This window comes from Aliivibrio sp. EL58 (genome assembly GCF_900312675.1).
GTDB lineage: Bacteria > Pseudomonadota > Gammaproteobacteria > Enterobacterales > Vibrionaceae > Aliivibrio.
In genome coordinates this window covers 230,119-287,789 of the sequence record NZ_OMPC01000012.1, presented here as the reverse complement: position 1 = coordinate 287,789, position 57,671 = coordinate 230,119, and the positions used below count along the sequence as shown (strand labels likewise).

53 protein-coding genes and 2 tRNA genes (2 of these 55 only partly in view) are annotated in these 57,671 nt (G+C 39.6%); 8 read left to right on the top strand and 47 right to left on the bottom strand.

The window, feature by feature from the left end; translation table 11 throughout:
* From nusA to rlmE, 9 genes are all read right to left on the bottom strand, one after another.
* Positions 1–411 carry the beginning of a transcription termination factor NusA gene (nusA, locus tag ED622_RS19435; protein WP_122036672.1) on the bottom strand. It extends 1,077 nt beyond the left edge of the window, so the window shows 411 of its 1,488 coding nt (coding positions 1–411); its start codon is at positions 409–411; its stop codon lies beyond the left edge, outside the window.
* Between the two features lie 18 nt (positions 412–429).
* A complete protein-coding gene (gene rimP, locus ED622_RS19430) occupies positions 430–885 on the bottom strand; it encodes a ribosome maturation factor RimP (RefSeq protein WP_012549404.1) in 456 nt (151 codons plus the stop codon).
* A gap of 166 nt (positions 886–1,051) precedes the next feature.
* A tRNA-Met gene (locus ED622_RS19425) sits at positions 1,052–1,128 on the bottom strand.
* Between the two features lie 69 nt (positions 1,129–1,197).
* Positions 1,198–1,282, bottom strand: a tRNA-Leu gene (locus tag ED622_RS19420).
* 9 nt (positions 1,283–1,291) lie between these two features.
* Positions 1,292–1,624, bottom strand: coding sequence for a preprotein translocase subunit SecG (secG, locus tag ED622_RS19415; RefSeq protein WP_122036671.1), 333 nt, complete (start codon positions 1,622–1,624; stop codon positions 1,292–1,294).
* 151 nt (positions 1,625–1,775) lie between these two features.
* A complete protein-coding gene (glmM, locus tag ED622_RS19410) occupies positions 1,776–3,113 on the bottom strand; it encodes a phosphoglucosamine mutase (RefSeq protein WP_122036670.1) in 1,338 nt (445 codons plus the stop codon).
* 58 nt (positions 3,114–3,171) lie between these two features.
* Positions 3,172–4,005: a dihydropteroate synthase gene (gene folP, locus ED622_RS19405; protein WP_122036669.1), complete on the bottom strand. Its 834-nt coding sequence runs from the start codon at positions 4,003–4,005 to the stop codon at positions 3,172–3,174.
* Positions 4,006–4,071: 66 nt separating this feature from the next.
* Positions 4,072–6,039, bottom strand: a complete 1,968-nt coding sequence (ftsH, locus tag ED622_RS19400) for an ATP-dependent zinc metalloprotease FtsH (protein WP_122036668.1) — start codon at positions 6,037–6,039, stop codon at positions 4,072–4,074.
* A gap of 85 nt (positions 6,040–6,124) precedes the next feature.
* Positions 6,125–6,754, bottom strand: a complete 630-nt coding sequence (gene rlmE / locus ED622_RS19395) for a 23S rRNA (uridine(2552)-2'-O)-methyltransferase RlmE (protein ID WP_122036667.1) — start codon at positions 6,752–6,754, stop codon at positions 6,125–6,127.
* A 118-nt stretch (positions 6,755–6,872) separates the two neighbouring features.
* Between rlmE and yhbY the strand changes: the two genes are divergently transcribed.
* Entirely contained in the window at positions 6,873–7,169 is a 297-nt protein-coding gene (yhbY, locus tag ED622_RS19390; RefSeq protein ID WP_122036666.1) for a ribosome assembly RNA-binding protein YhbY, read from the top strand.
* A 97-nt stretch (positions 7,170–7,266) separates the two neighbouring features.
* On the opposite strand, the gene greA is transcribed toward yhbY, so the two are convergent.
* Positions 7,267–7,740: a transcription elongation factor GreA gene (gene greA / locus ED622_RS19385; RefSeq protein ID WP_122036758.1), complete on the bottom strand. Its 474-nt coding sequence runs from the start codon at positions 7,738–7,740 to the stop codon at positions 7,267–7,269.
* A gap of 592 nt (positions 7,741–8,332) precedes the next feature.
* On the opposite strand from greA, the gene ED622_RS19380 reads away from it, so the two are divergent.
* On the top strand, positions 8,333–9,313 hold the full coding sequence (locus ED622_RS19380) for a porin (protein ID WP_174213467.1): 981 nt from the start codon (positions 8,333–8,335) through the stop codon (positions 9,311–9,313).
* Positions 9,314–9,457: 144 nt separating this feature from the next.
* The gene (gene dacB, locus ED622_RS19375) at positions 9,458–10,870 is read left to right on the top strand and encodes a serine-type D-Ala-D-Ala carboxypeptidase (protein ID WP_122036664.1); all 1,413 of its coding nucleotides are present in this window, start codon (positions 9,458–9,460) and stop codon (positions 10,868–10,870) included.
* A gap of 125 nt (positions 10,871–10,995) precedes the next feature.
* Here dacB and carB read toward each other — a convergent pair whose 3' ends face one another.
* The 9 genes from carB to murJ form a co-directional block, all read right to left on the bottom strand.
* Positions 10,996–14,226 (bottom strand): carbamoyl-phosphate synthase large subunit, encoded by a 3,231-nt coding sequence (gene carB, locus ED622_RS19370; protein WP_122036663.1) that lies wholly within the window; start codon positions 14,224–14,226, stop codon positions 10,996–10,998.
* 17 nt (positions 14,227–14,243) lie between these two features.
* Entirely contained in the window at positions 14,244–15,383 is a 1,140-nt protein-coding gene (gene carA, locus ED622_RS19365) for a glutamine-hydrolyzing carbamoyl-phosphate synthase small subunit (RefSeq protein WP_105054026.1), read from the bottom strand.
* Between the two features lie 554 nt (positions 15,384–15,937).
* The gene (gene dapB, locus ED622_RS19360) at positions 15,938–16,747 is read right to left on the bottom strand and encodes a 4-hydroxy-tetrahydrodipicolinate reductase (protein WP_122036662.1); all 810 of its coding nucleotides are present in this window, start codon (positions 16,745–16,747) and stop codon (positions 15,938–15,940) included.
* Positions 16,748–16,816: 69 nt separating this feature from the next.
* Positions 16,817–17,761 (bottom strand): 4-hydroxy-3-methylbut-2-enyl diphosphate reductase, encoded by a 945-nt coding sequence (gene ispH, locus ED622_RS19355; RefSeq protein ID WP_045102849.1) that lies wholly within the window; start codon positions 17,759–17,761, stop codon positions 16,817–16,819.
* A 24-nt stretch (positions 17,762–17,785) separates the two neighbouring features.
* On the bottom strand, positions 17,786–18,217 hold the full coding sequence (gene fkpB, locus ED622_RS19350) for an FKBP-type peptidyl-prolyl cis-trans isomerase (protein ID WP_122036661.1): 432 nt from the start codon (positions 18,215–18,217) through the stop codon (positions 17,786–17,788).
* 248 nt (positions 18,218–18,465) lie between these two features.
* Positions 18,466–18,981: a signal peptidase II gene (lspA, locus tag ED622_RS19345; protein ID WP_045102851.1), complete on the bottom strand. Its 516-nt coding sequence runs from the start codon at positions 18,979–18,981 to the stop codon at positions 18,466–18,468.
* Entirely contained in the window at positions 18,981–21,845 is a 2,865-nt protein-coding gene (gene ileS, locus ED622_RS19340) for an isoleucine--tRNA ligase (RefSeq protein WP_122036660.1), read from the bottom strand. The genes lspA and ileS overlap by 1 nt, the downstream gene beginning before the upstream one ends.
* Before the next feature lie 36 nt (positions 21,846–21,881).
* Complete coding sequence (ribF, locus tag ED622_RS19335; RefSeq protein WP_122036659.1) at positions 21,882–22,814, bottom strand: bifunctional riboflavin kinase/FAD synthetase; 933 nt, start codon at positions 22,812–22,814, stop codon at positions 21,882–21,884.
* Positions 22,815–22,903: 89 nt separating this feature from the next.
* Positions 22,904–24,463 (bottom strand): murein biosynthesis integral membrane protein MurJ, encoded by a 1,560-nt coding sequence (gene murJ, locus ED622_RS19330; RefSeq protein WP_122036658.1) that lies wholly within the window; start codon positions 24,461–24,463, stop codon positions 22,904–22,906.
* Positions 24,464–24,684: 221 nt separating this feature from the next.
* Here murJ and rpsT point away from each other — a divergent pair, with 221 nt between their 5' ends.
* Positions 24,685–24,945, top strand: a complete 261-nt coding sequence (gene rpsT / locus ED622_RS19325) for a 30S ribosomal protein S20 (protein ID WP_122036657.1) — start codon at positions 24,685–24,687, stop codon at positions 24,943–24,945.
* 153 nt (positions 24,946–25,098) lie between these two features.
* Here rpsT and ED622_RS19320 read toward each other — a convergent pair whose 3' ends face one another.
* Together ED622_RS19320 and nhaR are read right to left on the bottom strand one after the other, a co-directional pair.
* Positions 25,099–25,398: a helix-turn-helix transcriptional regulator gene (locus ED622_RS19320; protein ID WP_122036656.1), complete on the bottom strand. Its 300-nt coding sequence runs from the start codon at positions 25,396–25,398 to the stop codon at positions 25,099–25,101.
* A 50-nt stretch (positions 25,399–25,448) separates the two neighbouring features.
* Entirely contained in the window at positions 25,449–26,348 is a 900-nt protein-coding gene (gene nhaR / locus ED622_RS19315; RefSeq protein ID WP_122036655.1) for a transcriptional activator NhaR, read from the bottom strand.
* A gap of 411 nt (positions 26,349–26,759) precedes the next feature.
* On the opposite strand from nhaR, the gene ED622_RS19310 reads away from it, so the two are divergent.
* Positions 26,760–27,905, top strand: a complete 1,146-nt coding sequence (locus tag ED622_RS19310; RefSeq protein ID WP_122036654.1) for a Na/Pi symporter — start codon at positions 26,760–26,762, stop codon at positions 27,903–27,905.
* A gap of 65 nt (positions 27,906–27,970) precedes the next feature.
* Here the strand turns inward: ED622_RS19310 and ED622_RS19305 are convergent, their stop codons facing one another.
* The 14 genes from ED622_RS19305 to ED622_RS19240 are packed head-to-tail and all read right to left on the bottom strand — an operon-like array spanning position 27,971 to position 40,548.
* On the bottom strand, positions 27,971–29,128 hold the full coding sequence (locus tag ED622_RS19305; protein ID WP_122036653.1) for a lipopolysaccharide assembly protein LapB: 1,158 nt from the start codon (positions 29,126–29,128) through the stop codon (positions 27,971–27,973).
* Positions 29,129–29,138: 10 nt separating this feature from the next.
* Positions 29,139–30,089, bottom strand: a complete 951-nt coding sequence (locus ED622_RS19300) for a type II secretion system F family protein (RefSeq protein ID WP_122036652.1) — start codon at positions 30,087–30,089, stop codon at positions 29,139–29,141.
* A gap of 1 nt (position 30,090) precedes the next feature.
* Complete coding sequence (locus tag ED622_RS19295; protein WP_122036651.1) at positions 30,091–31,059, bottom strand: type II secretion system F family protein; 969 nt, start codon at positions 31,057–31,059, stop codon at positions 30,091–30,093.
* An 11-nt stretch (positions 31,060–31,070) separates the two neighbouring features.
* The gene (locus ED622_RS19290; RefSeq protein ID WP_122036650.1) at positions 31,071–32,537 is read right to left on the bottom strand and encodes a CpaF family protein; all 1,467 of its coding nucleotides are present in this window, start codon (positions 32,535–32,537) and stop codon (positions 31,071–31,073) included.
* A gap of 19 nt (positions 32,538–32,556) precedes the next feature.
* Positions 32,557–33,771 carry an AAA family ATPase gene (locus ED622_RS19285; RefSeq protein ID WP_122036649.1) on the bottom strand — a complete coding sequence of 405 codons (1,215 nt, stop codon included), beginning with the start codon at positions 33,769–33,771 and terminating at the stop codon, positions 32,557–32,559.
* Between the two features lie 8 nt (positions 33,772–33,779).
* The gene (locus ED622_RS19280) at positions 33,780–34,310 is read right to left on the bottom strand and encodes a TadE family protein (RefSeq protein ID WP_122036648.1); all 531 of its coding nucleotides are present in this window, start codon (positions 34,308–34,310) and stop codon (positions 33,780–33,782) included.
* Positions 34,307–34,741: a TadE/TadG family type IV pilus assembly protein gene (locus tag ED622_RS19275; protein ID WP_122036647.1), complete on the bottom strand. Its 435-nt coding sequence runs from the start codon at positions 34,739–34,741 to the stop codon at positions 34,307–34,309. Before ED622_RS19275 ends, ED622_RS19280 begins: the two co-directional genes overlap by 4 nt.
* Position 34,742: 1 nt before the next feature.
* On the bottom strand, positions 34,743–35,951 hold the full coding sequence (locus ED622_RS19270) for a TadE/TadG family type IV pilus assembly protein (RefSeq protein WP_122036646.1): 1,209 nt from the start codon (positions 35,949–35,951) through the stop codon (positions 34,743–34,745).
* Positions 35,952–35,989: 38 nt separating this feature from the next.
* Entirely contained in the window at positions 35,990–36,184 is a 195-nt protein-coding gene (locus ED622_RS19265; RefSeq protein WP_122036645.1) for a hypothetical protein, read from the bottom strand.
* Between the two features lie 12 nt (positions 36,185–36,196).
* Positions 36,197–37,678, bottom strand: coding sequence for a type II and III secretion system protein family protein (locus ED622_RS19260; protein WP_371413449.1), 1,482 nt, complete (start codon positions 37,676–37,678; stop codon positions 36,197–36,199).
* Between the two features lie 5 nt (positions 37,679–37,683).
* Positions 37,684–38,436, bottom strand: a complete 753-nt coding sequence (gene cpaB / locus ED622_RS19255) for a Flp pilus assembly protein CpaB (RefSeq protein WP_122036644.1) — start codon at positions 38,434–38,436, stop codon at positions 37,684–37,686.
* Positions 38,437–38,440: 4 nt separating this feature from the next.
* A complete protein-coding gene (locus ED622_RS19250) occupies positions 38,441–39,778 on the bottom strand; it encodes an AAA family ATPase (protein ID WP_122036643.1) in 1,338 nt (445 codons plus the stop codon).
* Between the two features lie 19 nt (positions 39,779–39,797).
* On the bottom strand, positions 39,798–40,313 hold the full coding sequence (locus tag ED622_RS19245; protein ID WP_122036642.1) for a prepilin peptidase: 516 nt from the start codon (positions 40,311–40,313) through the stop codon (positions 39,798–39,800).
* Positions 40,314–40,365: 52 nt separating this feature from the next.
* The gene (locus tag ED622_RS19240) at positions 40,366–40,548 is read right to left on the bottom strand and encodes a Flp family type IVb pilin (protein ID WP_122036641.1); all 183 of its coding nucleotides are present in this window, start codon (positions 40,546–40,548) and stop codon (positions 40,366–40,368) included.
* 187 nt (positions 40,549–40,735) lie between these two features.
* Here ED622_RS19240 and ED622_RS19235 point away from each other — a divergent pair, with 187 nt between their 5' ends.
* Positions 40,736–41,479: an AraC family transcriptional regulator gene (locus tag ED622_RS19235; RefSeq protein WP_122036640.1), complete on the top strand. Its 744-nt coding sequence runs from the start codon at positions 40,736–40,738 to the stop codon at positions 41,477–41,479.
* Positions 41,480–41,523: 44 nt separating this feature from the next.
* Here the strand turns inward: ED622_RS19235 and ED622_RS19230 are convergent, their stop codons facing one another.
* From ED622_RS19230 to rppH, 5 genes are all read right to left on the bottom strand, one after another.
* A complete protein-coding gene (locus ED622_RS19230) occupies positions 41,524–42,375 on the bottom strand; it encodes a thymidylate synthase (RefSeq protein WP_122036756.1) in 852 nt (283 codons plus the stop codon).
* A gap of 85 nt (positions 42,376–42,460) precedes the next feature.
* On the bottom strand, positions 42,461–43,312 hold the full coding sequence (gene lgt / locus ED622_RS19225) for a prolipoprotein diacylglyceryl transferase (protein ID WP_122036639.1): 852 nt from the start codon (positions 43,310–43,312) through the stop codon (positions 42,461–42,463).
* Between the two features lie 10 nt (positions 43,313–43,322).
* Positions 43,323–44,126, bottom strand: coding sequence for a sulfite exporter TauE/SafE family protein (locus ED622_RS19220; RefSeq protein WP_122036638.1), 804 nt, complete (start codon positions 44,124–44,126; stop codon positions 43,323–43,325).
* Positions 44,127–46,388 carry a phosphoenolpyruvate--protein phosphotransferase gene (ptsP, locus tag ED622_RS19215; protein ID WP_122036637.1) on the bottom strand — a complete coding sequence of 754 codons (2,262 nt, stop codon included), beginning with the start codon at positions 46,386–46,388 and terminating at the stop codon, positions 44,127–44,129.
* Between the two features lie 36 nt (positions 46,389–46,424).
* On the bottom strand, positions 46,425–46,937 hold the full coding sequence (rppH, locus tag ED622_RS19210) for an RNA pyrophosphohydrolase (protein WP_122036636.1): 513 nt from the start codon (positions 46,935–46,937) through the stop codon (positions 46,425–46,427).
* A gap of 598 nt (positions 46,938–47,535) precedes the next feature.
* Between rppH and mutH the strand changes: the two genes are divergently transcribed.
* A complete protein-coding gene (mutH, locus tag ED622_RS19205) occupies positions 47,536–48,204 on the top strand; it encodes a DNA mismatch repair endonuclease MutH (protein WP_122036635.1) in 669 nt (222 codons plus the stop codon).
* Positions 48,205–48,303: 99 nt separating this feature from the next.
* Here the strand turns inward: mutH and ED622_RS19200 are convergent, their stop codons facing one another.
* From ED622_RS19200 to xerD, 6 genes are all read right to left on the bottom strand, one after another.
* On the bottom strand, positions 48,304–49,641 hold the full coding sequence (locus ED622_RS19200; protein WP_122036634.1) for a sigma-54 dependent transcriptional regulator: 1,338 nt from the start codon (positions 49,639–49,641) through the stop codon (positions 48,304–48,306).
* A gap of 393 nt (positions 49,642–50,034) precedes the next feature.
* Positions 50,035–51,540, bottom strand: a complete 1,506-nt coding sequence (gene lysS / locus ED622_RS19195; protein ID WP_122036633.1) for a lysine--tRNA ligase — start codon at positions 51,538–51,540, stop codon at positions 50,035–50,037.
* Between the two features lie 13 nt (positions 51,541–51,553).
* A protein-coding gene (gene prfB / locus ED622_RS19190) for a peptide chain release factor 2 (protein WP_122036632.1) occupies positions 51,554–52,652 on the bottom strand; the annotation gives its coding sequence in 2 pieces (ribosomal slippage) (positions 51,554–52,576 and positions 52,578–52,652; 1,098 coding nt in all).
* 270 nt (positions 52,653–52,922) lie between these two features.
* Complete coding sequence (gene recJ, locus ED622_RS19185; protein WP_122036631.1) at positions 52,923–54,662, bottom strand: single-stranded-DNA-specific exonuclease RecJ; 1,740 nt, start codon at positions 54,660–54,662, stop codon at positions 52,923–52,925.
* 99 nt (positions 54,663–54,761) lie between these two features.
* Entirely contained in the window at positions 54,762–55,538 is a 777-nt protein-coding gene (dsbC, locus tag ED622_RS19180; RefSeq protein WP_122036630.1) for a bifunctional protein-disulfide isomerase/oxidoreductase DsbC, read from the bottom strand.
* A 76-nt stretch (positions 55,539–55,614) separates the two neighbouring features.
* The gene (xerD, locus tag ED622_RS19175) at positions 55,615–56,511 is read right to left on the bottom strand and encodes a site-specific tyrosine recombinase XerD (RefSeq protein ID WP_060992475.1); all 897 of its coding nucleotides are present in this window, start codon (positions 56,509–56,511) and stop codon (positions 55,615–55,617) included.
* A gap of 142 nt (positions 56,512–56,653) precedes the next feature.
* Between xerD and fldB the strand changes: the two genes are divergently transcribed.
* On the top strand, positions 56,654–57,172 hold the full coding sequence (gene fldB / locus ED622_RS19170; protein WP_122036629.1) for a flavodoxin FldB: 519 nt from the start codon (positions 56,654–56,656) through the stop codon (positions 57,170–57,172).
* Between the two features lie 108 nt (positions 57,173–57,280).
* Here fldB and brnQ read toward each other — a convergent pair whose 3' ends face one another.
* Positions 57,281–57,671, bottom strand: the final stretch of a protein-coding gene (brnQ, locus tag ED622_RS19165; RefSeq protein ID WP_122036628.1) for a branched-chain amino acid transport system II carrier protein. The gene runs 923 nt beyond the window's last position; 391 of the gene's 1,314 nt are visible here — the last part of the coding sequence; its start codon lies off the right edge, out of view; the stop codon is at positions 57,281–57,283.

The following is a 57,671-nucleotide window of genomic DNA, read 5'->3' as shown; positions in this document are numbered from 1 at the left end:
TAGCTCACCTTCGTTATCAATGAATTGTTCAACAATCATTGCACGTTCAGCTTCACGTACTTTCTGTACGATAACTTGCTTCGCTGTTTGTGTAGTAATACGGTCAAACGTTACTGATTCGATATCATCTTCAACAAAACCACCGATTTCGATCGTTTCATCTTCAAATTGTGCCGCTTCAATAGAAATTTCTAATGTTGGGTTCTCAACTTGAGCAACCGCTTCCCAACGACGGAAAGTTTCAACAGCACCTGTTTTGCGATCAATCGCTACACGTACTTCAATTTCTAATTCAGATTTTTTCTTTGTTGCTGTTGCTAGCGCGATTTCTAATGCTTCAAAAATTCGCTCACGAGGAACAGCTTTTTCATTTGATACTGCTTCTACAACAGCTAAGATTTCTTTGTTCATTTTAGCCTCTATTCAGCCTTAAAATTTAGGAACTAAGTTCGCCTTTGAAATGTTGCTTAACGCAAATTCTTCATTGTTACCATCAACTGTAACCGTAACAATTTCACCGTTAATGTCTAGGATATCCCCTTTCCATTTACGACGGTTATTCATCGGCATTTTTAATACAAGGCTGACTTCGTGACCAACAAATTGTTGATAATGTGCGGCTTTAAACAGTGGACGTTCAAGACCTGGAGACGAAACCTCTAGGTTATATGCTACTGTAATTGGATCTTCTACATCCATTACTGCACTGATTTGACGACTGGCTTCTGCACAGTCCTCCACAAAGATGCCATTTTCATGGTCGATAAATACACGTAACGTTGAGTGTTCACCCGCACGAATAAATTCTAAACCGACCAATTCATAACCTAAAGCACCAACAGGAGCCTCAAGCATTTCTGTTAGTTGTCTTTCTAATCCTGTCATTGATATCCCCTGAAAACAAAAAAAGGGCACTAAAGGCCCAATTTTTTAAAAAACAGTCTGTTTCAGATAGCAAAAAACCCCGATAATTGCGGGGTTTAGTACTGCTGGACCCTGAATGCCACTTGCGTAGCTTATCTAATAAGAGCAATTACTTTTATTAGATAATTGGTTGCGGGAGCCGGATTTGAACCGACGACCTTCGGGTTATGAGCCCGACGAGCTACCAAGCTGCTCCATCCCGCGTCCGAAAAGAACAAAGAAAGTATAGTTTCTTTATCCTTTTATTACAAGAATCAAATTCTTGTCTGAATATGGTGCCGAGAGAGGGACTTGAACCCTCATGCCCTAGAGCACTAGCACCTCATGCTAGCGTGTCTACCAATTTCACCATCTCGGCTAAAGTCGTTTAAAGAGGTACGTCGCTGTTTTCAGTAGCAGGAACGTCACTCACATTATCAGTTACTTGTTCTGTAGCTTGTTGATCTAATTTAAGATCAAAACCTTCAGATTTATGCGTAGACATATTGCCTAATGCTAAACTGATAATAAAGAATACTGTTGCACAAAGTGCGGTCATTCGGGTTAAAAAGTTTCCAGAGCCACCAGAGCCAAATACTGTATTTGATGCTCCAGCCCCAAATGAAGCTCCCATATCTGCGCCTTTACCGTGTTGTACCAATACTAGGCCAATTACACCGACTGCGGCAATCAGATAAATCACAAGTAGAATCGTATGCATTCCGTCACCTATGTATCTAATTAATGTACCGGTAGCCCATTGGCAACACCAGCGCCCTCTCAATTAAGAGGCCGGAGGATATTAACTAAACTAGGCTACTATGACAAGTTAAAATTAACAAAAAACGTTCAATTTCATTTAATTGCTTAAATTAACAGCTTTCTTTTACTGCATTCGCGATTTGAAGCGCATATTGCTGAACAAGCTCAGCATTTTCGCCCTCTACCATAACGCGAATTAATGGTTCAGTTCCTGATTTACGTAATAAAACTCGACCATTATCACCCAATTTTGATTCTACATCAGCTTGAGCTGCTTTAACTGCATCTGAATCAAGAGGATTATTATCGCCAGTAAAGCGAACGTTCTCCAACACTTGAGGGAACATAGTCATACCATTACATAATTCTTGTAATGACATTTTACTACCGACAATAGAAGCGATCACTTGAAGTGCCGCAACAATGGCATCCCCCGTGGTTACTTTATCCAATAGAATAACATGGCCTGAATTTTCCGCCCCTATTAACCAGTTGTTCTCTAATAGTTTTTCCATCACATAACGGTCACCGACATCAGAGCGAACAAATGGGATACCTAAATGACGCAATGCCACTTCCATCCCCATATTTGTCATCAGTGTGCCAACAACACCGCCTTTTAGCTCACCACGGCGTAATGCGTCACGAGCGATAATATAAGCAATTTGGTCGCCATCAACTTTTGCACCAAACTCATCAACCATGATAATACGGTCGCCATCGCCATCAAAAGCAACACCGAAATCGGCTTTTTCTTCCAACACTTTAGCTTGTAGAGCACGTACATCTGTAGCGCCTACTTCATGGTTAATGTTGGTACCGTTTGGCTCACAACCAATAGTAATGATCTCAGCGCCTAACTCTTTAAATACATTAGGAGCAATATGATACGTTGCGCCATGAGCACAATCGACAACCATTTTAACCCCCGCTAAGCTAAGCTCTTTAGGGAAGGTACTTTTACAAAATTCAATATAACGCCCAGCAGCATCATTTAAGCGAGATGCTTTACCTAATAACGCAGATTCTACACACGTCATTGGTTTATCTAGTTCAGCTTCAATCGCCATTTCGATATCATCAGGAAGTTTAGTTCCTTCTGATGAGAAAAATTTAATACCGTTGTCGTAATATGGGTTATGAGATGCAGAAATAACGATACCGGCTTCAGCACGAAACGTCTGAGTAAGGTAAGCCACAGCTGGCGTTGGCATTGGACCCGTAAATTTCGCTTGTAACCCAGCTGCAGCTAAACCAGCCTCTAAGGCTGATTCCAACATATAGCCTGAAATACGCGTATCTTTACCAATAATGACTTTTTTTGTGCCTTGCTTAGCTAAAACTTGTCCAGCCGCCCAACCCAGTTTCATAATAAAATCAGGGGTGATAGGTGCTTGACCTACAAGTCCACGAACACCATCGGTTCCAAAATATTTACGCTCAGCCATGCTGTACTCCATGTTTTAATTCTAATAATTTATTTAAATATAATACCAGAGATATTAGTTAAGATACTTGTTCTAATGTTGCTTGGCACACTTTAACGATATCCATTGTCTGCTCAAAATCATGCACACGAATAATCTGAGCACCTTTCATTGCAGCAATGCTTGCACATGCCAAGCTTCCAGATACTGCCTGCGTAGGCTCGATACCCAGTAGTTTAAAAATCATTGATTTACGCGACATTCCCGCCAAGATAGGAAGACCTAATTGATGGAAACGTTCTAAATTTGCAAGCAATTGGTAATTATGCGCTAAGGTTTTACCAAATCCAAACCCAGGATCAAGAATTAACTTATCTTTTGCGATACCAACCGATTGGCAAGCAACAATTCGCTCTTCTAAAAAGGTAGATACATCAGTAAATAGGTCGTTATAAATAGGATTAGATTGCATTGTGCGTGGCTGGCCTTGCATATGCATTAGACAAACAGGTACGTTTGCTTTCGCTGCAACTTCTAATGCGTTTGGCTCTTGCAATGCGCGTACATCATTAATTAAATCAGCGCCGGCTTTAACCCCTTCCTCCATCACAACGGCTTTACTTGTATCGATCGATATCCACGTATCAAATCGTTGGTGTATTGCTTCAATAATTGGAAGAACTCTATCTAACTCTTGTTGAAGATCTACCTCAGGCGCACCTGGCCTTGTTGACTCACCACCAATATCAATAAAGCTGACACCTGCATTTACCATTTTTTCCGCTTGTTTTAACGCAGCATCTAAATGAGTAAATTTACCACCATCAGAAAAAGAATCCGGCGTAACATTAAGGATCCCCATTACATGAGAGCGATCCAGTATTAACGTCTTATCTTTACTTATCAATTTCATGATCAGTCCTTTTTAAATACAAAAACCCCGAGCATAACTCGGGGTTTATTTTTAACTTAATTCATCTTATTTTTCTGATGAATCTGAATCACTCTTAGTATCTTCAGTTGGTTGCGTTGTTTTTTCTTCCTCAACCTTCTCTTCTACTTTTGATTCTTCTTCCGCTTTTTGCGCAGGTTTTTCTTCTTTCGCTTGAGGTTGATTGTCATCACCCCAACCTTGTGGTTCACGAATTTCTGCTTTACGGTCCATCAAGTCATCAATCTGACCTGCATCAATCGTTTCAAATGTCATCAGTGCATCTTTCATTGCATGCATGATATCCATATTATCTTCAAGGATCTGTCTAGCGCGAGCATAGTTACGATCAATGATGGTACGGATTTCAGCATCAATAAGCTTCAATGTTTCTGGTGATACATGTTTTGACTGGTGAGAACCGCCGTGACCTGAGAATGGGTCACCTTGGTCTTCTGCGTATAATAATGGTCCTAGCGCATCCGAGAAACCCCACTGGGTTACCATTTTACGTGCAATATCAGTTGCTCGTTCAATGTCATTTGATGCACCAGTTGATACTTTATCAACACCGTAGATAAGCTCTTCAGCCAATCGACCACCGTATAGACTTGAAATCATAGATTCTAAGTGCTGACGGTTCATACTTACTCGGTCTTGCTCAGGTAAGTACATCGTTACACCTAGCGCACGGCCACGTGGAATGATTGATACTTTATACACTGGATCGTGTTCAGGAACTAAACGACCAACAATAGCATGACCCGCTTCATGATACGCAGTCGAGGCTTTCGTCTCTTCTGTCATTACCATTGATTTACGCTCTGCACCCATCATGATTTTGTCTTTCGCAAGCTCAAACTCAACCATTGATACAACACGCTTATTAGTTCGAGCAGCGAATAACGCAGCCTCGTTCACTAAGTTTGCTAAGTCAGCACCAGAGAAACCCGGTGTACCACGAGCAATAAGCGATGGTTCAACACCACCCGCTAATGGCACTTTACGCATATGAACTTGAAGAATTTGTTCACGACCACGAATATCCGGTAAACCTACAACAACTTGACGGTCAAAACGGCCTGGACGTAATAACGCCGCATCCAGAACATCAGGACGGTTAGTTGCAGCAACGACGATAATACCTTCGTTACCTTCAAAACCATCCATCTCAACCAACATTTGGTTTAGTGTTTGTTCACGTTCATCATTACCACCACCAACACCAGCGCCACGTTGACGACCTACAGCATCGATTTCATCGATAAAGATAATACAAGGAGATGATTTCTTCGCTTGTTCAAACATGTCACGCACACGAGATGCACCAACACCAACGAACATTTCAACGAAGTCAGAACCTGAAATTGAGAAGAACGGTACTTTAGCTTCACCAGCAATCGCTTTTGCAATCAGTGTTTTACCCGTACCAGGAGGTCCGACTAAAAGAACACCTGTTGGGATTTTACCACCCAACTTTTGGAAACGACTTGGTTCACGTAAGTAATCAACCAACTCTTTAACGTCTTCTTTTGCTTCATCACAACCAGCAACATCATCAAACGTTGTTTTGATCTGCTCTTCAGTCATCATCTTGGCTTTGCTTTTACCAAAGGACATTGCCCCTTTGCCACCGCCGCCTTGCATTTGACGCATAAAGAAGATCCAAACACCAATAAGAAGAATCATTGGGAACCACGAAATAAAGATAGACTCAAGTAAGCTCTGCTCTTCAGGTGGTGTTCCTTTAACGATTACGTTTTGGTTAATAAGGTCATCAAGCAATTTAGGATCTTGGAATACAGGCATGTATGTCACATAACGAGTACCGTCACGCTTCATTACCTTTATTTCACGATTATTAAAGGTTGCTTCTTGTACCTGACTATTACCCACTTCTTTTACAAAGGTGGTGTAGTCAATCGAACGACCAGAGCTATCACTCGGTCCAAAGCTTTGGAATACTGACATTAAAACGACAGCAATAACTAGCCATAATATTAGATTTTTTGCCATGTCACTCAAGGTGTTAACCCCGCGTTAACTAAATAGATGAAAGATAGAGTACTACAGTTTATAAGCTGTAGCTACTACGTACGAATTATCCTTTGTAACCAGTGGCTACAATATACACTTCACGAGAACGTGCACGTGATGAATCTGGTTTTCTAATCTTAACAACTTTGAACATAGTACGCACTTCTTGTAAGTATGCATCAAAGCTTTCACCTTGGAATACTTTCACTGTGAAGCTGCCGTTAGGCGCCAATACTTGACGGCACATATCCAGCGCAAGCTCAACAAGATACATAGCTCTTGGTTGGTCTACTGCTGGGTTACCCGCCATATTTGGAGCCATATCAGACATTACCACATCAACCATATTCGGTTTAATGCGCTCAAGCAATGCGTCTAATACAGCTTCTTCCCTAAAGTCCCCCTGCAAAAAGCTCACACCTGCGATTGAGTCCATAGCTAAAATATCACAAGCAATTACTTGTCCAGAATCACCGACTTGTTCAACCGCGTATTGTGACCACCCACCAGGAGCAGCACCAAGGTCAACCACCGTCATTCCTGGCTTTAATAACTTGTCTTTATTTTGAATTTCTTCAATCTTAAAAATAGCACGAGAGCGATAGCCTCTTTTCTGCGCTTCAAGAACGTATTTATCATCAAAATGTTCTTTTAACCAGCGGCCAGAGCTTGCTGAAAGTTTATTCTTACTCATGCATTACCTAAAAATACTTAATTTAAATTAGAAGACTGAAACAAAAAATAGTCTTCAGGGATAGATGGCGTTAGAATAGGCTGTTTTCAACCCTTAATATAGAAAAAATCGGGTATATATGAACCTAAGCACAAAACAGAAGCAACACCTTAAAGGCCTTGCTCACAATTTAAAACCCGTTGTAATGATGGGCTCAAATGGTCTTACTGAAGCTGTAGTAGCTGAAATTGAGATTGCTCTTAACCACCACGAGCTAATCAAAGTTAAAATCGCTTCTGAAGATCGTGAAACTAAACTATTGATTGTTGACGCAATCATTCGTGAAACAGAAGCTGAAAAAGTACAAGTTATCGGTAAGACTCTTGTTCTATTCCGTGCTAGTGAAGCTCGTAAAATCGAGATCCCTAGAAAATAATTTCTACACTAATTCTGTAAGAAATTAAAAAGGCCGTCTTAGTTTTCTTCTTTTAAAGATAACTACGCGGCCTTTATATTTTCTATCGTAGTAACACTTAAATGTACTCTACTTTTTCTATTTCAAGCTCTTTAGTGCCACCAGGAGTCTGAATGTTCACTTCATCTCCTTCCATTTTACCAATTAAACCACGAGCAATCGGAGAATTTACTGAAATACGACCTTCTTTAATACTTGCTTCATCATCTGCAACGATCTGATATTTTACTTCTTCATCAGTGTTCACATCGATCAGCATTACTGTCGCACCAAAAATAACCTTACCTGTGTTGGTCATTTTTGTTACATCAATAACTTGCGCCATTGATAGCTTATATTCGATATCACGGATCTGTGCTTCACAAATACCTTGCTCTTCACGAGCTGCATGATACTCCGCGTTTTCTTTCAAATCACCAAGCTCACGAGCTTCACCAATTGCTTTTGAAATCAAAGGGCGACGCTTTAATAATACGTCTAGTTCATCACGCAGTAGCTTCTCGCCACGTACCGTCATTGGTACCTTATTCATATTTTCTACCTCTAAAGCTGAAATTACAAATTCAGCAAATAAAAATCCCACCCAGGCTGACTTACTGCAACAATTTGCGAATGAGAACATAATCCTAAGTGTATCTGTTTAAATTTAATTTGCTCTAGTGTAAACAAAGAAATGGCTTTTATCACCTATTCTATTGCTTGTTTCTGATATTTGTTTGCTAGAAGGACCGCAGCAGAAGTAAGAAGTTCGTATCAAAAATAAAAACACCTCTTAAAACAAGATATTATTAAATATAAATTGAGAGATTCATCACATTATTTTTATAGCTAAAACTAAAAAAAACATAAAATAAGCTTTGGCTCAAATTCTATACAAACTTATCACTAAATTTATAAACATCTGATTTTTAATGATAAGGATCACAAAAAAATAATTAAAAACAGCGTTCAATTGCAGTTTTTAGATTGTTTTACTAACCTTTTAGCCGCAATACCCCTGAAAATATAGCTATTGAAACAGTGAAGCAGGATGATAACTATTCTTAAACATAAGAAGTTATTCATCATGTACTTCATTTAGAATGGACATAATCTCCTCCACCCTTATAGGAATTAGAATAATGATGAACAAAAAAGTACTAGCTCTAGCAGTAGCAGCAATTACTTCAGCTGGCGCAGTAAACGCAGCAGAAATCTACAAAGGCGCAGACCAAACTCTAGAAATGGGCGGCCGTGCTGAAGCTCGTCTATTCGCTCAAGATGGTGACGTTTCTGATAACACTCGTGTACGTCTAAACTTTAAAGGTACTACTCAAATCTCTGACGGCCTATACGGTGTTGGTTTCTACGAAGGTGAATTCACTAACAACGAACAAGGTGGTGTTGACACTGCTGATGGTTCAAACCTTGATAACCGTTACACATACGCAGGTATCGGCGGTAACTTCGGTGAAGTAACTTACGGTAAAAACGACGGTGCGCTAGGCGTTATCACTGACTTTACCGATATCATGGCTTACCACGGTAACTCAGCAGCAACTAAAATTGCAGTAGCTGACCGTACAGATAACAACCTTGGCTACAAAGGCACATTTGGTGACTTCTCTGCTAAAGTAAACTACCGTTTTGACGATGCAGCAGCAAATACTGAATCTAACGATGGTTACGCACTATCTGGTATCTACGCATTTGGTGATTCAGGCTTCAAACTAGGTGGCGGTTACGCAGACCAAGCTGACAGCAACGAAGCAATGCTAGCTGGTTCTATGACTATGGGTGACCTATACTTCGCTGGTACTTTCACAACAGGTGAAGTATCTAACGAAGACTACACTGGTTACGAAGTTGCAGCTGCATATACTATGGGTAAAACAGTATTTACTTCAACGTATAACAACGCTGACCATGACGGTTCTGCAGCAACTTACGCTAAAAACAACCTAAGCGCTGATAACTTAGCATTTGATGCAACTTACTTCTTCAATGCTAACTTCCGTACTTACGCATCATACAACTTCAACCTACTTGATACTGATGGCAAAAAAGGCATCACTAAATCAATGACTGAAGATTCTCTAGCTCTAGGTATGCGTTACGACTTCTAATTAGTCTTAACTCTTACTTAAATAAAGCGCTCACCTTGGTGGGCGTTTTTTATTTGTGACATTCCATTAATTTTTTCCTATTCATTACACATCATTCGCTGCAAGCGCTAAGATACTCTCAATTATCTTTATATTGAGTGCCTCATGACTTTTTCTCGTTTTACCCTACTGGGCCTTGCCCTATTCTCATGCTCTAGTTTTGCTAGCATTCAACACTCGCTTAATACTCTCCCTGCTGGAAGTCGAGCTGCCATTGTGGTTGAAGAGATATCTTCACAGGATATTGAATACCAACAAAAGCAAGATGAACTGCTCCCCCCTGCGAGTACCTTAAAAATTGCCACCGCATTAGCAGCTCGACTCGCGCTTGGTAAAGAGTTCACCTTTACAACCTCTCTATATAAAGATAAAGCCGATAACGATGTCGTGCTGACTTTCACTGGTGATCCATCTCTATCACGTAAGCAGCTCTCTTCTCTATTTGATGAAAGTGATATCAAAGCTATTCAAGGCGATTTATGGATCGACGGCACGATTTTCACAGGTTATGAGCGAGCTGTTGGTTGGCCATGGGATATTCTAGGCGTGTGTTATAGCGCCCCATCGAGTGCATTAAGTATTGATGAGAACTGTGTGCAAGCTTCGATCACAACTCATGATGATGGAAGTACCAGAGTCTTTGTTCCTATTCATCAACCGATCTCTTTTTCTAGCTACGCTAAAAGTGTGAGCAGAGAAGAACAAGAGTCGACCTTCTGCGATCTAGAACTAACCACTCAAGGTAACCATTATGAGCTAAATGGCTGCTTGGTTAATCGTAATAAACCGCTTCCTCTAAAGTTTGCAGTGCAAGACACACAAGATTTCACCGAGCAAACGGTGCTTAAGATTTTAAATGAACACAATATTAAACTTAATGGCGAGGTGCGTTTTGGAAAACCAGATACGCCACTTATTACTAATAATAAATTAGCAATGCACAGCTCAAAGCCATTAATGGAATTGTTGGATCACATGCTTAAAAAATCAGATAACCACTACGCTGATAACTTAACCAAGATGCTAGGTCATTTGAATTACCAACAAGCAGGTAGCTTCACCAATGGCACCGCAGCAATTAAAGATATCTTATTAAAACAAGCGAATATTGATTTGAGCAATGCAGTACTGGTTGATGGCTCTGGTTTATCTCGTAATAACCGAATGACCGCAAATCAAATGAAATCAATCCTGCAGTATCTCTATAAATACGATAATGAATTAGGTTTGATCGAACTATTACCGACATCAGGTATTGATGGCACACTAAAATATCGTAACAGCATGCGTAAAGAGCCAGTTAAAGGCGGAATGAAATCTAAAAGTGGTTCGTTGTTTGGTAGCTATAATATGGCAGGATTTGTCGGCCTAGAAAACAAGGAGCCTCTACTGTTTGTTCAATTTGTTGCAGATTACCACCTTGTTGCAGCAAAGAAAGGATCGACACCGGTTGAACGCCCTATTGATACCTTTGAGAAAAGCTTTTACCAAGAGTTAATTGAACTCTCAAAAGATTAGGGTTTTATGTCTCTAATTGACTGCATTAGATTAACTAGAAAAGATAAATGAAAAAATCCCGAAGAACTCTCATTCTTCGGGATTTTTATTACTTAACTAATATTGTTACTTAGCCAGTTTCGCAATTAAGCGTATTTAGCTGCTACTTTAGCGTGTAGCTCTTGAACAGAGTTAACCGTGTTACGGTCATCTGCTTCATGCGCTAAACAACTAGCAAACGCTGCATTTAGCGTTGTTGTGTAGTTCACTTTTTCAGCCAATGCACCACGACGTAATACTTTAGAATCTTCAATCGCTTGACGACCTGCTGCAGTATTTACGATGTAGGTGTATTCACCATTCTTGATACGGTCAAGAATGTGAGGGCGACCTTCGTGTACCTTGTTTACTAGACGAGGGTTAATACCCGCTTCGCCAAGAATAACCGCTGTACCATGAGTAGCATCCAGTTGGTAACCCAATTTAACAAGGTGTTTTGCTAAATCTACAACACGTTTCTTATCGCCTTCACGAACAGAAAGTAATGCACGACCGCCTTCTGGGTACTCTTTGCTACAACCTAATTCTGCTTTTGCAAATGCTTCAGCAAACGTTGCACCAACACCCATAACTTCACCTGTTGAGCGCATTTCAGGGCCTAACAGTGGGTCAACACCAGGGAACTTGTTGAATGGTAATACTACTTCTTTAACAGAGAAGTAAGGTGGGATAATCTCTTTTGTAAAGCCTTGAGACTCAAGAGACTGACCCGCCATTACACGTGCAGCAATCTTAGCGACTGGCGCACCTGTCGCTTTAGATACGAATGGAACCGTACGTGCAGCACGAGGGTTAACTTCAATTAAGTAAACTTTGTTATCTTTAACGGCAAACTGTGTATTCATTAAGCCACGAACACCTAGCTCGAATGCTAGCTTACGTACTTGATCACGCATCACATCTTGGATTTCTTCGCTTAATGTATAAGCAGGAAGAGAACACGCTGAGTCACCTGAGTGAACACCCGCTTGTTCAATGTGTTCCATGATACCAGCGATAACCACTTGCTCACCGTCACAGATTGCATCTACATCAACTTCGATTGCATCATCTAGGAAGCTATCAAGAAGTACTGGAGATTCATTTGAAACGCTTACTGCTTCGTTGAAGTAGCGACGTAAATCTTGCTCATCGTATACGATTTCCATCGCACGACCACCAAGAACATAAGAAGGACGAACAACTAATGGGAAGCCTATTTCGCGAGATTTCTCAATAGCTTGTTCCATTGTCGTTACGGTTGCGTTTTCTGGTTGTAGAAGGCCTAGACGGTCTACAGCAACTTGGAAGCGCTCACGGTCTTCTGCACGGTCGATAGCGTCTGGGCTTGTACCAATAATTGGAACGCCAGCAGCTTCAAGAGCACGAGCCAGTTTAAGTGGTGTTTGACCACCGTACTGAACAATAACGCCCTTTGGTTTTTCAATACGAGCAATAGCTAGTACATCTTCCAGAGTTACTGGTTCAAAGTATAGACGGTCAGACGTATCGTAATCAGTAGAAACAGTCTCAGGATTACAGTTAACCATGATAGTTTCGTAGCCATCTTCACGAAGTGCTAACGATGCGTGTACACAACAGTAATCAAACTCAATACCTTGGCCGATACGGTTTGGACCGCCGCCTAAGATCATGATCTTATCTTTATCTGTTGGGTTTGCTTCACACTCTTCATCGTAAGATGAGTACATGTAAGCTGTATCTGAAGAGAACTCAGCCGCACAGGTATCTACACGCTTGTAAACAGGGTGAATATCATGTTGGTCACGAAGACGACGGATCTCGCTTTCTGCAACACCTAATAATTTAGATAAACGCGCATCAGCAAAACCTTTACGCTTAAGTTTACGAAGGCTATCCGCTGTTAAGCTAGCGAAACCTCCCGCTTTAACTGCTTCTTCTTCTTTTACTAAATCTTCAATTTGAACTAAGAACCAACGGTCAACGTTTGTTAAGTTAAATACGCCATCTACTGACATGCCAGCACGGAATGCATCGGCGATATACCAGATACGTTCTGCACCTGCGTCTTTTAATTCGTGACGGATCTTAGTTAATGCATCAGGAGCATCAAGATCAACCATTTCATCAAAACCATCCGCGCCAACTTCTAGGCCACGAAGTGCTTTTTGTAGTGATTCTTGTTGGTTACGGCCGATAGCCATAACTTCACCAACTGATTTCATCTGTGTTGTTAGACGATCATTTGCCCCTGCGAATTTTTCGAAGTTAAAACGAGGGATCTTAGTAACAACGTAATCAATTGTTGGTTCGAATGATGCTGGTGTTGCGCCACCTGTAATATCATTCATTAACTCATCAAGTGTATAACCAATCGCAAGTTTCGCTGCAATTTTAGCAATAGGGAAACCCGTAGCTTTAGATGCAAGCGCAGATGAACGTGATACACGTGGGTTCATCTCGATGATAACCATACGGCCATCTTTCGGGTTAATACCAAACTGTACGTTTGAGCCACCCGTTTCAACACCAATCTCACGCAGTACTGCTAGAGAAGCATTACGCATTAATTGGTATTCTTTATCTGTTAGCGTTTGAGCTGGAGCTACAGTGATTGAGTCACCTGTATGGATGCCCATTGCATCGAAGTTTTCAATCGCACATACGATGATACAGTTGTCGTTCTTATCACGAACCACTTCCATCTCATACTCTTTCCAACCGATTAATGATTCATCGATTAGAAGCTCGTTGGTTGGAGATAAGTCCAAACCACGGCGACAAATTTCTTCAAACTCTTCCTTGTTATAAGCGATACCACCGCCCGTTCCACCCATCGTAAATGATGGACGAATAATACAAGGGAAGCCTACCATCTCTAGAACTCTGTAAGCTTCTTCCATTGTTTTTGCAGTATCAGCCGTTGGACACTCAAGACCAATTGACTTCATTGCTTTATCGAAACGTGAACGGTCTTCTGCTTTATCAATTGCATCAGCCGTTGCACCAATCATCTCAACACCGAATTCAGCAAGCACACCGTGCTTTTCTAAATCAAGCGCACAGTTCAATGCTGTTTGGCCACCCATTGTAGGTAGAACTGCATCTGGACGCTCTTTTTCGATGATGTTACGAACCACTTCCCAATGGATAGGTTCAATGTACGTTGCATCAGCCATGTCTGGGTCAGTCATGATTGTTGCTGGGTTAGAGTTCACAAGAATAACGCGGTAGCCTTCTTCACGAAGTGCTTTACACGCTTGTGCACCAGAGTAGTCAAATTCACATGCTTGGCCGATTACGATTGGGCCTGCACCTAGAATTAGAACGCTTTTAATATCAGTACGTTTTGGCATCTTATTACTACTCCGAATTAAGCTTTATGCTGCTGAATCAATTCAATGAAATGGTCAAATAATGGCGCTGCATCATGTGGACCTGGGCTTGCTTCAGGGTGACCTTGGAAGCTAAATGCTGGCTTATCTGTACGATGAATGCCTTGCAGAGTGCCATCAAACAATGATTTGTGTGTTGCACGTAAATTTTCTGGAAGTGTTTCTTCATCTGCCGCAAAACCGTGGTTCTGTGCAGTGATCATAACTACATCACGATCCAAATCTTTAACAGGGTGGTTTGCACCGTGGTGACCAAACTTCATTTTTACTGTTTGAGCTCCTGATGCTAGAGCAAGAATTTGGTGACCAAGACAGATACCAAAGATTGGTAGACCTTTTTCTAAGAACACTTTCGTTGCTTCAATTGCATAAGTACACGGCGCTGGATCACCAGGGCCATTTGATAGGAATACGCCATCTGGATTCATTGCTAACACTTCTTCAGCTGAAGTTTGTGCAGGAACGACTGTTAGGCGACAACCGCGGTCTACTAACATACGCAGGATGTTACGTTTAGCACCGAAATCGTAAGCTACAACGTGAAATGGTAATTCACTGTCTGCTTTTTCTTCTGGCAGACCGCCAGTCAGTGTCCAAGAACCTTGCTTCCATTGGTAAGCTTCAGAAGTTGTTACTTCTTTCGCTAAATCCATTCCCTTAAGACCTGGGAACTCTTTTGCTTGAGCAAGTGCGAATGCTTCATCTAAGTTGTTACCCGCTACGATACAACCGTTTTGAGCACCTTTTTCACGCAAAATTCTAGTCAGCTTACGCGTATCGATATCAGCAATGCCGACAATGTTTTGAGATTTAAGATATTCAGAAAGAGTTTGTTCACTGCGGAAGTTTGAAGCTAGAAGAGGAAGATCGCGAATCACAAGGCCTTGAGCGTGGATAGAAGAAGATTCTTCATCTTCGGAATTGATTCCGGTATTGCCAATGTGAGGATAAGTAAGAGTAACGATTTGTTGAGAATAGGAAGGATCAGTAAGAATTTCTTGGTACCCCGTCATCGAGGTATTAAAAACGACTTCACCAACGGCCGAGCCATCTGCTCCAATCGATTGACCGCGGAACACTGTCCCATCTTCTAGGACTAACAGCGCTGATTTACTCAAGACAACCTCCAAACATAATAAACATTCAGTTTTTACAAATATTAATGCAAAACTGTTTTTTTAGACCCAAAATTCTAACTTCAAGTACGAATTTTGACAAATTGGCGAAATTCTAGAGATCTATGAGATTTCTGTCAACAAAAAACATATCTTAAAATGATTTTTTTAGGCAACTCACTACAAAAAAGTCATTTCAATAGCAAAACAATCACTTTAACCATCTAATGTGATGATCATTTACCCTTAAAATGATTTTCTGCATATTCAATCTTTTTTCACCATAAGAAATTACTGTTCAAAATATAGCAAACGTTAAAACACCAAGTTAACAGTAAAAAATAGAGGCTTTATACAAAAAACCAGCTATAGCAAACAAAATAAGATACAAACTTAATAAATATGTGTCGTTCTATAAAAGAAAAGTAACGACATCAAATAGCCAAACCGTTTAATACGGTTCGCCATTCGTGCATAAAGCATGATTAACAGGTCATTGCAGTATTTATAGTTAAAAAAAAGCCCGAATCAATAACGATTCGGGCTTAATATAAATATTATAGTTGATCCAACTCTAATACATCATGCATGGTATAAAAACCAGGAGACTTCTGATGAAGCCAGTGGGAAGCTCTCACTGCACCATTAGCAAACGTCATTCTATCCGTTGCTTTATGCGTAATTTCGACACGTTCACCAATATCTGCAAACATAGCAGTATGCTCTCCGACAATATCACCCGCACGAATGGTAGCAAAACCAATTTCATCTTTAGTTCGTTCACCGGTAATGCCCTCACGACTATACACGGCAACATCATCAAGCTTATTACCCATTGCACCTGCTATAGCCTCTCCCATACCAATAGCTGTACCTGAAGGCGCGTCTACTTTATAGCGGTGATGCGCTTCTACAATCTCAATATCACAATAATCACCCATCACTTTTGCTGCCTTTTCTAACAGCTTGAAGACAAGGTTAACACCAACACTGTAGTTAGGAGCCATAACAATAGGAATATCTTTTGAAGCTTGATCGATAAGCGCTTTACCTGGTTCACTAAAGCCTGTTGTACCAATGACAATCGCTTTTTTATGCTCTTGGCACAATTCGATATTTTTAAGCGTCGAAATAGGAAGAGTAAAATCAATAATCACATCAAAGTCATCAACGACTTTTGCTAAATCATCAACAATGGTAAGGCCCGATTTTCCTAATCCAGCCATCTCACCAACATCAACACCGATTAAGCTTGATTCTGGATGCTCGCTTGCGGCTGCAAGTACAGCAAACTGAGAGCCATTTACTGCTTTAATTAGATTACGGCCCATTCTTCCTGCTGCGCCAGCAATTGCTACTCTTACCATTTTTCTTGCTCCTTTAAATGCTTATCCTTGCACTCTATCTTAATTTTTCTAGTTCGACTATATGAAGTTCTAAGACACCGTTTTTATTTGTAATTCTTTTGGTACTTCAAAGAACATATTTTCTTCACGTCCAGCTAATTCATCAACCGTCGTACCACCAAGTGCTTTTACTTTCTCTATAATCTGATTAACAAGCTCTTCAGGAGCAGATGCACCCGCGGTGACGCCAATTTTAGCTTTCTCTGTTAACCATTCTTCTTTTAAATCTTCAGGGCAATCTATCAAATAACTGGTTGTGCCTAATTTTTCTGATAATTCACGAAGCCTATTTGAGTTCGATGAATTTTTAGAGCCTACGACTATCATAATATCGACTTGGTTAGCCATATCTCGCACTGCATCTTGACGATTTTGTGTTGCATAACAAATGTCATCTTTGCGTGGGCCTTGAATTTCAGGGAATACACGGCGAAGTTCATCAATGACGTCTGCTGTTTCATCAACAGACAGTGTTGTTTGACTTACGTAATGTAGGTTGCTTTCATCACGAACACTCAGCTTTTCAACATCCGCTGGTGTTTCAACTAAATACATTCCACCCGCTTCGCTAGTATATTGCCCCATCGTACCTTCAACCTCAGGATGACCTGCATGACCAATCAATACGACTTCTATATTCTTCTTACTAGCACGAGCAACTTCCATATGAACTTTTGTTACTAATGGGCAAGTTGCATCAAACACGGTTAATGCACGATCTTTTGCTTCTTTACGTACCGCTTGAGAAACACCGTGAGCTGAAAAAATAACGATATTATCGTCAGGTACTTCATCTAACTCTTTAATAAAAATAGCACCACGCTGTTTTAAACCCTCAACAACAAAGCGGTTATGTACCACTTCATTACGAACATAAATAGGGGCTTCATACAATTCAAGAGCTCGCTCAACAATACTAATGGCACGATCGACGCCAGCACAAAATCCACGAGGGTTAGCTAATACTATTTTCATTTTTTATCTCTATTTAGTGTTGGTTTAACCAACCGCTACAATTTCTACGTCAAAGATAACATCTTGACCCGCTAATGGGTGATTAAAATCAACCGTAACTGAATCGCCAGCAATCTCGGTAATAATCCCTGGAATATCTACGCCATCAGGGCCACTGAATGCCATAATGGTACCCTCCTCAGCGGCTGCATCTCCGACAAAACGACTTTTGTCCATATGATGAATATTATCAGGGTTAGGCAAACCAAAAGCATCTTCTGCGCCAAGCTCAATACTTTTTGATTGCTCGGCTTCTAAACCTAATAAACACTTCTCAAAGTTATCACTAATGCTGCCATCACCCATGGTGAATTTTGCCGCTTTTCCTCCAGTATGCGTACTGTCTGCAACTGAACCATCTTTTAGTTTGATTGTGAAATGTAGAGTGACTTCGCTATTGCTTTCAATTTTTGACATTTTCTTTCCCTAGATATCTTATACCAATGTAACTAATTAGATGATCTATTTATTACGCAGGAAAATCACTTAAGAGTCAGGCAAAAATTCTTATAAGTAGTTATTCTACGATAATAATTTTTAACGCAACTATTGAGTGATTTAACCAGTAATAATGATCAGGTAATTAATGGAATTGGTATTAATTTAATACTTAAAAAAAACGCCACCTCGAGTTCACGGGCAGCGTTAATTTACTTTCTTTTTATTTACTGTGCTTTTTTACTAGTACGAAAACCATCTAGAATGATAAGTCCCGCACCAATACAAATTGCAGCATCTGCTAAATTGAAAGCTGGCCAGTGATAATTACCCCAATAGAAATCAAGGTAATCCACGACAAAGCCATGAACCAAGCGATCAAACACATTACCAATCGCACCGCCAATGATCAGTGCATAAGCCATGTTATTCAGTTTGTCAGTTTGCGGTGCTTTACGCATCCAATAACCCAATAAACTACACACAGCAACAGCAATGCCAGTAAAGAACCAACGCTGCCAACCGGCTTGATCACTTAAAAAGCTAAATGCAGCACCATAGTTATGAACATAAAGAAAATTAAAGAATGGCAATACCTCAATGCGGTTTGCCCAACCATAACCCATCTCTTTCATCACAAATAATTTGATGCTGATGTCTGCCATAAAGATGATCCCCGCCAGCCATAGCCAGCGAAGTCCTGATTCTTTAAGCAGCGGTAATGTCTTATTATCGCTAGTCATTATGCAAATTTACGCTCTTCGCCTTCGCCGCTAACGTTAGATACACAACGACCACATACTTCTTCGTGACCTTCGATAGTACCTACATCAGCAACATGGTGCCAACAACGCTCACACTTCGCAGCTTCAGAAGCGGCAACATCTACAAACAGACCTTCAAGTTCTGTTGCTTTTGCTGATTCTGTTTTTTCGCTTAGTGGTTTCACTGTCGCACTTGATGTTAGAAGAACAAAACGTAACTCATCTTCAAGTTTGTTAATTTTAGCCGCTAGTGCATCGTCTGCGTATAACGTAACTTCAGCTTGAAGTGAACCACCGATAACTTTCTCACTACGAGCAGTTTCTAGCAGTTTGTTTACTGACGCACGAACTGATTGGATTTCAGTCCAGAATTCATTATTAAATTCTTCGCCTTCAGCAAGATCAAACAGGCCTTGGTACCACTCACCTGTGAATACGAATTTCTCGCGCTCACCAGGCATTTCATTCCAGATCTCATCTGCTGTGAATGACATGATTGGTGCCATCCAACGAACAAGAGCTTCTACAATGTAGTAAAGCGCAGTTTGACAGCTACGTTGAGCGTGACCACTTTGCTTCGCTGTGTATTGGCGATCTTTAATTACGTCTAAGTAGAAAGAACCCATTTCGATTGAACAGAAGTGCATCAAACGCTGAGTTACTTCATGAAGGTTGTATTCCTCAAAAGACTTAATGATCTCTTCTTGTGCAGCAAATGCACGACCAACAGCCCAGCGATCCAGAGCAACCATTTCTTCAGCAGGAACGATGTCTGTTTCTGGGTTAAAGCCATTTAGGTTAGCTAAGAAGAAACGTGCTGTGTTACGAATACGACGGTATGCGTCAGCTGAACGTTTTAGGATTTCATCAGAAACCGCAACTTCGTTAGTGTAATCCGTTGAAGCAACCCATAGACGAAGAATATCTGCACCTAGTTTGTTAGTTACGTCTTTTGGTGCAACTACGTTACCGATAGATTTAGACATCTTACGACCATTACCATCTACCACGAAACCGTGTGTTAGTACTTGGCGGTAAGGTGCTTTACCTTTCATTGCAACAGAAGAGATCAGTGATGATTGGAACCAACCACGGTGTTGATCTGAACCTTCTAAGTAAAGGTCAGCACTGTGTGTTCTTTCTTCTTTTTCTTCTGGGAAGTCATACTCTTCACGAGAATCAACCACAGAAAAGTGAGTAACACCTGAGTCAAACCATACGTCTAATGTATCTAATACTTTTTCGTATTTAGCGGCGTCATCTTCACCCATAAGCTCAGCGGCATCTACATCCCACCATGCTTGAATACCTTTCTCTTCAACTAGCTTAGCTACTTTTTCAATTAGCTCTAGTGAATTAGGGTGTAGTTCAGACGTTTCTTTGTGAACGAATAGAGCGATTGGCACACCCCAAGTACGTTGACGAGAGATACACCACTCAGGACGACCTTCGATCATACCTTCGATGCGGTTTTGACCCCACTCTGGCATCCACTCAACACTCTTCACTTCTTCTAATGCTTTTGCACGAAGACCCGCTTGATCCATTGAGATGAACCATTGTGGTGTTGCACGGAAGATAATTGGCGTTTTGTGTCTCCAGCAATGTGGGTAGCTGTGCTCGTACGCGTGATGATGCAGTAATGCACCTTTCTCTTTCAATACGTCAAGAACTGAGTCGTTTGCTTTAAATACGTGCTGACCAGCAAACAGTTCAGTATCAGGAAGGTATACACCGTTTGAACCTACTGGGTTTGCAATTTCTAGATCGTATTTTTTACCAACCACGAAATCTTCTTGACCGTGACCAGGGGCAGTATGAACGATACCTGTACCTGAATCTGTCGTTACGTGCTCGCCTAAAATAGCCGGAACCGTAAAGCCATAGAATGGGTGATTGAATTGAAGAAGCTCTAAATCAGACCCTTTTGCAAAACCTAAATTATGGAAATGCTCGATACCAGCACGATCCATTACAGATTTAGCTAGCTCAGATGCAAGGATTAGACGTTGTGCTTTTTGCTCACCATGTGCTTCAACTTGAACTAATACGTATTCAAGATCAGCATGTAATGCTACTGCACGGTTAGCAGGAAGAGTCCAAGGTGTCGTTGTCCAGATAACAACCGATACTTCACCTTCACCTTGATGACCTTCAGGCGTGCTGAATTTTGCTAATGTTGCTGCTTCGTCTGCCGCAATAAAACGCACATCAATAGATGGAGATACTTTATCTTGGTATTCAACTTCTGCTTCAGCAAGTGCTGAACCACAATCTGTACACCAGTGAACAGGTTTAAAACCTTTAAGTAGGTGACCTTGGTCAGCAATTTTACCCAGTGAACGGATAATGTTTGCTTCAGTACCAAAATCCATAGTGCGGTATGGTTTGTCCCACTCGCCCATGATACCTAAACGCTTAAAGCTTTCTTTTTGGCCTTCAACTTGGCCTGCCGCGTATTTACGACACTCTTCACGGAATTCAGCCGCAGAGATTTTTTGACCTGGTTTGCCTTTTTTCTTCTCTACCATTAATTCAATTGGTAGACCGTGACAATCCCAACCAGGAATGTACGGCGCATCAAAGCCAGAAAGTGTCTTTGACTTAATAATAATGTCTTTAAGAATCTTGTTTAACGCGTGACCAATATGGATGTCACCATTTGCATAAGGAGGACCGTCGTGTAATACGAACGATTTCTTACCTTTTTTTGCTTTACGGATTTCACCGTAAAGATCTTCATCATACCAACGCTTCAGCATTTCTGGCTCACGATTAGCCAGGTTACCACGCATTGGGAATCCTGTTTCTGGCAGGTTCAAGGTATCTTTATAGTCACTCATTGATTCTTAATTCCGTTACTTGGGCGAAATGAAATGTTATCTGTTTTCAGACAGCCACACCCGTGCTGCCTGAGAATCTAATTCTATTTGTTGTTTTAATGCGTCAAATGACTCAAATTTATGCTCATCACGCAACTTACAAAGTAACTCCACATCCAATTGCTGGCCATATAAATTGCCTTTGTAATCGAAGAAGTGAACTTCCAGTTGTTGACGAACGCCATTTACCGTTGGACGGTTACCTATATTGGCGACACCGCCTAATTGTTTACCATTACTGTCTTTGGCTTGAACAACATAAACGCCAGACACAGGGGAAACACAACGTTTTAATGGGATATTCGCAGTGGGAAAACCTATCGTTCTCCCTAATTTTCGACCATGTGAAACACGGCCTGTAATACTATAATTTCGCCCTAACATCGTGGCGACATCTTTTAATCGGTCTTCAGCAAGAGCATTACGAATAGCAGTACTACTGACTCGTTGTTGTTGCAGACAAAAGCTTTGTGTATTTACTACTTCAAAGCCGTATTTTTTACCTGCTTTTTGTAGCATTTCAAAGTTACCTTGGCGATGTTGTCCAAAACAAAAATCATCACCAACAACCAGAAACTTAACACCCAATAGCTTAACCAACAAATGCTCAACGAATTCATCTGCCGTTTGCTGTGCAAATTTATGATTAAAATTAATACAAAGCAGACGCTCTATATTCAATTTATCAAGCTGAACAAACTTATCTCGTAAACGAGTCAATCGAGCAGGTGCTTTCTCTTTAGCAAAAAATTCCATTGGTTGTGGATCAAATGTCATCACAACAGAAGGCAAACCTAATTGCTTAGCTTTAGCCTTAACTTGTTGTAATACTTGTTGATGTCCTAAATGCACACCGTCAAAATTACCAATAGTCATTACGCAACCGTTATGGTCAGGCGTAATATTATGAATGCCTCGGATTAATTCCATTATCTCAATATCAAGTTATTTGATTAAAAAAACTGACGAATTATATACTAATGTGTCCAACCAAACCACTGAACAACGTAATTCTTACTTTAGACTGAAACTCGTAAATGACGAAGGCGTAAACCGAAGAGTACCGCTGTTATCAAATAACTCAGTGCACCTAGGCCGATGAAGCCAATCAGCATGATCATTCGTTTCATCAGATCCCACTCTAGCCATACGCTAATTGATGGCATAAACCAAATTAATACGGTGACCATTACGCCGCCAGAAACGATTAACTTTCCAATATAAACCAGCGTTTCCTTTGATAACTTATACACATTGGCTAAGTGAAGACCACGGTAAAGTAACGCCATATTAACCAAAGCAGATAGCGCGGTCGCCATTGCTAGCCCTACATAACCATAGAAAGACGCAAAAATAGCATTAAAAACCATATTCGTAACCATAGCAATGATGCCGTAACGAACCGGTGTTTTAGTATCTTGTCGTGCGTAATATCCTGGAGCTAATACTTTGATTAACATAAAGTTAAGTAAACCAGATGCGTATGCAAGTAAAGAAAGAGAAGCTTGATTTACGTCGTGTGGAGAAAACTCACCACGCATGAATAGCACCATCAACATTGGTTTTGCTAATACCATCAAACCAAGCATCGCCGGGATCCCAAGTAAGATCACCATTCTCACCCCCCAATCCATTGTTTGTGAAAAACCAGTTCCTTTTGCATCGACATGTTGGCGTGAAAGCGCAGGTAAAATTACGGTCGCAATGGCAATCCCAAATAAACCAAGGGGAAATTCCAACAAACGATCAGAGTAGTAGAGCCAACTGATCGATCCTGTCGCTAGGAAACTTGCAATAAAAGTATCAAATAATAGGTTAATCTGACTTACCGACACACCAAATAATGCTGGGATCATTAATGTTCTGATTTTTGTTACGCCGGGATCATTCCAACCCCACTTAGGACGAACGAGCATTTTCGCTTTATAAAGAAATGGCAATTGAAATAAAAATTGAATTAAGCCGCCAAGGAATACACCAATCGCTAAGCCAATTTCAGGTTGTTCTAAATTTGGGGAAATAAAATACGCACAAGCAATAATGGCAATATTTAAAAAAACAGGTGTAAAAGAAGAAACAGCAAACTTACCTAATGTATTTAAAATGGCACCAGAGAGCGCAACAAAGGTGATAAACCATAAATAAGGGAAGGTAATTTTTAATAAAAAGCTAGCAAGCTCGAATTTAGGAGCATTAGGACCATCATTAAGCCAATCCATAAACCAACCGGCTCCAAACAGCGCAGTCACAACCCCCGAACCAATAATGCCAAAGAAAGTCACTATGGTAACTAGCACCCCGAGCGTGCCTGATGCTTTAGCTATTAATTCTCGGGTTTTATTATCATCTCCGCTGGCATGATATTCCGTCAGTACAGGCACAAAGGCTTGCGAAAAAGCCCCTTCTGCAAACAAGCGACGTAAAAAATTGGGAATTTTATTCGCAAAGAAAAAAACATCCGCAGATGCCCCTGCGCCCATTAAATTTGCTACTACTACATCACGGACTAAACCGAGTACTCGAGACACTAAAGTCATGATACTGACGATTAAGCCAGAACGTAAAAGTCGTTTACTCACAAAAAAACCTCACAAAGATGGTAATGATGACCATAAATAGCTTACTAACTGGAAAAAATGCTGTTAGAATGCACGCCATCTTAACCGTGTTTTGCCATTCTCATCAAACTTTTGTTTGAGACAGCTTGGTTTTTACACAAATCATTTGACATTTGGGTTCAATGGGTGCATATTTCCCGACCTTAAATTGTCACCGAACTACGTTTTTGGGAGTTAGACCCTTGGCAAATAGTAAATCTGCTAAGAAGCGCGCAACTCAATCTGAAAGACGTCGCCAGCACAACGCTAGCCGTCGTTCAATGATGCGCACTTACATGAAAAAAACTATCACAGCTATCGAAGCTGGTGATAAAGAAGCTGCAACTGCTGCATTAGCAACAGCTGTTCCTCTTCTAGACCGCATGGCGACTAAAGGCCTTATTCATAAGAATAAAGCTGCACGTCATAAAGCGCGTTTCACTGCTGCAATCAAAGCTCTTTAATAGAAATTTGATTCTCAGTTAGAAATAAGAAAAAACCGACTTAGGTCGGTTTTTTTATATCTGAAATTTGATAAAAGAGAAGGACTAACCTCTCTATCTATCTTTTATCTTTTATCTTTTATCTTTTATCTTTTATCTTTTATCTTTTATCTTTTAATTCTTTGGACAATAAAGATCATGCAATAATTGAATCACTGATTTTACTTCTTCACTATTAAGAGAGTAAAAAACAGTTTGAGATTCTTTTCTCGTCGACACTAATTCATCTTTACGCAGCCAACCTAGATGTTGCGATAGCGCTGACTGACTCAATTCTAATTTATCGGCAATTTGACCTACCGATAACTCCCCTTCAAGTAACAAACATAATATAAATAAGCGACGTTCATTCGCCATCGCTTTTAATAATGCTACCGCTTGAGGTGCATTTTCTTCCATCATTTGTAAGTTCATAACTTTAGACCTCTAATTTAGCTCCCTCTAATTTAGCTTAGTCAGCTTTATTATTGCAAATGAAAATCAAATAAATGTGAGAAATCAGCGGTACAGATGCTTTTTACTGCTGGGTGTTGGATCATTCTCTCTGCAAAAATAACGTAATACTCTTCTTTTAAGTCGTTTACATCCGCAATTCTATGCAATGAAAGGTCAGAATCCGCTTCATTCATATATACCGTTGGCGCTAAAAATACTGCATTATTTTCGCGAGCAAACGCCTTCATTAACGCAACATCATCAAACTCTCCAAGTATATTTGGTTTAATACCTTGTTGATCACACCATTGAATCACTTTTCTACCCATTGAGGTTCGACTACCAGGGATCAATAATTTCTTTTGTTCTAATACTTCAGGAAAACGAAAATCCGTCATCTCTTTAGAGCAAAAAAAACTCATATTACACTCGCCTAGCTTCTTACTAAACAAGCCTGAGTTTTGGCTTGAGTCAACAGGGCAATCAGACAAGATCATATCTAATTTATGCTGAGATAATTGTTCGAGTAACAATTCATGGGTGGATTCAAAACAACGAAGGTGAATAGAAGCATCTTCAGGCACCGTGGTTGAAAGAACTTTACTAACTAAGCGCTTAGATAAGGAATCAGCAACCCCAACGTCAAATAGCACATTAGATTGCTGACTATAGTTAACGATATCTAGCATTTCATAACTTAGACCAAACATACGATCTGCATACTTATAAATTAACTGCCCTAGTTCTGTCGGCTCTACGTTGCGTCCATTACGTTTAGTTAGTTTGCCATCAACTCGCTCTTCTAGCGCTTTAATTTGACCGGTCACCGTTTGGGGTGTAAGAAACAGAGCTTCTGCCGCTTTTGTTACTGAGCCTTGTTTGCATACCATCCAAAAATAGTACAAGTGATTATAATTTAAATGAGACATAGCAATCCTTGTTAATTTCGATTCACGGATGAACGTTAATAATTAAAAATGATAGAAAGAGAGAAGATACGCCATTTATGACAGTAATAGCAAACACTTCGTAAAAACCATAACTTTTTCACTAAAACCTCGAATTTTCCGCATTCAGGTTCTTAAAAGTGTCATACGATAGCAATATAGAACAAAATCGTTTCAAAAAATATTTTATATTCCATTTTAAAATAACCAATAAAAATCCTTTTAATTCAATTGCTTAACTAGAACCCAATTACCTAATATCACACTAAAAATAAATATGACGAATTTATTACAGTTTTTGCCTTCACTGTAATATTTCTGAAATATTCGTTATCTACTATCGCTGCAGATTAAATAAACCGACAACATACTATTTCGGTACGGAGCTTTACTATGAATACCCAATCAATTTCTGCAGCACCAATGAGCAATACCTCTCGCATGCTGCGTTGGGCAAACTTAGCATTTATGCTTTACCTTCTTCTTTTAGCTGTTGCAATGGTCGGAACAGGCTTCAAATGGTCTGTAGGTGAAGAAGCTAAAGTTCTATTTGAATTTGCTTCTCATCCAATCGCAGGCTTAATGATCGGCCTAGTTGCGACAGCATTAATTCAATCATCTTCTACAGTAACATCTATTATTGTTGGATTAGTAGCTGGTGGTTTACCAGTAGAAACCGCAATTCCTATGGTGATGGGTGCAAACATTGGTACAACAGTAACCAATACACTTGTAAGTCTTGGTCACGCTCGTTGTAAAACTGAATTTAGACGTGCATTTGCTTGTGCGACAGTACATGACTTCTTTAACCTTCTAGCGGTAGCTATCTTCCTACCATTAGAAATGATGTTTGGCATTTTCCAAAAACTATCACTTTGGTTAGTCTCTCCACTATTAAGCACTGGTGATATGAGCATCAAGGGCTTTGATTTCATTAAACCAATTACAAAGCCTGTAATCGGTGCAATCCAAGAGCCTCTATCTAATTTAGGTAGCATGACTGGTGGTCTACTAATGATTGCTTTAGGTATTGTTATTCTTGTAATTTCAATTACCTTAATGGGTAAACTAATGAAGAGCCTAATGGTTGGTCGTGCTCGTGACATTCTAAAGAGTGCTATTGGTCGCGGTCCACTTCATGGCATCGCTTCAGGCTCAATTGTTACTGTATTAGTACAATCATCTTCAACAACAACAAGCTTAATGGTTCCATTAGTTGGTACTGGTGTTCTTAAGGTTCGTGATGTATATCCATTTACTCTTGGTGCTAACATCGGTACTTGTGTGACTGCATTGCTAGCAGCAACAGCAGTATCTGGTGAATACGCTGTATTTGCTCTACAAATTGCACTGGTTCACTTATGTTTCAATGTGATTGCGACTCTAGTTATCTTTGGTACTCCATTCCTACGTGAACTACCATTGAAAGGCGCAGAGTGGATTGCAGAGATGGCAAACCGTAACAAAGGTGTTGTTGCTGGTTACCTAAGCTTTGTGTTCATTATTCTACCAGGCAGTGTATTAGCACTAACTGTGTAAGCTTAACTGAATAAAAAAAGCCCCATCGCAAAAATGCGTTGGGGCTTTTTTTGTTTTTTCAAACCTTAATTTGTTTCAGTTTCTTTCTTATCTTCTAAACCCGCCTCTAAAATATCTTCTATTTTGGGCTCTTCACCTATCTCATTACTTAAATCTATTGCTTCAGTGTGACGAATAACAATAATCGGCTCATCAATCCCCATCGAATCTTCTCCACTCTCTTCTTGGATCCTCATCTCTTCTAAAGCTCTATTTAGGTTTTCATTAGCAACACGATAGTAAGAGGCCTTTTTATCAATAGCTTGCTCTAAATACGGTACAGCCTCTTCTGGACGCCCTTGTAGAATAAGAAAGTAACCGACATTATTTAATGCTTCTGGTGCTTCCATATGTCGCATGAAAGTATTAATTGCACGTTTGATGTCCCCTTGTGCAAGATAAATTAACGCAAGATTATTTTGTGCTTTTTCATTTTCTGGTGAACGGTTAAGAGCCCACATGGTGTAACGTTGAGCATCCATATAATTAGCATTCATGTAATAAGAGTAGCCAAAGTTAATTAATACTTTGACCGAATTAGGTTTAATAATTAATGCTTTTTGATAGAACTGCTCAGCTAACATGTGATCACCCTCAGTATCAGACAAAATACCTAACCCCATATAAGCTAACGCAGGTGACGCTTCATCAATCGAAAGTTGGCTAATATCTTCAGGGAACACCGTTTCATTGCCTTTGATTATTAGATTACTTTCCAAGCGGATCTGATCAGCATTGAGAGCGCGATAAAAATAACTCTTCCCCTCTCTAATCATGCCTTTTTCTGTGTATATTGCTCCTAACTTTTCTAGAGGTTCTACCCCATTAGGATCAAAATCTAATGACATCAAGTAGGCTTTTTCTGCTAACGAGTCTGAATTTCGTAGTTCATGAATACGCCCAATATTTACTAAGGTTCTCGCTTGATGCTGAGCTTCTGGATATGATAATGACCGAATATATTCATATAACGCGAGATCAATATTCCCCTGTTGAAGAGAGACATCACCTCTTGTTATTGCCTCCACCTCAGTTTCTGGCGCCTCTTCTTGAGTTAATGACTCTATCGGCTTACCGTCATACAAATTCGTTTCATATTCAGAGGGCTTATCTTCTTTTGAAGCACACGCTGTTAAAAATAAAGACAGTATGATGCAAAATCCTAATTTTTTTATCGTTTTCATCTCAGACTCCTTAATTAGAAAAAGCTTTAGATAGCGTAATTAACGCCGGGCCGAGTGCGACAATAAAAAAACAAGGCCAGATAAATAAAAGCATTGGAAATAACATTTTGGTTGGTATTTTTGCGGCAATTTCTTCTATTTCTTGATTACGTCTATCACGGAGATCTTCCGTATAATCGCGCAGTGTTTGAGCTATGCTTCCTCCAACACGAGAGGCATGTGAAAGGATACTGACTAACCCTGAAAACTCCACCACTCCAGTCCGTTCAATGAATTCATTAAAGGCATCTGGCATTTCAACTCCGGCTTTTATTTTTGCACTCACGGTATAAAGCTCATCAGCTAACTCACTATGAGAAATCGTAAGCTCATCAGACACTCGACGCAATGCAGGAAGAAACCCTAATCCAGATTCAGTACAAACAACTAATAGGTCCAGAGCATCAGGCATCCCCTTACGAATACTCAGCTGTCGTTTTGAAATTAAATGGTTAAGAATAAAACCAGGGATAAGCAGTGAAATAAAAACAATCGCTAACATGATAAATTTAATCATCGCTAGTTCGGGAAGCATAAAATAAACCACCGCAGCGACAAATAAACCAACGATGACAGAAAGCACTTTCAGGGCATAAAAATTGGTTAATGTGCGTTTATCATGAAACCCTGCATGCATTAACTTACGACGCGTTGATTCGCGCTCTTTAACACTGGTTGGCGCTATAACAGGAGAAAGAGATTCAAGAGTCCCATCAATTTTTTCATTTGATTTTAAAGTTGGTGATGGTTTTACCGATAATCGATTTAATTTCTTTCTTAATGGTGAATTTATCCCACTCAGGATAAAACCGACAGATAAAACAAGTAATGAGGTTGCAAATAAAATTATCCCTAACACAAACCATTCTCGCTTTATTTCTGAGCTTCCAATGTATGAGAACCACTCCATAATATCGTTCATATCACACCTCAAAACTGATTATTTTTCTTATCCACATAGCACCAAAGAATAGACTAACCGCGCCATAGCTAACCATTGTGAGTCCTCGAGGATCGATATAGAAGGGTTCAAGATATTCCGGTTTCGCGAATGACATTGTAATGAAAAGTAAAAAAGGGGCGAGCACCAATATCCATGCTGACATACGACTTTCTGCAGATATTGTTTTTATCTTTCTCGATAGTTTAAATCGAGCACGTAATACGTTTGACACCTTTTCCAAGTTTTCAGATAAGTTACCACCAGTATCTTTTTGAAGCAGTACCGCACTTGAAAAAGCTAACATTGACACAGTTGGAGAGCGATCCGCCATTTGCAAAATAGCCAAACGTAAATCATAACCATAAGTTAATAAATTAAAGGTGTTTTTAAACTCAACCCCTATTGGGGCTGGCATTTCATTACCTACTTCATTAAAGGCTTGAGTTAAAGGCTGACCGGTTTGTAACATTCGACGAATAATATCCAGCGCATCGGGTAGCTGCTCTTCAAACGCATTTAATCTATTTGATATTTTTTTATTCAAGTAAAAATAAAGTATAAACCATACTGAAAAAAAGACAGTGACAGACACAAACCATAACTGATTGGTTAATATAGAAATAAGACAGGCTATACTGCCGATACCCAAAGTCACTATCAGCACTTCACTTAAGCTATATTTTAACCCTGCAAGTTCAATCAACCTCTTAGTTTGAGCAAGCATATCAAACTTAACCAACGCCTTATCATAAGGTGATAAACTCGCAAGATAATGCTCATTTAATAGATTTCGACTCTCTTCATCTAATTTACTGCGCGTAGCTTTTAAGCGCTTAGTTAACTCTTTATGCTTAGCTTTTTGCCCCGCAGCAGGAAGTATTAAAACCTGTGATATTAAAAAAACAGCAGAAAAAAGTAAGATAAAAAATAAGGTCGGATTACTTTGCATAATTGCCTCCTTTAGAGGTCTTCTTCATGGAATAGCTCAAACGGCAGTACTATTCCTCTTTTCGCTAATTTGTCATAACAGCTAGGCACCACTCCTGTTGCAGTGTAATACCCCATGACATCCCCATCTTCATTTATGCCAGTTCGTTGAAATTTGAAGATTTCTGACATGGTAATTACCTCTCCTTCCATGCCGTTAATCTCTTGCACACTGATCATTCGACGCTTCCCATCCTCTTGTCGATCCATCTGAACCACTAAGTGAATTGCAGAGGCAATTTGAGAACGAAGATTCTTAGTTGATATACTCCACCCAGCCATCGAAAACATATTTTCAATTCGGCTTAATGCATCCCTCGGTGTATTAGCATGAATGGTCGTTAATGACCCATCGTGACCTGTATTCATTGCCGCTAACATATCTACGGCTTCACTGCCACGCACCTCCCCCACCACTATTCTATCTGGACGCATACGTAGGGAGTTCTTCACTAATTCTCGTTGCCCAATAGCCCCTTTTCCCTCTAAATTTTCAGGACGAGTTTCAAGACGTATAACATGAGGCTGCTGTAATTGTAGTTCGGCTGAGTCTTCTATGGTGACAATTCGTTGATCATCAGGGATAAAACTAGAAAATATATTTAGTGTTGTGGTTTTCCCTGAGCCTGTCCCACCCGCAATAAGAATATTTAATTCGCCTTTCACCGCGGCGTCTAAGAAGTGAGCCATTGGGTCTGACAAAGAATCTAAATTGACCATATTTTCAACGGTTAGGCGATCCACAGCAAAGCGTCGAATTGATATTGAAGGGCCATCAATCGCTAGTGGGGGAATAATGGCATTAACCCTAGAACCATCTTTTAAACGCGCATCAACCATTGGGGAAGATTCATCAATTCGTCGTCCGACTTGACTCACTATTCGATCAATAATATTTCTTAAATGTCTATCATCTAGAAAGGTATAAGGTGTTTTTTCTAATTTACCAAAACGCTCAACAAAAACACTCTTTGCGCCGTTAACCAGAATATCGGAAACCGTTGCATCACTCAGTAACGGCTCTAAAGGACCAAGACCGAAAACTTCATCTTCTATTTGGCGAATAACACGCTTTCTTCCTTCAGCACTAAGAGGATGCGTTGAATCTTCAGACATCAATTGAATAACCGCTTCATGCAAATCATTCTTTGCACGCTCTTTCTCTAAGCTAGAAAGTAACCCTAAATCTAACGTTTCTAATAATTTTTTATGGTAGAAGTGCTTGGTATCAAGCTCTTGTTCTAATACCTTTCTCGCATCATCTACCGCTTGTATTTTTGCATCAGACTCTTTCTTTTTCTGGTTCTGCTTATCTTCTCTAATAGCAATAACTTCAGCCCCATTCGCCTCTTTAACTTCCTCTTTAATAATAACCGGCTCTATGGTGTTTTTTGCTTTTTCTTCAAATTCTGGATTTATATTCTTACGCTTAAAAAACATAACCAATCCTCGATATTATTTAAGAAAATAATTTACCAAACCAACCCGTAGGTTCATTTTGTAAAGGTGCGAAGCTGTGTGATAACTCCTGAATTGATTTTGTAATTGCACTTCTTTTTTTAACTTCAACAAATGGTGTACCTAAATTGGCACTCTCAATCACAACTTTAAAATCATTGGGAATTAAATAGTAATTCACCCCAGGAATGGCTTTTTCTATATCGCTTAACTTTATTGATTGACGTTTTTCATAACGATTAACCACAAGCTCGATCTGCTCAGAAGTCACGCCATAATCGTATTTCAAGTTGCGTATTATTCTGGTGGTATTACTAATAGAGACCAAGCTTTGCTGCATTACTAGAAACAGATGAGTCGCAGGGGAGAAAATTGGGGAAAATACATGGTCAATACCACGAGAAAGATCGACAATAATATACGAGTAAAACTGTCTAAGCAGTGGCAATAATTTACTTAATTTTTTGGCTTTCTCATACTCGTCATTGCCATCTTCATGTCTAAAACTCAATATGTGTAAGCCGGAAGAGTGCTTTGATACAAAACCACTGAGTGATACTTCATCAAGATCTCGGACACTAGAAATCGCATCGGTAATACTGTATTTGGGGGTGATATTAAGATATTCCGCAATGACCCCAAACTGCATATCTATATCAAGTAAAAGCACATTATTTGGATTCGTTGATGCGATATCTATTGCGGTATTAAGTGCTAAGGTTGTCGCGCCAGAGCCCCCTTTTGTATTGATAAACAGACACAACTCACCCAAATTTCTATTGGCGACTTTTTCTTCTGCTGTTCTTTTTAACATGGGCATCATTTCATCAATCATGACCCGATCAGACAGAAAATCAGACGCACCTAAACGTAATGCGGTTTTCAGCGCCTCATTATTATTCTCGTCACCCAAAGCTATCAGTGATGATTCATGATCGCCACTAGGTAACTCATACCCTTGAAGTTCAATGACTTTTTTAGCCCAGCCCTCTGCCGTTTCAATAAAGATCAAATCTGGAGCTGATAAATTTAAAAGGTGTTTCGCATCCAGTACATCCAATAGCATAGATTCAACGTTCAAGTTCCTACATGTAGCAAACTCTGTTCTCATATGTTGATCATAAGCTTCTGTCGCATATATATGCCAAATGACTAAATTGGTTTTTAAACTAGAGCATTTGTCATTGTATTCGCTTCGTTGATTTTCCATACCCATATAAACCCCTAGCAATCAATAATGACTCCTGAGTCATCGTCATCTTCTCGTGGCCTTACAACACCAAGGCTCTCAGCTGGTAATGTGGTTTGAAACTCGGGCATTGTTAGTAATCCACTGGTTCCAATAAAGCTTAATAACCCATTAAATTGATACTGATAATTAATCACTCTCGCTCTTACAAAGCGAATAGTTGCAAATAGACTGCCTTGAGCCTCTGCGCTTAATGCTCCGTAATTAGTCAGATCTACAGCCGTTCCCGAACTGTCTAAATACTCAATGACTAAATTTTCCGCCTCAAAATCTGCCGGGTAGTTCTCGACAACCTCATCCATAGTCGGTATCTCATTTTGATCTAACACGTAGCATACCGTTGCTAAACGAGCCGCCTTTCTTGTCATTTCATTCATCATTTGTAATGAAAATACATAACGTCCAATCTCTATAATGCCAATCAGCATTAACATTACCGTTAGAACAATTAAGGTAAATTCAATAATCGTTATCCCTTTTTGTTTATTTCTTCGTTGCTTAATCATAATCCTGTCCTCATCATTGAAGACGCTGAAATAGTGATGGTTAATGGGATATCAAATACAGGAATTTCTTCTATAAATGGCACATAGTCATAACTCGCAGTGACAGTAACAAAATTATTATTATGGACGACCGTTATATTCTCAGCAGTTAGAGAGTCCAATGCCGGAGTTCCACTGCCTGAATCATCACCGTATAAAACAATATTTTTTATATCGCTAATCGGCGCTATTTGGTCTGTTGTCGCGGTTCCATAAATATTACTCACCGCGTAGCGAGATGCATTTTGAACTAATTTATTAAGAGTATTGTATTTGACCAATAATGATCCAATTTCACTTAATGCCACCATTAAAATAAGCAACAAAGGAAATATGAGAATAAACTCGACCGCAGCAATACCGTTCTGAGATTTTTTCAGGTATATGTTCATATTAAGACTCCCCACTCAGAGGATCTTTATACAATTGGAGTCTATAAGGCCCTTCATTGCTTGGAATAATCCCTGTGGAACCATTCACTATCGTGCAATCTTCAATAAACTCACCAAACACAGCTTGTTGCCCTGAATTATTGGTTGGTGCTTTTTGAATTAAGAAAAAACACCCTATTGCTGTAATCGGTAACGTTGTTGAGCCACCACCAGAGCCTGCACAATTAACCATTGGAATTGAAAGAACTCTTCGCTCAACCTCTCCCGTACGACAATACCCATCTCCACCTCCATCAATACAAGATGCTGACGCGGCTTTATAGTTGGCATAATTAAAAGAGTCGCTGTACTCAACATTACCATCGCCATCAATTGTCGCTAAATCATTAGGCTCTTTGATATACACATCTGAAGGGTAATCACTCTCACTTAATCCTGCGCCATAATCCCCAAAACGAGTATTAAGTCCTTGTCCAACGGGGCCAACACTACCACCTGGTTTTGTATCTGCTTGATTATTCACATCAACACAGCCTTCAAACCCACCAGCCAGCGCATTACGAACCGTACTGGCACCAGAACCAAAATCGAGTAGCTGAAAGTTCCCTGGCCCCATTTCAGTTTGACTAGTGCTCGCTACTTTTAAGGCATAAATCTCACCAAAGTCATAACCTAAGAAATCATCACTACCACTATGAGTTGCAGCACAAACGGCCATTGGTACGACATTACATACATGTGTAATTGAAGAGCTAGGCCCTGCAACGGCACTTGCTGCGACAAATTTATCAATACCAAAATAAGATAAGAAAAAGCTATTTAGTGATATGTTAGAAACGGCAACCCTGACATAGCTTTCTAAAGCATGGTTATATGCCCCTCCAAACGTTAGGGGATCGTTAGACAAAGTCACAGAAATCGACGTATTGGGGATTGTGAATTCAGAATTACCCGTTGCGGCCATCGCATTAGTTAACGCCTCTCCCACAGAAGATCTTACGGTGTCTTCATCATTACCAGCATCGAGCAAAACCGCAGCTGATAATGCAGCGGTATCTACCGCATTTTGCAAACGGGTTTTGTTTAATAAGGCATGATTAACATCAATGGCAAGAGCAGCAAAACCCAATAAGATAATCATCGCTAGGGTCACTAACACTAAGGTTAGGCCTTTTTGTTTTGCAACTCTTTTTCTAGATAGTTTGTTCATCGTTACCTCCTGGGTAACCCCTTACTAATAACAATCAATTATTCTTTTTGTTGGCCTTCTTTTATTGCACTTCCAGTTGGGACAAACCCAATATTATCTTCGGTAGCATTCTTGTTATACGTTTGCTCATCTTTCAATATATAAACCGATTTCCCTAAAGGTTCATCATTGGCACACCCAAACAGAACGCCACTGCATAATAAAAATAAAAATGTACTCTTTATAATATTCATGTTGTTCTCCTTTTATAGAGCGTGCCCAAAATTACCTTCTGAACCACCTTGACTGGTTGGAGCAACTGATTGATTTTCTTTATTATCATCGGTACGTCGATTCATCTCTTCATCAATGTAAGAAGCTCGGCCTAATAAGTAATATTCCATGTCATTAGGGTCAACAAAGGCATCTGTCGGTAACGATATTTTTGAACGGTCTACCGGTTTTGCTAATCGAGGAGTCACTAAAATCACAAGTTCTGTTTCGCCTGAAATATACTCTTGACTATTAAAGAGTTGACCTAGCACGGGGATCTCACCAAAACCTGGCATTTTACTGGTCACATCACGAACATTTTCACTGAGTAGTCCTGCAATACCAATCGTTTGACCATCTGCTAACTCTAATGTTGATGATGCACTACGACGGGTGATTGGTGGGATATAATAGCTAGCATTAGATAAATCAGGCGTGATAGTCAATGAACCCGAATTGGCAATCTCACTCACATCAACAGATAGATTCAAATTGATTTTTTTATCGCTTAATACGGTAGGAACAAATTTCAAACCAACCCCATATTCTTTATATTCAATAACGATACCGTCATCATCAGGAACAGGAATTGGGAACTCACCACCTGCAAGAAACTCTGCTTTGGTTCCACTAAGAGCAGTAAGGTTTGGCTCGGCTAATACTTTGGCTAATCCATTCTGTTTTGCGACATCTAAAGCGAAGGTAAAAAGGGTATTACTGTCAACAAAAGTGGCTAATAAACCGGTACTATCTATCCCAGGGGCATTAAATACTGGCCCTAAGATCCCACCAACATCATCAATGATCCCACCAGCAGAGGTGGCACCCCATGAGAAATTTCCGCTGTTTTGAAAGAAGTGAAAATTAGAATCAAAACGACGAACGAGACTTCGTTGTACTTCGGCAACCGTCACTTCTAGCATGACTTGTTGAGCACCACCGATGGTCATTAAGTTAATAATGTTGCTGCTGTCTTCTTGATTTTTATTTGCATCCGCATCATCAACCGCTTCTGCTGGGGCATAGGTCTCTGCAATTTTAATCGCGGTTTGCATATTCTCTAAGGTGCTCACTTGTCCGCTAAGAACTAGCTTACCCTGCGCACTGTGAATATTAATTGTTTCATCAGGTAAAAATTCATATAGCTTAGCTTTTAGATTATTAAGATCATGGGTAACTTCAATATTAAACGACTCAATAAGTGTGCCTCTACTATCCCAAGCCATTAAATTGGTTGAGCCTAATTTTTTACCTATCAAAAAAACTTCATTCGATTTTAAAATTACAATGTCCAATACTTCAGGATCCCCAAGGGACACTTGCTTCGCCTTACCCGATAAAACAACATGAGTCGACTTATGGTGAGCAACGGTTACGGTTTTTCCTGTTTGTGTGGCGGCATACCCTGATAAGCTAATCGTAAGAAAACTTATCGTGATAAATCCAATCCATACTGATAATTTTAAGTTCATCATAAGCCTCAATCCTTAACTCGAATGTTAGATGACTGAGTCCCTTTAATAATGGTGACACTTGGTGGTGCGGTGTATTTTCTACGTGTCACTTTCTCTATGGGCTCATGCGGATTTCGTAGTGCAAGCTGGATCTCCCCTTTCATGTTTGCCGTTAATAATTTTTCAGCCTCTCTAGGTGATACCTCAAGAGTAACCGCACGAACAATAACAGGAGTGTTGTCTCTGGTTTTAGCCGTTTGGTCTACAGCGAGTACTCTAATATCTTTCAATACTGTTGAAGTTCTGGCATTCGATTTCCCATATTTAACGGTATTAAGTACATCGACTTTATTACCCGGTAATAGAAATCCGGCTACCCCAATAACATCATTGACTCGAATCGTCACCGCTCGTTTATTATTTGGGATAATTGCGGCAAGAGACGCGCCTTCACCAGGAGCTGCAATACGAAATTTATTAATTATTTCATCAGGATAAATAGTATTAGTGACAACCTTACCAATCACATCTTCTATTGCGACAAATTGATATTCATCTTGCCATGCTAATTCGAGTAATTTAACCGCAAGATGCTGCTCTTCAATCACGGTACCTGCGGGCATTTCTTGTAGTGATACAACGACAGGGTGCCGCTCAACGACCTCAACCTCAACTTCAGGCTGAACTTGAGTATCCATCCACTGCTTTGCAAAAAAAACAGCACCTAACCCCAGAATTATTGATAATAAAAATAAGAAAACCAATTGCATCCGGCTCATAATCTTACCCTCCTTGTTGCTCATCATTGGTAAAATACAGTGCCCAAGCGCGATCAATTATTGAAGGGGTTACCCAAGGTGTTAGCTCTTCAAATGTCACAATATCGCGACATATCCCTGCAAGATCTTTAGGTAAACAAGGCAAGTACTCGACATGAGATGTATGGTGTAGTTCATACAATTTGTTATATGTTTCTTCAGGAAGAGTAATGTCGACACTGCTTGCAACCCATTCCCATAATTCTCTATATTCTGATTGTAATAGCGCAGTAAATTGCACTTTATAGCCTAAGCGTCGTAAAAACGCAGGATCGGCAATCTCTTGTGGTGACAAGTTACTTGAGAAAGCTAGCGTTAGTGTGAATGGTATGGTTATCTGTTGACCGTTAGGCAATGAAAGATAATCAAATCCATATTCCATTGGTACAATCCAGCGATTCAATAACGTCGTAACCGGCATAGGTTGGCGACCTAAATCATCAATAATTAAAATACCGTTATTAGCCATCATCTGTAAGGGCGCCATCCACACACGGTTATGTTCGGTATGATTGACCTCTAACATGTCCATTGTTAACTCACCCCCTACCTGTACATTAGGACGCTCACATAAGATCCAGCGTCTATCGTATTGCAGTTTAAAATGGCAGGTATCATTGACGTGATTATGATCAATAATATGGTGATGCTGTTCTGAAAAAACCTTAACCGTATTGCCACTGGCATAAACAGCGTAAGGAATATACACAGAGGTATTTAACGCATTTAGTAATCGAACGGCGACAAAGCTTTTCCCTGTCCCTGCATCTCCATATAACAGTAGAGCTCGTCCTGAATTAATAGCGGGGCCTAATGTAGACACTAATCTTTCTGCACCATGAACATCATTAAAAGCAGTCTCTAGTGCAGTTTTTGATATTGCATTTAGCCGTAAATCTTGCGATTCAACAATACGTTTATACTCTGATAGTGAGACGGGCACTGGCCCTAAATACGGATCTTTTTGAAAGGCAGAATCAGCAGCAATATTCCCCAGTTCTGAAAGTGCGTAACGCACATGACTATTCGTCGAGGATTGGGAATATTGCTCTGATTGAAAAACTTCAACATGTGACTTCTTTCTTAATAATGCTAATAACTCTTCAATGATGTGACTGTTAATCCCCAGCAAACGAACAAGATGCAAAACATCTGATTTTGGATAAGCAGATAAATGCTTAAGGACCAAGTTTTCTACGACCGTTTGAGGAATATCTAGTTCATCAATTGAAATTGCCACACGTGGTGCATCAACTTGCGGTACCAATTTATGATTATCAACCTCCTTATCTACTCTGTTCATAGAGACTCCAAAATTATACTTATAAGAAATATTGATGAAGAGCAAGTCCAATAACGACCGCTGGCGCAAAAGGCATCACCGTTTTTTTCATTACCGTATTTCGAGTAGCAAGCACTAGGGCTTCTTGCTGAATAGTGAGTTTATTGGTGTTTTTCTTTGCTCTATTACCAAACCGGGGAGACTCTATTGAATAATAAAAAGCATAAAAAACACCAACAAGTCCAGCTGCAATAATAACCCAGTATCCAACAGACTGAAGTTGTGGCAATCCAACAAGAAACCCAACAACTGCAAGTAATTTAACGTCTCCAGGAGCCATTGCTTTTAAGAAAAAAAGTAATAAGCCAATAGCAAACATTAATATTCCACCTAACGCTTTTTCTTGTAAAACAGCTAAAGAGGGATTTATTGCTGCCCACTCAATAATGACCAAAAATATAAGTATAAATAACAATTTATTCGGGATACGGTGCTTTTCAGTATCACTAATTCCAATCATAAATAATATTGACCATATCAATAAATTAAGCAGCATACCTTTCTCCAGTATTTCCTTTAACTAAAAGCCAAGTTCTAGGCAGTTAATTTTAAGGCGCGGCACCTGTTGGAACTGCATCTATTGTATCGGTTAATTTTGTTTCTAATGCAGCCCAAGGATCAACAGCCAAGAAAGCTGTCACTAACAATGCCGCACCAATTACATACTCGACAATTGTCAAACCTTCTTCATCTTGCATAAATTCTTTACAACTATTAATAAACTTATTCATAATATACTCCGTGTATTTCATCTGTTATTTAGGTTGCCTTATAAACCTAGACCCTAAGTTTATATATTGGTTAGGACTTTCTTGCTCTCTTCTTGAACTTTTCTGCAAATGTCCTATGCTTAATAAATATATTAAAAATAACGTCTACACTAGAATAGTGACTTATATTTTTTAATAGGTATCCATTATGAATAAAGCATTATATTGGTTAGGAAAATCAATCGATAGTTTAGAAGATAAAAAGGATATTATAGAAAGTGAATTTAATATTATAGAAATTGACTATGACGTATCAATAATAAGTTCATCTTCGGTACATATGGTCGCTTATAACTTCAATAAAATAAGTGATAAATACTTACTAAATATTTGTTTAAACATGTGTATTAACCTAAACAAAGTATTATTAATATTTCATAGCGATACACTTTTTATTGATAAAGATATAGAACAAAACAACCACATTAAGATAAATTTGAATGAAAATAATACAACATTAAAATCAGAACTAGAAAAAATAAAAATAAACTCTTTTAGGCCCCATATAGAACCTATAGGAGACCATTCAGATATCCTATTGACAAAACAAAGTGAACAATCAAATAGAAACATTCTTAATATACTAAAGTATATAGATAATAATTTATCTGAACAATTAAGAGAAATCGACGTAGCAGATTATTGTCATTACTCCATTACTTATTTTTCTAAATTTTTTCATCAAGAAACTGGAGTTAGTTTTAGAGATTACCTTTGTTCAAAGAGAATTAACAAAGCAAAAAAATTACTAATTGAAGATTATAATATTAAGATTGCCATTATAGCTTACCAATGTGGCTATAATGATGTGTCTTATTTTACTCGTATCTTTAAAAAGAAAGCGGGGATAAGTCCAGGAGAGTTCAGAAAAAAAACATTGCTAAATAGATAATGCCCCCCTCTTTTGTTACTTTAAAGAGGGGGAGAAATTACATTTTACACAGAAAAAGGATACTTAATCGCTTCATGGCTTTCATAGCCAATCACTTCAAAATCATCCATTGTTACCCAGGTTTCTAAATCTTCTAATGATTTAATCTTAGGGTTTATTTTAAAGATTGGGGCTTTCAATGGCTCACGCTTTAACTGAACTTCTTTCATCAATTCAAGCTGATCTTCATAGATATGACCATTAACGATCTTATGATAAGCCTTACCTGCTTTATGCCCTGTTATTTGAGCCACAATAGCCAACAGAAAATAGACTTGAACCATATTGAAATTAAGGCCTAGTGGAACATCACACGAGCGTTGAGTACTATTTAAGTACAGAGTGTCCCCTAATAGCGAAAAATGGTGTGAGTACATGCACGGACGCAAACAGCCCATATCAAACTCACCAGGGTTGTAGAAATTTAAAATCTCACCGCGGTCATCAATACCAGCGCTTAAATCATCAATGATCTTTTTCAGTTGATCGACAAACTCACCATTTGGTTTTGCCCACGAACGCCCTTGAACCCCATATACTCGGCCCATGTCATCTTCACCTTTTCGGTGAGCGCTATTAAGCCAAACGTCGTTTAGGTTCGCATTCGCATCCCAAGTTTTAGTACCTATTTTGCGGAAATCTTCTGCGTTATCATAACCTCGAATATAACCAATCATTTCAGCAACGGCTGATTTCCAGAAACTCTTACGTGTCGTTACTAATGGAAACTCACCATTGGCAACATCATAGGCTAAATCGGCATTAATCACCGTCAAACAGCGCTTTCCAGTGCGCTCGTTTTCAATCCAGTGACCTTCATCAACAATGCGTTGGCATAAATCTAAATACTGCTTCACGGTCATGCTCTCTAAAATTGGTTTAAAAAAAATGGCCTCAAACGAAGAGGCCATTACTATAAATCGTTATTATCGCTATTCTAGCTTATTTTGCTTTCTGTTTTGAGCTATTTTCTTTTGCCAGTTTTTTCTGTAAGTCTATCGCAAAAAGATTACGCTTAAATGCCCAAAGCATCATCAATAGACCACCGATCACCATTGGTAATGACAATATTTGTCCCATTGAGATCCAATCGCCAAATAAACCTAATTGCGCATCCGGTTGACGAACATACTCAACTAAGAAGCGGAATGTACCGTAACCAAATAGGAATAAGCCAGAGACTGCGCCTAATGGACGAGGTTTACGAATAAACCAATTTAGAATTAAGAATAAAACAACGCCTTCAAGTGCAAATTCATACAGCTGCGATGGGTGACGAGGGAAAGGTCCGCCTGTTGGGAATACCATCGCCCACGGCACGTCAGTAACACGGCCCCATAGTTCACCATTCATGAAGTTACCAAGGCGACCAGCCCCTAAACCAAATGGCACTAATGGTGCGACAAAATCAGCAATGGTGAAAAAGCTACGATTATTCTTATAACCGTACCAAAGCATTGCGGTGATCACGCCCAGTAATCCACCATGGAAAGACATTCCGCCTGTCCATACTTCAAATAGATACAGTGGGTTATCTAAGAAATAACCAAAGTTATAAAACAAGACATAACCAACTCGTCCACCGATCACTACCCCTAAAAAGCCAGCAAACAGAAGATCACTCACTTGATCTCTAGTCCAACCACTGTTCGGCTTATCAGCACGTTTATTTGCAAGCCATAAGGCAAACATAAAACCGAATAAATACATTAAACCGTACCAACGTACTGCTAATGGACCAATTTCAAATAATATCGGATCGATATGTGGGAAGTTTAAATACCCCTGACTCATGACTACTCTCTTATCCTAAGAACATTTTACTGCCAATAAATACTAGAAATACGGCAAAGATTTTTTTCAATGTTTGTGTTGGTAAATGCGATGCTAACTTAGCCCCTATTCTAGTGGTTAAAATAGAAGTGACGCTTATGCCGCATAACGCCGGTAAATAAACATAACCTAAACTCATCGCAGGCAAGCTTTCTACATTCACACCATGTATGACAAACCCTATCATGCCAGCTATCGCGATTAATGTGCCACATAATGAGGAACTGCCAATGGCTTTTCTCATTTCAATACCATGAAAACTTAAATAAGGTACCGTAAGTGAACCACCGCCAATACCCGCTAAACTAGATACAACACCAATAACTCCACCAGAGGCTGCTGTTTTAAGAGGCGATGGCATTGTTCTTGTTGCTGTAAATTTAAGTGCTAATAACATCTGTAGAGCTAATAAAAGCACGATAATACCAAAGACTTTAGGTAAATATTGGGTTGGTATTAATTCAGTAAGATAACTACCAATAAAGCCGCCAATGACAACGCCTGGTGCTAAACTTTTAATTAACCCCACTTCGACATTACCTAAGCGTAAATGGTTCAATGCCGATGAGCTTGAGGTAAATATAATGGTTGCGAGTGATGTCCCAAGTGCCATTTGCATTGCTATACTCGCATCAATACCAGCTTGTGGAAGTAACCACAGCAGTGCAGGTACAACAAGTAAACCACCACCAATCCCTAGTAGACCAGCCATAACACCAACAACACTACCTAATGCAAGATATAGTGCAAAAATAGACCAAAAATCCACTGACATTTATTTACCTGCTCGAATAAATCCGGAGAGTTCTTTCGCTTCAAAAAACGTCATCATATCAGCTAAAATTTGCTCTGCATCATCATGGTGTAAAAGTTTTTCTATTGTCGCTTCCATTTCAGCCAGCGTAACTTGCCTAATAATGTACTTAACTTTTGCAACGTTAGAAGTATTCATACTTAAACTGTGATAGCCAAGCCCCATCAATAATAAACAACCAATAGGATCACCCGCTAATTCACCACAGACACTGACGGGTAAATTATGCTGATTTGCCGTATCGATAATCTGCTTTAATGCTAACAATACCGCAGGGTGATAAGACTCATAGACATGAGAAACCCGTGAGTTATTCCTATCGACGGCTAATAAATACTGAGTTAAATCGTTCGTTCCTACAGAAATGAAATCAACTAACCCTGCGACTCTTGGTAAGAGATAAAGCATAGAAGGCACTTCTACCATCATACCAATGCGAGGTTTTGCAAAGTGTGTTTCAGCCTCACTCAGCACTTCTTCATAAGCTTGATTGATAAAAACTCTTGCTTGCTTTAATTCTGGGATCCCTGAAATCATGGGTAGCATAATAGACAAATTTTCATTGCCTATATTGGCTCTTACCATGGCTTTTAGTTGCAATAAAAAGATGTCAGGATGATCTAAAGTAAATCGAATACCGCGCCAACCTAAAAATGGATTATCTTCTTCGATTGGCAAATAAGGTAACGGCTTATCCCCACCAATATCCAAGGTTCTCATGATTACTGGTTTTTGAGGATAGGTTTCTAAAATTGCCTTATATTGCAAATATTGCTCTTCTTCAGAAGGGAATCGTTGATGCAATAAAAACGGTATTTCTGTTCGATACAAACCAACACCATCAACCCCTTGGTTAACCGCAATACTTGAATCGGCACTTAATCCGGCATTAAGGTGGATCTTCATTAGATGACCATCTAACGTTAATGTTGGCTTATCAAGATCTTGTGTAATCAATTCAGAGAGTGCGATCTCTTCATTCTGTAGTTCTATATATTCTTGAGTTAAAGCATCAGTTGGCTTGATATAAAGCAAACCACTGTAACCATCAACAATGGCTAATGATTTATGATAATGAGCAGGGTTAAACTCTACTCCCATAATCGCCGGAATACCCAATGCTCTTGATAGTATTGCCGCGTGAGAGTTCGCCGCCCCTTCTAGAGAGATAACGCCTTTTAGCTTATCTTTTGGAATACTCGCCAACATTGATGCGGTTAGTTGAGCCGTCACCAAAATAACCGGATGCGAAAGGTCAATATCAAGATTATCTTCATAGTTCAGAAAATAAAGTAACCTCTGCCCTAACTCCCTGACATCATTCGCCCTCTCACTCAAATAAGAGTCACTCATTCGTTCAAAGCGTCCAGCATAAGACTCAATGACTTGGCGTAGTGCCCATTCAGCAGAATCCCCTTTATCGATCTGTTTTTTCAGATCCGCTTTTAACATTGGATCATTCAATAAGTGAGTAAACAGATCAAAGATTGCGAGTGTTTCTGTATTCAACTCTTGTTCAAAACGTTTTTTCGATCGTCTAAAGTCTTTTAAGGCTTGTTCAATAGCTGTGCCTAAGCGATCTTTTTCTGTCTCAGAATCAAGGCATGAACTTGGTAAAATAGCTTCAATTTTAGGTTGGGCGTCATCAAACCATAGCGGTGCAATCCCAACCCCATTAGAGGCTGAAATGCCTTTAAATTGCTTCTGCTCTGTTGAGGAGGTTTGTAAATGAGTCGACCAACTTTCATGCGCTTTTGCGTGCGCTAACACCACGGCAAGCTGAGCTGATAGTGTGACTAAAAAGGATTCTTCGACTTCTGTAAATTGGCGCTTTTCTTTTTGCTGAACAACCAACACCCCTAAATTTTGACGACGATATATAATCGGAGTCGCCAAAAAAGAGTTAAATTTGTATTCAGCAATACTTGGAATGTATTTATATGATGGGTGCACCGATGCGTTAGCAAGGTTTAGTGGCTCACAACTGCGAGCAACAAGACCTACTAGTCCTTCATCAATGCCTAATGACACGGTATTAGGTTTGGCTTTTAAGCCTTCCGTTGCCATTAGTTCTAGCCGCAGATTATCATTGCTCATCAAGTAAACTGAACAACACTCTGTGTGCATAGAATTTCGAGTGTTTTTAACCAGTAGCGCTAAAGCATCATCTAATGACTCTGCTTTAGCGACGTGATCAACTATATCCCTGAGTTGAGTAAGCATAAGAGGTAATCCTTAAGGTTATAAGGTATCGACCGCTTAACCTTTTTTACCTTTCCTTTTAAATTTTCGTTCCTTAAACGGCATAGCAATTACCGCGAACTCTTTGAGGGCTCGACGATAAACATCACGCTTAAATGAAACCACTTGTCTAACTGGGTACCAATAACTCACCCATCGCCAACCATCAAATTCTGGCGTGCGATCTCTTTGCATATTCACCTTGGATTCATCACATTCCAAGCGTAGCAAAAACCACTTCTGTTTTTGCCCAATACAGACAGGTTTTGAATCCCATCTAACTAAACGCTTCGGTAGTTTATATCGTAACCAGTGTCGGCTACTCGCTAAAATACGTACATCATTTTTTGTCAGACCAACTTCTTCATACAATTCTCGGTACATTGCTTGTTCTGGCGTCTCGCCGTCATCAATGCCACCTTGGGGAAATTGCCAAGAATGTTGTCCATATCGTTTCGCCCAGAATACTTGACCATGGCTATTACATATCACTATCCCGACATTCGGGCGGAAACCATCGCCATCTATCACTGGATGACCTCATCTTAAACTTATATTACCTTTGATTTTTTCACAGATCGCCTCTTTGAGCAAACAGGATCACGCTTTCTTGTCACGTTTTATTAAAATAACCTCTTTTCTTGAATAAGTTTTAATCACAAGGCTAGTTATCAACATAACAATGAGAGCTACCCCACATTTATTCACCTTTTCTGTGTATAACTTTGTGAAGAAGATTAAAACAAATCAAAAAGAGAGTTAAAAATCTATTTGAGCTAAGAATTATCAAAAAAATAATATCTTCATAAAAATCATATTAAACATAAAGTTAAGAACAAGATCCTTGCAGAGATCTTTTTTGAAAAAATAAGCGTGAGTAATAAAAACACAGATCGGTTAAAGATCGAACAACTTGATGGTTACCCACAATTACAGCCCTAAATATGAGGTACAACACCAAAAGTCAATAACTTATTCATAAATAAAGCACTGTATATGGATCCATAAAAACAAACTACGCATAAAAAACAACCATGAATGTGGATAACTTATTTGGATCTTGTTCTGACTACTTAAAAAGGTTTATTTTATGATAATCTTACCCTCTCAATACCATGCATGAGCCATTATGAAACGACTGCCTCCAACATCAATTACTGAGCTATTAACACGAGCTGAAGCCATTGCTGGCTATACATTATCAGAGCTTGCTGAGATGGCAGGTGTTCCTGTTCCTGAAAACCTAAAGCGAGATAAAGGATGGGTTGGGCAATTATTAGAATTACACTTAGGCGCATCAGCAGGCAGTAAACCTCTACCTGATTTTGTTGATCTTGATATTGAACTCAAAACGATCCCTATTAGCCATAGTGGCAAACCACTCGAAACGACTTTTGTCTCTGTTGCTCCCTTAACTGGGGTGCATAGCTTAAAATGGGAAGAGTCTCATGTACGCCATAAATTAGCCCATGTGTTGTGGATCCCGGTAGAAGGCGAACGAGAGATCCCTGTAGGAGATCGACACGTTGGATATCCTGTTTTATGGCAACCTTCACCAGAAGAAGAGCAGCAGCTTAAACAGGACTGGGAAGAGTTAATGGATCTCATTGTACTGGGAAAAGTGGAATCTATAACCGCAAAGCACGGTGAAGTCTTACAGCTTAGACCTAAAGCCGCAAATAGCCGAGCCCTTACTGAGGCTTATGGAGAGAATGGTCAACCGATTAAAACCTTACCTAGAGGATTTTATTTAAAAACCCATTTTACTCATTCTATTTTGACATCATTTTTTAAGTAAAAAAGAGGCTTACCTCAAACGAGATAAGCCTCTTTTACTGTCACTTTTCATTTAACTAATATCTTGTTAAATAAAGTTTTTTGTTAACTGTAGTCTCTATTAACTATAGCTTCTTGGTTCAGAAATTAAATTATGCTTATTCAACAAACGATACATGGTTGCACGTGATACGCCGAGTTCTTTCGCTGCTGAAGAAACCTGACCATCATGGGATTCTAATACCATCAGTAGTGCATCTCGTTCAGAATTCTCACGAATAACACGTAAACTACGTTTTGTATCGCTGCGTTGAGGAAGATCTAAATGCTCAAGATCAATCGTCATACTATCGGCAAGAAGTACCGCTCGTTTTACTTGATTCACAAGTTCACGAACATTTCCTGGCCATTGATAATGAAGCATAGTCTGCATCGCTTCTTCAGAGAAAGTGCGTGCTTGAGTATTATATTCTTTTGCGTAGCGCTGAAGAAAGTGATCCGCTAAGATCGAAATATCAGAACTTCTCTCTTTTAAAGAAGGCACATGAATTCGAAGAACATTTAAACGGTAATACAGCTCCTCTTTAAAGTCTCCCTCTTCAATCGCTTTTTCTAAATCAATATGACTTGCCACAATGACACGAACATCAAGATCAACAAAACCTTGAGAAGTTTCGATATTACCTTCTTGTAGGAATCGTAATAAATGCTGCTGCTGACTTACTGGTAAGTCATTTATATCATTTAAAAATAGAGTTCCACCATTGGCTTGGTATAACTTTGAATCTTCGAATTCAGAAATATGTAAACCAAATAGCTCTTGCTCTATTTTTGATTCAGATAGCGAACCACAATTCAAAGAGATAAATGGACCTTTATTACGGCCAGAAGAGTCATGCACTGCTTTTGCTACTGCATCTTTACCAACACCACTTTCGCCAGAGACTAAAATAGAAACGTCAGTAGGTGCCACTCGACGAATTTGATCACGTAAGCGCTTCACGATAGGTGCTTCGCCTAAAATACCGAGATCCGATTTCTTACCCATATTAGGCCAAACTTTGCGCTCTAGTTTAAGCATGCCAAGTTGGTGACCAATCGTACTCAGTAACTGAGCATCAGGAATTGGAGCGGTAAAGAAATCAATACAGAAATTCACTATAAACTGGCAAATAGTATCAGAGCTTAATTGTGATTCACGAATGAATGCCATCCAACGAACTTGTTTATTATTATTTACTAACGTTGCTATACCATTAAGGCTGAAATCATCTTGGCTTAAATCAACAATACCAATACAAGGCCCAATTTCGTCAAACAATGTTTGTGCTGCACGAAGATCATAACAGCGATGACAACGCCAACCTACCTGTTCTAATACTGCTAACCAAGGTTCATAACTTCCGCCAACAACCACTAATGAACCTGGAACAGAATCCATACGAAACTGAGTACCCATAAGCCTTACCTCTAAATTCTTTAATTAACCAACTGAAAAATCGTTATAAGCCAACTATACAGGTTTTAAGACCACTCACAGTCTCACAAGTGAGATGCTCGTCATCTTTTTAACAAAAAGACCACAACAAACCCATAAATAACAAATGACAGTTAACATATTAGATAAAAAAAGGGTTCATTAGTGAGATTTAACGGTAAATTAGTTATAAAAAAAAGGGAATATATTCCTTTTTAGTAGATAAGAAGAGACGCAATAGAATTGTAAAAGTTAAGTCAATTGATTAAAAAGTGTTATTGGATTCTTATTATTTACTTTTTTATCAGAAATTAGTCAAAAAAAAGAGCAGTTTTAAACACTGCTCTTTCATTAATATACTAATTTTATTCTAAATTATGCTTGAGGACGCATAGAAGGGAATAAAATAACATCACGAATTGTGTGAGTGTTAGTAAATAGCATCACTAAACGGTCAATACCAATACCTTGACCAGCTGTTGGCGGTAAACCATGCTCAAGTGCTGTAATATAATCAGCATCATAGAACATTGCTTCATCATCGCCAGACTCTTTTGCATTAACTTGCGCTTTAAAACGCTCGTCTTGGTCTTGAGCATCATTAAGCTCAGAGAAACCATTTGCTACTTCACGACCACCAATAAAGAACTCAAAACGGTCTGTAATGAAATCATTGTTGTCGTTACGACGTGCTAATGGTGAGATATCTGCTGGGTATTCAGTGATGAACGTAGGTTGCATTAACTTAGGTTCAGCTGTTTCACCAAAGATTTCCTCAAGAAGCTGGCCACATGTCCAGAAGCTTTCAACTTCAACATGCACTGATTTCGCGATAGAAACCATTAAGTCACGATCTTGAACGCCTTCGTACGTTAACGCTTGAATCTCAGCATGCTCTGGGTTGTATAGTTTAATCGCGTCTAGCATGCTCATACGTGCGTATTTGCCACCAAAATCAACGGTATATTCACCGTAAGGCATTTTATCACTGCCTAGAACAGAGATAGCTACTTGAGATAGCATTGCTTCTGTTAGATCCATTAGATCGTTGTAATCAGCATACGCCATGTAGAATTCCATCATTGTGAATTCTGGATTATGACGAGGAGATAGACCTTCATTACGGAAGTTACGGTTAATTTCGAACACACGCTCAAAACCACCAACAACTAGACGTTTTAGGTAAAGTTCAGGGGCGATACGTAGGTACATATCAACATCAAGTGCATTATGGTGTGTTACGAATGGACGAGCAGAAGCGCCACCAGGAATAACATGCATCATTGGTGTTTCTACTTCCATGAAGCCTTTATCAACCATGAAGTTACGAATTGCAGAAACCACTTTAGAGCGGATAATAAATGCAGTACGAGAATCTTCATTTACGATAAGGTCAACATAACGTTGACGGTAACGCATTTCTTGGTCTGTTAGACCGTGGAATTTTTCAGGCAATGGACGTAATGCTTTTGTTAGCAATACATACTCTTCCATATTCACGTAAAGATCGCCTTTACCTGATTTATGTAGTGCACCTTTAACACCGATGATGTCACCGATATCTAAACCTTGGTATTGTTCTTTAAGCTCTTTTTGCACATCTTTTGCTGCATAAGCTTGGATCTTGCCAGACACTTCTTGGATCAATAAGAAAGGACCGCGCTTAGCCATGATACGGCCTGCGATAGCAACGATATGGTTTAATTCTTCTAGCTCTTCTTTGGTCTTCTCACCAAACTCTGCTTGAAGGTCACTCGCAAGGCTGTCACGACGGAAGTCATTCGGGTGGCCATTAGCCTTACATGCTTGACGGATATGGTCTAATTTACCACGACGTTCAGCAATCAGTTTGTTTTCATCTAGTTGTACTTGGTCAGTCATAATGAACCCTTTCTTATAATCCAGATTTTAAGCTGGCTTCGATAAATTTATCTAAATCACCGTCTAATACGGCTTGCGTATTACGATTTTCAATGCCGGTACGCAAATCTTTAATGCGCGAATCATCTAATACGTATGAGCGAATCTGACTGCCCCACCCAATGTCGGATTTAGAATCTTCGTTTACTTGTTTCTCTGCGTTTTGTTTCTGAAGCTCAAGTTCAAACAGTTTTGCTTTCAACTGCTTCATCGCTTGTGCTTTGTTTTTATGCTGAGAACGATCATTTTGACATTGCACTACTGTATTTGTCGGAACGTGAGTAATACGTACCGCAGATTCAGTGGTGTTTACGTGCTGACCACCCGCGCCAGAAGCTCGGTATACATCAATACGTAAATCAGCAGGGTTGATATCTACTTCAATGTTGTCATCTATTTCAGGATAGATAAACGCTGAAGCAAATGAGGTATGTCGACGACCACTTGAGTCAAATGGCGACTTACGAACTAAACGGTGTACACCAGTTTCAGTACGTAACCAACCATAAGCGTATTCACCAGAGATGCGTACAGTTGCCCCTTTTAGGCCTGCAACATCACCGTCAGAAACTTCGATAACTTCCGTTTTAAACCCTTTGGCTTCCGCCCAACGCAAATACATACGCAACATCATTGATGTCCAATCTTGCGCTTCTGTACCGCCAGAGCCTGATTGCAAATCAATATAACAATCAGATGCATCATGTGCGCCTGAGAACATACGACGGAATTCTAATGTCGCTAGTTTAGCTTCTAACTCAGCAAGCTCAGGTTCAATCTCATCAAATGTTTCTTGATCTTGTTCTTCCACAGCTAACTCAAGTAAACCTTCAACGTCTTCGCCGCCAAGATCTAATTGGTCAATTGTTTCAACAATCGCTTCCAGTGAAGCACGTTCTTTACCTAGCGCTTGTGCACGCTCAGGTTCATTCCATACTTCTGGTTGCTCTAACTCTGCATTGACTTCTTCTAGACGCTCTTTCTTAGCATCATAGTCAAAGGTACCCCCTCAGGATATTTGTGCGTTCAGACACATCCTGGAGACGGTTTTTAATAGGATTAATTTCGAACATGGTGTTTTATCATCGCCGAATAAAAAATAACCGAGAGATTTTAACGAAAAGTGTGATAGAAATCGAGGTATTTCAACCTCTGAAAGCAAGAACAATAAGGATTGAGAAAATGGTGTAAATTTAATCACACCAAATTTCTTTTTATTTAACCTCTGCTCGGAATACAAGCCTTTCTATTTTCATACAAAACAAGAACGCAACATCTCATTAGGTATTTCTTAACGGCTCGTTTAGTATAAATTAACCTTTTCACGTTATAGAAGGGGCGCTTTACATTGGTTCTATGTATTCAACCATTAATTGTAATGTTTGATTGCCTCTAAATTCATTGATATCTAAGCGATAAGCCAACTTCACTTTTTGTACCGACGCATCAGGCCAACGACGAATATCAATATTAAAGGCGATGGCATCAACCATTTTATTGGTAGGGAAATCTCTATGAATTGGCTCTAACATTAATTTAAGATGTTTTTCACCAACCAAACGCTGATTCAATACTTTAAATTCACCATCAAAAATAGGCTCAGGGAAAGCTTGTCCCCACGGGCCACCAGCTCGAATAATTTCAGCAGTGCCTAAGGTAAACTCTTCTGGCGTTAATTCTCCATCAGATAATACAATCCCATTTAGCGCCTCTTCTTCTACGGATTCTCGAACCACATCATCAAAAGCTTGGCTGAATTTCTTATAATCAACCTCTTTAATGGTTAAGCCTGCCGCCATTGCATGACCACCAAATTTTAAAATCAATCCTGGGTTACGAGTATCAATCAAATCCAATGCATCACGCATATGAAAACCAGGGATAGAACGGCATGACCCTTTAATGAATCCATCGCCACCATCAGCAAAAGCGATCACTGGACGGTGATATTTTTCTTTAATGCGAGAAGCGAGAATGCCAATGACACCTTGATGCCAATCGCGTTGGAATAACACCAGTCCAAAAGGCAATTCTGTCTGTGCACCAAATTCAAGTCGCTCACAAATCGCCATTGCTTCATCTTTCATGCCTTGCTCTATCTCTTTACGAGTTTGATTTAAAGCATCCAGCTCTGAAGCCATACGGCGCGCAGCGTGAATATTATTAGACATCAGCAATTCAACGCCAAACGACATATCATCCAATCGGCCAGCGGCATTAATTCTTGGCCCAAGCGCAAAACCAAAATCAGAAGCAACAATTCGAGAAGGAACTTTATTCGCTACTTCAATTAGCGCCTGAATACCCGGACGGCATTTTCCTGCACGAATACGTTGAATACCTTGATGCACCAAAATGCGGTTATTTTCATCCAATGCCACCAAGTCAGCGACGGTTCCAAGTGCGACTAAATCTAATAAATCGGCCAAGTTAGGAATAGGAATATTTTGAGTTTCAAACCAATTGTTTTCACGTAAACGTGCACGAATCGCTAACATCAAATAAAACGCGACGCCAACACCCGCTAAAGATTTAGACGGAAAAGCACACTCTTCTAAGTTTGGATTTACAATCGAATCAGCAATAGGCAAAGAAGACCCCGGTAGATGGTGATCGGTTACAACCACTTGCATTCCGTAAGCTTTAGCTGCCGCTACTCCTTCAATGGATGAAACGCCGTTATCCACCGTCATGATGATTTCAGCGCCCATCGCTTTGGCTTGATCCACCACATCAGGGCTTAATCCATAGCCATCTTCAAAACGATTCGGTACTAAATAATCAACATTACTACTGCCCATCATTCGAAATGCCATCACAGATAACGCAGAACTCGTTGCGCCATCAGCATCGAAATCACCCACGACAATAATACGAGTTTGTTTTGCGATCGCCTCAACTAGAATATCAACGGCTTTAGTAATGCCATGCATAGATTGAAATGACAGCAGCGATCTCGCCCCACGGTCTAACTGAGCGTTTGATGTTATGCCACGAGCAGCATAAATCCGTTGTAAGATTGAAGGAATTGAACTCGGAAGTGCAGGTATTTCTGGAATAAGACGACGTTTCACTTCAATCATGATAATGGCCCAAGGTTAGATTTATAAAGATAAAAAAATCCCCGCAGCATACTTAATTTAAATAAGTATTGCGGGGATTTAAATTCGGTTAAGAAAGAATTATTTTTCTAAGTCTTTCAAAAGCTCTTGTGCTGGTTTGTAACCAGGAACGAGATCACCATTAGGCAGTACAATCGCAGGTGTACCATTTACACCCATTTTACGGCCTAATAAGTATTGTTCTTTAATGATGTTCTTACACTGAGCGGTTGCTGGTTTTGACCCATTAATTGCACGGTTTGATTTTGCATCTTCCATCGCCTGTTGCTTATCATCAGCACACCAAATCTGAGCCATTTTATCAGCAACAGAACCTTGGTAACCTTGGCGAGGGTATGCTAAATAACGTACAGTAATGCCAGCATCATTATAGTCTTTCATCTCTTTATGTAACTTAGTACAGTAGCCACAAGTAATATCAGTGAAAACTGTAATGACATGCTTTTCATTTTTCGCAGGGAACACGATCATGTTTTCGCTTTGACTATCAACTAATTTAGCAAAACGAGCCGCTAATAAATCTTTCATGTTGCCATTTTCATCAAACTCAAAAATACGACCTTGAATAAAATGTTTACCGTCACCTGATACATAAAAAATACCAAATGGCGTTTCTACTTGTTTAAATCCATCCACTTCAGAATCGTGAATTGCTTCAACAGGCAAGCCTAATGTCGTTAAACGCTGAGTAATCGCTTGCTCTGAATCAGTCTGAGAAGCTTCAACCACTGATGGTGACGCTGCTTTTTCTTTTGCTTGCTCATCAGAACACGCGGTAAAAGAAATAACACTTAATAAAGCAATACACATCGCGCTAGTACGGCGAATAAATGACATAAAAGTACCTATAAAAAAAGTAATAATAGAAGGTTTAAATTTTAGAGTAGTAAACCAACAAGAAGTTCCCTTTCACTTATGAACGAGGGTGGTGTTCTTGATGGATCTGTTTCAAACGTTCCGTTGCTACGTGAGTATATATTTGTGTTGTCGAAAGATCACTATGTCCTAGCAACATTTGTACGACACGTAGATCTGCACCATAGTTTAGTAAATGTGTCGCAAACGCATGCCGTAAAACGTGAGGCGATAATTTGTCAGTATCAATACCGGCGATCACTGCGTAATGTTTAATACGATGCCAAAAGGTTTGTCTTGTCATTTGTCTTGCGCGTTTGCTTGGGAATACCACATCTGAACTCTTTTCACCAAGTAAGGCTGGGCGCCCTTGGTCTAAAAAAGTTTGAATCCAATCAACCGCATTCTCCCCCATTGGAACCAAACGCTCTTTATCACCCTTACCAGTAACACGAACAACACCTTGGCGAAGGCTCAAATTTTCCATGGTTAAGCTAACTAACTCAGTTACACGTAGGCCTGTTGCATAAAGCAGTTCTAACATGGCGCGATCTCGAAGCTCTAATGGATCGTCTACATTTGGCGCTTCTAATAAATCGTTTACTTGCTCTTCACTTAAATCTTTTGGTAATCGTTGCGGTAGCTTAGGGCTCATCAATAATGCGGTTGGATCATCACCACGAATTTTCTCACGATGTAAATACTGAAAGAATCGACGAAGTGCTGACAACATACGAGCTCGTGAAGTCTGTTTGTATTCTTTATCTACCAAGTACGCTTGATATTCATTTAATCCCATTGCTGAAATAGAGGCACATTTATAATGATTATCTTCTAGCCATTGCAGTAATTTCACCAAATCATTTCGATACGAAGCCAAGGTATTTTCTGATAAGCCACGCTCCATCCACATGGTATCTAAAAAACGTTCAATTAAAGCCATATCATTGTTCATTGCCATCACCATTTACTGAAAACCAAAAAATACTGGTTAGAATTACAGTATTAAACAATTATCACTGCTTTCATTGCAAGTTTAATTTTAAGAATCATTTGCGGTACACTAGGCTTTCGTCCTCATTAATATGGTAGTTAAAATGAAAATTGGTCTGTTTTACGGCTCTTCCACTTGTTATACCGAAATGGCTTCTGAAAAAATCAGAGCAATCATGGGTGAAGAACTGGTTGATATCTACAATATTAAAGAGACATCAGTAGCAACAATGAATGATTACGATCTGCTATTGCTTGGGATATCAACGTGGGATTTTGGTGAAATTCAAGAAGACTGGTTAGCCGTGTGGGAAGAGTTAGATGGTCTTTCTCTAGAAGGTAAAACTATTGCTCTATTTGGTCTAGGAGATCAAGAAGGCTATGGCGAATGGTTCTTAGATGCAATGGGTCTATTGCACTATGAATTAAAAGCAACAAACGCTAAGTTTATCGGTTATTGGAAAAATGAAGGTTATCAGTTTGATGCATCAAAAGCGTTGACTGAAGATGAATCTCACTTTGTTGGTTTGGCGTTAGATGAAGACAGCCAATACGATAAAAGTGATGAGCGTATTGAGCAGTGGTGTGAACAAGTGTTAGTGGAGTATCACGATTCACTTTAAAACTAGAAACGATACGCTTTGCTAACTAGATCGCTTCGCTCCTATAAAAGAAAAGAGCGAGTAAACTTAAACAGTTACACTCGCTCTTATAATTTCTAGTTTCTAGAATTATGCGTTTTCAGTTACTAGTTCGTCTTCTTTCTTACCAACAAAACGAACAGCAATCATCGACACAAACGTTGGGATAACCCAAGCCATACCATGCTCAAACATTGGTAGCATAGAGAATGCTGACATATCTGCACCCGCCACTTTCGCTGCATCTAATACCGCAAAACAGGTCGCAACTAAAATCACAACACGGTATGCAAGACGAGGATTAGGCATAAATTTGCGAGTAAATGCTAACGCAACTAATGCAATTGCCACTGGGTAAAGTAAAAATAACACAGGAACAGACAGTGTAATCAATTGAGTTAATCCTACGTTAGCAACTACTGCACACGCAACACCAACCACAATAACCCATGTTTTGTACGTTACTTTACAGATAGAGCTA

Coding starts and splice junctions, on each gene's coding strand:
- rimP (WP_012549404.1), bottom strand. CDS start 885: ATGACAGGATTAGAAAGACAACTAACAGAAATGCTTGAGGCTCCTGTT.
- secG (WP_122036671.1), bottom strand. CDS start 1,624: ATGCATACGATTCTACTTGTGATTTATCTGATTGCCGCAGTCGGTGTA.
- glmM (WP_122036670.1), bottom strand. CDS start 3,113: ATGGCTGAGCGTAAATATTTTGGAACCGATGGTGTTCGTGGACTTGTA.
- folP (WP_122036669.1), bottom strand. CDS start 4,005: ATGAAATTGATAAGTAAAGATAAGACGTTAATACTGGATCGCTCTCAT.
- ftsH (WP_122036668.1), bottom strand. CDS start 6,039: ATGGCAAAAAATCTAATATTATGGCTAGTTATTGCTGTCGTTTTAATG.
- rlmE (WP_122036667.1), bottom strand. CDS start 6,754: ATGAGTAAGAATAAACTTTCAGCAAGCTCTGGCCGCTGGTTAAAAGAA.
- yhbY (WP_122036666.1), top strand. CDS start 6,873: ATGAACCTAAGCACAAAACAGAAGCAACACCTTAAAGGCCTTGCTCAC.
- greA (WP_122036758.1), bottom strand. CDS start 7,740: ATGAATAAGGTACCAATGACGGTACGTGGCGAGAAGCTACTGCGTGAT.
- ED622_RS19380 (WP_174213467.1), top strand. CDS start 8,333: ATGAACAAAAAAGTACTAGCTCTAGCAGTAGCAGCAATTACTTCAGCT.
- dacB (WP_122036664.1), top strand. CDS start 9,458: ATGACTTTTTCTCGTTTTACCCTACTGGGCCTTGCCCTATTCTCATGC.
- carB (WP_122036663.1), bottom strand. CDS start 14,226: ATGCCAAAACGTACTGATATTAAAAGCGTTCTAATTCTAGGTGCAGGC.
- dapB (WP_122036662.1), bottom strand. CDS start 16,747: ATGGTAAGAGTAGCAATTGCTGGCGCAGCAGGAAGAATGGGCCGTAAT.
- ispH (WP_045102849.1), bottom strand. CDS start 17,761: ATGAAAATAGTATTAGCTAACCCTCGTGGATTTTGTGCTGGCGTCGAT.
- fkpB (WP_122036661.1), bottom strand. CDS start 18,217: ATGTCAAAAATTGAAAGCAATAGCGAAGTCACTCTACATTTCACAATC.
- lspA (WP_045102851.1), bottom strand. CDS start 18,981: ATGACTAGCGATAATAAGACATTACCGCTGCTTAAAGAATCAGGACTT.
- ileS (WP_122036660.1), bottom strand. CDS start 21,845: ATGAGTGACTATAAAGATACCTTGAACCTGCCAGAAACAGGATTCCCA.
- ribF (WP_122036659.1), bottom strand. CDS start 22,814: ATGGAATTAATCCGAGGCATTCATAATATTACGCCTGACCATAACGGT.
- ED622_RS19320 (WP_122036656.1), bottom strand. CDS start 25,398: ATGAACTTACAAATGATGGAAGAAAATGCACCTCAAGCGGTAGCATTA.
- nhaR (WP_122036655.1), bottom strand. CDS start 26,348: ATGTCTCATTTAAATTATAATCACTTGTACTATTTTTGGATGGTATGC.
- ED622_RS19310 (WP_122036654.1), top strand. CDS start 26,760: ATGAATACCCAATCAATTTCTGCAGCACCAATGAGCAATACCTCTCGC.
- ED622_RS19305 (WP_122036653.1), bottom strand. CDS start 29,128: ATGAAAACGATAAAAAAATTAGGATTTTGCATCATACTGTCTTTATTT.
- ED622_RS19300 (WP_122036652.1), bottom strand. CDS start 30,089: ATGAACGATATTATGGAGTGGTTCTCATACATTGGAAGCTCAGAAATA.
- ED622_RS19295 (WP_122036651.1), bottom strand. CDS start 31,059: ATGCAAAGTAATCCGACCTTATTTTTTATCTTACTTTTTTCTGCTGTT.
- ED622_RS19290 (WP_122036650.1), bottom strand. CDS start 32,537: ATGTTTTTTAAGCGTAAGAATATAAATCCAGAATTTGAAGAAAAAGCA.
- ED622_RS19285 (WP_122036649.1), bottom strand. CDS start 33,771: ATGGGTATGGAAAATCAACGAAGCGAATACAATGACAAATGCTCTAGT.
- ED622_RS19280 (WP_122036648.1), bottom strand. CDS start 34,310: ATGATTAAGCAACGAAGAAATAAACAAAAAGGGATAACGATTATTGAA.
- ED622_RS19275 (WP_122036647.1), bottom strand. CDS start 34,741: ATGAACATATACCTGAAAAAATCTCAGAACGGTATTGCTGCGGTCGAG.
- ED622_RS19270 (WP_122036646.1), bottom strand. CDS start 35,951: ATGAACAAACTATCTAGAAAAAGAGTTGCAAAACAAAAAGGCCTAACC.
- ED622_RS19265 (WP_122036645.1), bottom strand. CDS start 36,184: ATGAATATTATAAAGAGTACATTTTTATTTTTATTATGCAGTGGCGTT.
- ED622_RS19260 (WP_371413449.1), bottom strand. CDS start 37,678: ATGATGAACTTAAAATTATCAGTATGGATTGGATTTATCACGATAAGT.
- cpaB (WP_122036644.1), bottom strand. CDS start 38,436: ATGAGCCGGATGCAATTGGTTTTCTTATTTTTATTATCAATAATTCTG.
- ED622_RS19250 (WP_122036643.1), bottom strand. CDS start 39,778: ATGAACAGAGTAGATAAGGAGGTTGATAATCATAAATTGGTACCGCAA.
- ED622_RS19245 (WP_122036642.1), bottom strand. CDS start 40,313: ATGCTGCTTAATTTATTGATATGGTCAATATTATTTATGATTGGAATT.
- ED622_RS19240 (WP_122036641.1), bottom strand. CDS start 40,548: ATGAATAAGTTTATTAATAGTTGTAAAGAATTTATGCAAGATGAAGAA.
- ED622_RS19235 (WP_122036640.1), top strand. CDS start 40,736: ATGAATAAAGCATTATATTGGTTAGGAAAATCAATCGATAGTTTAGAA.
- lgt (WP_122036639.1), bottom strand. CDS start 43,312: ATGAGTCAGGGGTATTTAAACTTCCCACATATCGATCCGATATTATTT.
- ED622_RS19220 (WP_122036638.1), bottom strand. CDS start 44,126: ATGTCAGTGGATTTTTGGTCTATTTTTGCACTATATCTTGCATTAGGT.
- ptsP (WP_122036637.1), bottom strand. CDS start 46,388: ATGCTTACTCAACTCAGGGATATAGTTGATCACGTCGCTAAAGCAGAG.
- mutH (WP_122036635.1), top strand. CDS start 47,536: ATGAAACGACTGCCTCCAACATCAATTACTGAGCTATTAACACGAGCT.
- ED622_RS19200 (WP_122036634.1), bottom strand. CDS start 49,641: ATGGGTACTCAGTTTCGTATGGATTCTGTTCCAGGTTCATTAGTGGTT.
- lysS (WP_122036633.1), bottom strand. CDS start 51,540: ATGACTGACCAAGTACAACTAGATGAAAACAAACTGATTGCTGAACGT.
- recJ (WP_122036631.1), bottom strand. CDS start 54,662: ATGATTGAAGTGAAACGTCGTCTTATTCCAGAAATACCTGCACTTCCG.
- dsbC (WP_122036630.1), bottom strand. CDS start 55,538: ATGTCATTTATTCGCCGTACTAGCGCGATGTGTATTGCTTTATTAAGT.
- xerD (WP_060992475.1), bottom strand. CDS start 56,511: ATGAACAATGATATGGCTTTAATTGAACGTTTTTTAGATACCATGTGG.
- fldB (WP_122036629.1), top strand. CDS start 56,654: ATGAAAATTGGTCTGTTTTACGGCTCTTCCACTTGTTATACCGAAATG.